Source organism: Rhodospirillaceae bacterium (assembly GCA_018660465.1).
Lineage (GTDB): Bacteria > Pseudomonadota > Alphaproteobacteria > Rhodospirillales > JABJKH01 > JABJKH01.
Genome location: JABJKH010000024.1, coordinates 1 through 47,254 on the forward strand (window position 1 = coordinate 1; position 47,254 = coordinate 47,254).

The window sequence follows — 47,254 nt, forward strand, 5'->3', positions numbered from 1 at the left end:
CAGCTAAGCCCTTGAAATTATTGGTGGAGCCGGACGGAATCGAACCGACGACCTCTACAATGCCATTGTAGCGCTCTCCCAACTGAGCTACGGCCCCACGTGTTGCGGCACCAAATTAAACAGGTGGCCGCGGGAAATATTTATCCGAAATATCAAATCCCGTTTCGGGGCGGGGTCGGACGGGAACCTACTTAGGAATACCGGGGATTGGCAAGCGAATTCCAAATAAACTTTAACTGACTGTATCGGCGGTCTGTTGGTTGTACGTTATAGAAGGTTCTTACGCCCTGTCGTCCTCAGGCTTCTCCACGTGTTCCATGACTTCTGACATGTCGTCGTCGTCCGCAGTTAAGTCCGACGTATCTTCCATGATCCCATTACCGTTTTCGCCCGTGTCGTCGCCATCGTCGAGATCGTCATCAGTTTCGTCATCTGCCAACAAAAGCGCCTCGTCACCAGTATCTTCAACCACTTCTTCCGAATCGGCTTCTAGTTTAGCTTTCTTTGGTTCAGGCGTTGGTTCGGGCTCGCGCGCCTTTTTAGGCTTGGATACCTTTACCGCCTTGTGGACAGTGCCACATGTCGGGCATTCGGGTTCATCACGTTTGAGATCGTAGAACCGCATACCGCAGTCTGAACACAAAACTTTAGCGCCCCATTCCGGTTTCGCCATCTATAAACCTCCGAACCAAATATACGTTTCAGGCGAGCCCAATTGCCATTTTCGCCGGGCCGTGTCAAAACCAAAAAACATTGTTTGCGAAAAAAAACTATTTTCAAGGACGCGTCAGGAAGATAAGTCCGGCAAATTCGCCTGATAACACAAGGGTTGGCGGGGTGTTTCACCGCAATACAGCCTGCAACACAGTAAGACAGATTCCAACGGTAATGACCATGTCGAAAGCGCAATCTAACAGATCAAGACCCTTAATGGGCTTCGCAAAAATTCCGGGCGATAAATCCATATCGCACCGGGCCGCCATCTTAGGCGCGCTTGCCGATGGCGAAACCCGAGTTTCGGGACTGTTGGAAGGCGAAGACGTGCTGTCAACATGCGCTGCGATGCGGGCCTTGGGGGCGACGGTAGAACAGGTCCCGGGGAATACTGGCGAATGGCGCATCCAGGGAGGAGGGGTTGAGGCATTGTCTGCACCCTCCGAAGATCTGGACATGGGAAATTCAGGGACGGCGGTACGGCTTTTGATGGGATTTGTCGCCGCCTTGCCGTTTTCATGCACATTTGTTGGAGATGCGTCGCTTTCGAAACGCCCCATGCAGCGGGTGATGACGCCGCTCGGGCAATGTGGTGCCGCCTTTAATGCGGCTGAGGGCGGGCGACTGCCGCTGACGGTGACAGGATTATCCCCCGCTAAGCCTATTGATTATGAACTGCCGGTTGCATCGGCGCAGGTGAAGTCGGCGATTTTATTGGCGGGCCTAAATGCAGAAGGTGAAACCCGTGTGATTGAGCCGCGGGCGACCCGGGATCATACAGAATTGATGCTGAAACATTTTGGCGTGAACGTTGTGGTCGAAGAATTATCGACGGGTGGGCGGTCTATTCGGTTGGTCGGGGGGCAAAGACTCACCGCCCGAAATGTTGTCGTGCCGGCAGATATCTCATCTGCGGCGTTTCCTCTTGTGGCCGCGTTGTTGGTGCCGGGGTCGGAAATCACCCTGCCTAACATTGGCGTCAATCCATTGCGAACCGGCCTGTTGGATGCCTTGGCATTGATGGGGGCGGATATCGAACGGGAAAACCAGCGAACCGAGGCCGGTGAACCGGTGTGTGATCTTCGCATAAAGGCGTCGGATTTGCGGGGGGCGGACATTCCCGCTTCCCTGGCCCCGGCAATGATTGACGAATACCCCATCCTGGCTGCTGCTGCTGCGTGTGCTAATGGCATAACGAAGATGTCGGGGTTAGCTGAATTGCGGGTGAAGGAAAGTGATCGTTTGGCGGCAGTTGCCCAAGGCTTGGAACGCTGTGGTGTGAAGGTTGATGAAGGCGAAGACAGCTTGACCGTATATGGGAATGGGAAGCCCCCCAAAGGAGGCGGCCTTATTAAAACCCACCTTGATCACCGAATTGCCATGGCGTTTCTAGTTTTGGGCACGGTTACGGATGAAGCTGTGCATATCGATAATGCAGCCCCCATTAACACCAGTTTTCCCGGTTTTGCGGATTTAATGAACGGGCTTGGCGCAGACATCGTTTAAGGAGAGCACGACATGATTATAGCTATCGATGGCCCCGCCGCGGCGGGAAAGGGTACTTTGGCGCGGCGGTTGGCGGTGCATTATTCTTTGGCTCTGTTGGATACGGGGCTGCTGTATCGCGCCGTCGGCTATAAAGTCCTCAGTGCAGGTCAGGACCCAGAAGATGCTGAGCGCGCCACCGAAGTCGCTGAAGCCTTGGTGCCAGGCGATTTGAAAGGCCCTAACCTTCGCAATGACGAGGTCGCTCAAGCGGCTTCTAAGGTCTCTGCTGTGCCGGGTGTGCGTGCCGCTCTTTTAGCCTTTCAACAGGACTTCGCACACACGCCGCCAGATGGCCCAGATGGCGCCATGAAGGGGGCCGTTTTGGACGGTCGTGACATCGGAACCGTGGTCTGTCCGGATGCCGACGCGAAGCTGTTTGTGACAGCCAGTGTAGAGGTCAGGGCGGAACGTCGTCTTAAAGAGTTGCTAGATCGGAACGTTGCCGCTATACATGCCCGCGTTCTGCAAGATATGAAGGAGCGAGACGCTCGTGATTCCGGTCGCGGTGTTGCTCCCCTGGTGCCGGCCCAAGACGCACTACAGATAGACACCAGTGATCTGGACGCCGATGCGGTATTCGCAGCGGCGGTAGAATTCATTGATCAGCAGAACGGTTCCTAATGACCGCGTTGCCTGTCTTATTGGGTTATTACGGCGGGACTGGGAAACAAATTTAAACTTGGTGAAAAAGACCGCTGGAGACAACCGGCTGGCCTGGACAAACAATTGAACTTAAGGACTACAACAACATGACTCCTGCAGAAACAGCCTCCGTGGTGGAGGATTCCCCCTTACAAACCGGCGAAGTTTTCGCTGATCTTTTAGAAGAATCAATGGGACCCGACGGCGGCTTTGAAGGCCACGTGGTTAAGGGTTCGGTAATTAGTGTCGACGGCGACACTGTTATCATTGACGTCGGATTGAAATCCGAAGGCCGCGTGCCGATCAAAGAATTCGCGGCTCCCGGTGAAAAAGCAACCATCAAAGAAGGCGACCAGATCGACATTTTTGTCGAGCGTTACGAAGATCGTGACGGCATGGTCCGGCTCAGCCGTGAGAAAGCCCGCCGTGAAGAAGCTTGGACCGAGCTGGAGAAATCGTTCAACGCAACCGAACGCGTGAACGGCGTTATCTTCGGTCGCGTCAAAGGTGGCTTTATCGTCGATCTCGACGGTGCCGTGGCCTTCTTGCCAGGCAGTCAGGTAGATATTCGCCCGGTGCGCGACATTGGGCCTCTGATGGGTTCCCCACAACCGTTCCAAATTTTGAAAATGGACCGCCAGCGGAACAACATTGTTGTTTCCCGCCGTGCCGTGCTCGAAGAAACCCGCGCTGAGGCTCGGTCTGAGTTGATTTCCAACTTGACCGAAGGCCAAGTGCTTGAAGGCGTCGTCAAGAACATCACCGATTACGGTGCATTTGTTGACTTGGGCGGCGTTGATGGATTGCTCCACGTAACCGATATTGCGTGGCGCCGGATCAATCATCCGTCTGAAGCACTTCAAATTGGTGAGACAGTGAACGTTCAGGTTATTCGCTTCAATGCAGAGACCCAGCGAATTTCATTGGGCATGAAGCAACTGGAATCCGATCCTTGGGAAGGTGTCGAAGGCAAGTTCCCGATGAACGCCAAATTTACAGGTCGGGTGACCAACATCACCGATTACGGCGCATTTGTGGAACTGGAACCAGGCGTCGAAGGCCTTGTTCACGTCTCCGAAATGAGCTGGACCAAGAAGAACGTTCATCCGGGCAAGATCGTTTCCACCAGCCAAGAAGTCGAAGTTATGGTGCTGGATGCTGACCCAGAGAAACGCCGGATCAGCCTGGGGCTTAAGCAATGTGTTTCCAATCCTTGGGAAGCCTTTGTCGATACCCACACGGTTGGTACGGAAGTTGAAGGCGAGATCAAGAACATCACCGAATTTGGTCTGTTCATCGGCTTGCAAGGCGATATCGACGGAATGGCTCACTTGTCAGACCTTTCCTGGGAAAAAACCGGCGAAGAAGCTTTGACGGACTTCGAAAAAGGCCAAATGGTCAAAGCCAAGGTCTTGGATGTGGATGTTGAGAAAGAACGCATCAGTCTAGGTCTCAAGCAACTGAGCGATGATCCGCTTGAATCCGGCATGGCCGGCATGAAGAAGGGTGCGGTTGTCACCTGTACGGTTACCGGTGTAACCGGAACCGGCATCGAAGTTGAAGTCGGCGAAGGAATTCCTGGCTTTATTCGTAAGGCGGAACTTAGCCGTGACCGAAGTGAGCAACGACCGGACCGGTTTGCCGCAGGTGAAAAGATCGATGCCAAAATCACGCAAGTGGATCGCGCATCCAGGAAGGTCAACCTGTCGATCAAAGCCCGTGAAGTTGAAGACGAGAAGAAGGCGATGTCGGATTATGGTTCTTCCAGTTCCGGCGCGAGCCTTGGTGATATCTTGGGTGCGGCCTTAGAAGAAAAGAAAGCTGCAGCCGAAAGTGCGGAAGCACCGGCCGAAGAAAAACCTGCGAAAAAACCGGCTAAGAAAAAAGCTAAAGCCAAGGCAGAGGATGAAGCATCTGAGGCTGAGGCTCCCGAAGCCGAAGCGGCCGAAGAAGCGGAAGCTGAAGAAAAGCCCAAGGCCAAAGCGAAAGCTAAACCTAAGGCCAAAGCTAAGCCGAAGCCAAAGGCTAAGGCAAAGGCCAAGAAAGACGCTGACGACTCCGACGACGAAGCTTAGTAGTCAGCTGGGAATACTGGTTACGCCCGTTGCCGACGTGATCCGGCAGCGGGCGACTGGTTTTAACGCCTATTAGTATGGTGAGTCGCCATGCCATTGAGTGCCGATGAAGTGATCGACAGACGTCGTTTGAAGCGGCGATTGACGTTTTGGCGGGTTATTGCCATTGCGGCGATTGTCGCCGTCGTCGCCGTCGGCGCGACTGGATTAGGCGGCCACATACAAGGAACTGGTCTAAACTCAGGCGATTACGTTGCTCGGGTCCAAATTAACGGGATCATTGTGACAGACCTTACCCGCAATGACGCGCTCCGGCGAATTTCCAAAGATAAAAACGCAAAGGCCCTGATCGTGCAGATTGATAGCCCGGGTGGCACTGTCGTCGGTGGTGAGGACTTGTTTCGACTGTTACGTCGCATCTCGGTCAAAAAGCCGGTGGTTGCAGTATTTGGAAATTTGGGCACTTCCGGTGCTTACATGACGGCCTTGGGCGCAGATAGAATTTTCGCCCGAGAAGGGTCAATAACAGGCTCCATTGGGGTGATCTTACAATCAGCAGATGTGACGGGTTTGCTCGAAAAGCTGGGTGTCAAATCTATATCGGTTAAAAGCAGTCCCTTGAAGGCACAGCCTAACCCTTTGGAATCATTCTCTAAAGATGCGCGAAAAGTGACAGAGGCTCTGATTCAAGATCTCTACAGCATGTTTGTGGATATCGTCGCGAAGCGGCGTGATATGGAGCCTGCCCGTGCGCGCGCACTTGCAGATGGTCGGGTGTTTACCGGCCGCCAGGGCGTAAAAGTTGGCCTAATTGATGCCATTGGTGGAGAAGAAGAGGCCCGGGTCTGGCTCTCTGATGTGCGTAAAATTGGTCTAACCGTACCGGTTCGGGACGTAAGAACCTCGAAAGAGAAAAAAATTTGGCGCTTTCTGTTAGAAGGTATTTTTGGAAAAACTCTGTTTTCTGAAAGACTTACACTTGACGGGCCGATCTCACTTTGGCACCCTGGACTCTAGAAAACGCGCGATAGCCGATTAGGCGCGCTGAATCACTGGGCTGTGAATTGCCGATAGGGGAAATAAATCCAGGCTGCCTTTAGTTTACAGAAGGCAAACCGGGAACATTTCACCGCAGGGGGATGGAAACATGACCAAGTCGGAGTTGATTGCACGTTTGGCGGAAGCCAACCCACATCTCTATCAACGCGACGTGGAGCGGATTGTCTCAACTATTTTCGATGAAATCACCATGGCTTTGTCGCGCGGGGATCGGGTTGAACTTCGTGGGTTTGGTGCATTTTCGGTGAAAGAACGTGGCTCGCGTACCGGTCGCAATCCACGCACCGGAGATTCAGTACAAGTTTCTTCCAAATTCATTCCCTATTTTAAGACGGGAAAACAGCTTCGCGAAAAAATCAACGGCAAGGAATAAAACGCCGAAGGTCAGCGACCTTTTATAATCAAGGTTCATACGCGTGAAGACATTCTTATTCTGGATTATTTTAGTGCCCCTGGCCTTGGTGGCGCTTGTTTTTTTGATTTCCAACCGCACCCTTATTCCTGTTGACCTATGGCCGCTGCCGGTTGTTTTCAGGCCGCCGTTGTCAGTCGTTATTCTGGCCAGTGTATTTGCTGGGTTTCTGCTGGGGGGCTTCATCACCTGGACATCGGCAAGTAAGGCAAGACGGCAAGCCAGGTTGGACGCAAGACGCGTTAGATCCCTGGAGCGGGAATTGGAAATTAGCCGCGTACAGGAAGAGATGATGAACACGTCTGCTGGGGGCGAAACTCTCCCGGCGTTGACGTCACCCTCTTCTCGAAATGCAGCATAGCTCTCTGGGCATTGTACCGGCGCGCGCGCCGGGGTAAAAATTCACCAACATACAGAACCCCAATAAAAGAGGTACATCGTGCTGGCCCGTGAACGCATCTTCGTTGCCCTTGATACCACGGACGTCGCAAAAGCTGCGGCGTTGGCTAAAGACCTCTCTGGCCTTGTTGGGGGCGTCAAACTGGGCAAAGAATTCTTTACCGCAACAGGTCCCCAAGGGGTCGCAGAAGTAGCGGCCGGGGGGCAGCCTATATTCCTCGACTTAAAATTTCACGATATTCCCAATACTGTTGCAGGCGCCATCCGCGCGGCCATGAAGCTCAGTCCCTTTATGGTCAACGTTCACGCCGGGGGCGGTGCGACGATGATGCGGGCCGCTGCTGATGCAGCGATTGAAGCGGCTGAGTCTGAAGGCTGCCAAAGGCCCCTGGTCTTAGGTGTGACGGTTTTGACGTCCTTGGGAGAGGATGACCTGCAGGGTGTGGGTGTGGCCGGGACGACGTTGGACCAAGTCACCCGCTTAGCAGCTTTGGCACAAGAAAGTGGGCTGGATGGTGTGGTCTGCTCAGCCCGGGAAGTCGAGGCCTTGCGCGGGGTCTGTGGTGCTGATTTTAAACTCGTGGTGCCGGGAATCCGTCCTGCCTGGGCCTCGACCGACGATCAAAAACGCATCATGACACCGGCAGATGCCGTGTCCGCTGGTGCCGACTATCTGGTGATCGGGCGACCGATTACCGGGGCAGATGACCCAGCCGACGCGGCCAAGAGAATTGTCGATGAAATTGAAGCGGACGAATGACCGTTGAAGCAAAAATTTGTGGCCTGAAGAGCAAGGACGCGGTGGCCGCTGCCGTGGAAGGTGGTGCGCGCTCGGTCGGCTTTGTCTTTTTCGAACGCTCTCCTAGAAATGTCACCTTGGCCGAGGTGCAGGACCTAACCACCGACGTCCCCAAAGGAATTATCAAAGTTGGGCTGGTCGTTGATGCCAGCGATGATTTCTTAGCAGAAATTTCCAGTGGTGGCTTTTTAGACATGATTCAATTGCATGGCCACGAAAGCCCGGACCGTGTGGCGGAAGTCAAAGAACGTTTTGGACTGCAGGTTATGAAGGTCATCGCCATTGAAGGGCTTGAAGACCTGAGCCATGCCAGGGACTACGAAGACGTCGCCGACCGTTTAATGTTCGATGCCAAGCCGCCCAAGGATGCAACTCGACCCGGCGGTAATGCTGTGGCATTTGATTGGCAGCTCTTGCAGGGCCTGACCTGGCAGAAACCGTGGGTTTTAGCGGGCGGACTGACGCCTAAAAACGTTGCCGAGGCGGTTCGGGTCAGCGGCGCTGGTGCGGTTGACGTTTCGTCTGGCGTGGAAGATGCGCCAGGGGTTAAAAGCATCGCTAAAATTAAAGAATTTCTGGACGTTGTTGGAAATCTTTAAGGCCTGTTTTACCCGAATTTCATTGTTTTTTCATGGCTTCGTGCTTTATTACCCCGGTTCGCGCCCTGGGGTCCCAAAAAATTTGGAAAGTACTAAATGACGACGCTTAATACCTATCACGATGGTCCCGACGAAGATGGTCGGTTTGGCATTTATGGTGGACGCTTTGTTGCTGAGACTCTGATGCCCCTGATTCTAGATGTGGAGCGGTCTTATAACGCCGCCAAAGAAGACCAATCCTTCGCCGACGAATTGGATGATCTTTTAAAGCATTATGCGGGCCGTCCGAGTCCCATGTTTCACGCGGCCCGCCTGACCGAGCACTTTGGCGGCGCAAAAATTTATTTCAAGCGCGACGAGTTGAACCACACCGGCGCGCACAAAATAAACAATTGCCTCGGCCAAATTCTACTCGCCCGTCGCATGGGCAAAGAACGCATCATCGCCGAAACCGGTGCCGGCCAACACGGCGTGGCGACAGCGACCGTATGCGCATTGTTTGGGCTCAAGTGCGTGGTCTACATGGGTGAGACGGATGTTGAGCGCCAAGCGCCCAACGTTTTTCGGATGAAGCTTCTAGGGGCAGAAGTTCGTCCCGTGACGGCAGGCTCCGGCACTCTCAAAGACGCCATGAACGAAGCACTCCGCGATTGGGTTACCAACGTGGATGACACCTATTATTTAATTGGCACGGTTGCGGGGCCGCATCCCTATCCTGAAATGGTGCGGGATTTCCAGCGCATCATCGGCGATGAAACCCGGGGTCAAATAGAGGAGGCTGAAGGCCGCCTGCCAGATACCCTCATTGCCGCCATCGGTGGTGGTTCCAATGCCATGGGGCTCTTCTATCCATTCTTAGATGATCCAAGCGTTTCCATGATTGGCGTCGAAGCCGGCGGGCACGGCCTGGATACACCTGAACACGCGGCGTCGCTGACCGGCGGCAAGCCAGGGGTGTTGCACGGCAACCGAACCTACTTGCTGCAAGACGAAGATGGTCAAATAAACGAAGGCCATTCGATCTCTGCGGGTCTTGATTATCCTGGCGTGGGGCCGGAGCATTCGTGGCTGCGGGATTCTGGCCGAGTCGATTACGTCTCTATTACCGATAAAGAAGCGCTAGAGGCCTTTCAGTTGTGCACCCGCGCCGAAGGCATTATCCCAGCGCTGGAACCGTCTCATGCCTTGGCGCATGTGGCTAAGATTGCGCCGGACCTGCCGTCCGATCATTTGATCGTCATGAACATGTGTGGGCGCGGTGACAAAGACATCTTTGCCGTCGCCCAGCACCTTGGCCTTGATCTGGCGGGGGGCTGAGCCGATGACTGTTGAAACCCGCATTGATCGCCGATTTGCTGATTTGGCAAAGGAAGGCCGAGGAGGCTTGGTGACCTTTGTCACGGCAGGGGACCCAGACCCTGAAGTCTCTCGCGAAATTCTGATGGGCTTGACGGTCGCTGGCGCTGACCTAATTGAACTCGGTATGCCGTTCAGCGATCCCATGGCCGATGGCCCAGCGATTCAGGCCAGTTCCCAACGGGCATTAAAGTCAGGCGCTTCAATGCAACAGACTCTCGACTTGGTTCGCGAATTTCGCGGCGTCGATGATGCCACCCCGATCATCCTGATGGGCTATTTCAATCCGATTTACATCTACGGCGTGGATAAATTTTTAGATGATGCCAAAGACGCCGGTGTGGATGGCTTAATTATCGTCGATTTGCCGCCGGAAGAAAAATCTGAACTCTGTCTGCCGGCTCAAGCTAAAGGCGTGAACTTTATTTTCCTGACCGCACCAACGACCGATGACAAACGCCTGCCGACAGTTTTGGAACACGCGAGCGGATTTGTGTATTATGTCTCGATCACCGGGATCACCGGGACCCAGTCAGCATCGGATGAACACATCCGTGAAGCGGTGGCACGATTGAAAGGCCACACGAACCTGCCGGTTGCCGTTGGGTTCGGGATCACGACTGCGGCTCAAGCGGCAAAGGTTGCGGCCGTCGCTGATGCTGCTGTTGTTGGTTCTGCCTTGGTCAATCAGGTTGCAAACAACATTGATGAAAACGGTAAGGCCAAACCTGGAACAGCTAATGCAGTGCTGGGTCTGGTCCGTGAACTCGCTGAAGGAGTGCGCGGCGCGCGTACTTAAGGGGAGGGGAACAAATGAACTGGCTAAAAGATATCATCCCGCCCAAGCTTCGGGAATTGGTCGGCGTTCAAAAGGAAATTCCGGATAACCTGTGGCACAAGTGCCCGGCCTGCAATGAAATGATTTTCCATCGGGATTTGGAAAAAGAAATGCGGGTCTGTCGCCATTGCGGCCATCACCTGCGGCTGAATGCCAAACAGCGCTTGGATATGATGTTTGATGAGGGCGAATATCAGACCATCGAACTCAAAAACGGTGCTGCAGATCCGTTAAAATTTCGCGACCGGCGCAAATATACCGATCGCCTTAAAGAAGCCCAAAATGCGACCGGCGAAAAAGACGCGCTCATGGTCGCCCATGGCAAGATGGGCGGGATGAGCGTGGTGGTTGCTGCGTTTAATTTTCAGTTCATGGGCGGTTCCATGGGCATTTCGGTGGGCGATGGATTGCTGGCGGCATCGCGGTTGGCCGTGGTGCAGGATGCACCCTTGATCGTCGTACCATCGTCCGGCGGTGCGCGTATGCAGGAAGGTATCTTGTCGTTGATGCAAATGCCCCGATCTACCATCGCTGTGGACGAACTTCGCGAGGCAGGCCTGCCGTATATCGTTGTCCTGGCCGATCCGACAACTGGCGGTGTGACGGCTTCATTCGCCATGTTGGGCGACGTTGCCATCGCGGAAAAAGGCGCTGTCATTGGCTTCGCTGGTGCGCGGGTGATTGAGCAGACCATTCGTGAAAAACTGCCGGATGATTTTCAGCGTGCTGAGTATCTGCTCGATCACGGTATGGTTGATATGGTGGTGACCCGTCCCGAACTGCGCGGCACCTTGATCCGCGTGTTGGGACTGTTGCGCAATCAAGGCCCTGCGGCTGACGTTCTGGCCATTCCGTCGCCGGATGACCCAGGTGTTGCAGAAGAGGCGCTGGAAGAGGCTCCGGAAGAGGCCCGGGAAGAGACTAAAATCGAGCCTAAGGAAAATCCCCCTGAGCAAACCCCCGCATCATAAACCGTCCGACATCATTTTGGAGCGGCTGACAAAGCTTCACCCGAAGCTGATTGATTTGTCACTGGGGCGGGTGGAACGACTGCTAGATCGGCTCGGCAATCCCCATCAAAAACTCCCCCCCGTCATTCACGTTGCAGGCACCAATGGAAAAGGGTCCGTGCTTGCTTTCTTACGGGCGTTTCTAGAGGCTGCCAACTACCGCGTGCATGTACATACATCGCCGCATCTGGTGCGGTTTAACGAACGCATTCGGCTGGCAGGAAGCCTGATAGATGAAGAAGCACTGGGCGCGCTTCTGGCAGAATGCGAAGCCGCAAACGACGGCAAACCCATCACCTATTTTGAAATCACTACGGTCGCGGCCTTGCTCGCGTTTGCAAGAACCCCCGCGGATATTGTGCTGTTGGAAACCGGGCTCGGTGGGCGCTTGGATGCGACCAACGTGGTCGATGATCCAGTGCTTACCGCAATTACCCCCATCTCTCTCGATCATCAGCATTTCTTGGGCGACACTTTGGCTGAGATAGCGGGAGAAAAAGCCGGTATTCTTAAACCCAATGTCCCAGTTATCTGTGCTGATCAGGAAGACGAAGCGCGGGATGTCATCGCCGCAAAGGCTGAAAGCTTGGATGCAAATTTAATTTCCGAGGGCCAAGATTGGCACATACAAGCTGAACCGGATGAATTCATTTTTGAAACCAAGGACGGCAATCAGAAGTTTCCCAGGCCCGCTCTTGCGGGCGACCACCAACTTAATAACGCAGCCCAGGCGATCGCCTGCGCGCGGCATTTAGAAGATTTTACCGTGCCAGATAATGCAATCCGCACCGGGCTTCGAAATGTTGAATGGCCCGCGCGGTTGCAGAGGCTACGCACGGGACCGTTGGTGGAGATGCTGCCGGGGAACTGGGAACTTTGGCTCGATGGCGGCCACAACAAAGCGGCGGCGGAAGCGATTGTTGCAGAGGCGAAGGCGTCATGGGCGGATGCGCCGCTTTATCTCGTATTCGGAATGCTGAACAGTAAGCAGCCCGGCGAATTTCTCTCGGTGCTGGCGCCTTCAGTTTCTGAAATTCGAACCGTCGCCATTCCTGGCGAAGCCGCGACGTTGAGCGCCGTTGAAGCAACGGGAGCAGCGAAAACCGTTGGCATCGAATCATCTCCTACAAATAACGTTGAGGAAGCTGTGCAAGCGCTTGTGGAATTAAGCCCGGGTTCTGCGCGAATTCTAATTTGCGGATCATTGTATCTGGCGGGGACTGTGCTGGCAGATCATGCTTAATCGACAAAACCCCGCCAGATGGCGAGGTTTTGCAAAGATAACTGAGATCAAAATTTAGATTTCGGACTCAATCCATTCTACCAGTTTGCTCTTCGGTAGAGCCCCGGTTTTGGTGGCTGCGATTTGGCCATCCTTGAACATAATCAATGTCGGAATGCCGCGCACCGCATAGGTTGCGGGCGAGGAGGGGTTCTCATCAATGTTGATCTTGGTAATGGTGACCTTGTCAGCCATTTCAGAATCAATTTCTTCTAGCGCGGGCGCGATCTGCTTGCAGGGGCCGCACCATTCTGCCCAAAAATCGACAACCACAGGCTTCGACTTGGAAGCTTCAATTACATCGGCTTCAAAGGAGCCATCGGAAATCTGTTTAGGCATGTATTTAATCCCCTAATTCGGATGAAAAGACTGTACGGGCTACCCCCGTGAACTTCATTCGAATTTAGGCGCGAGGCTGCATGGCGTCAAGGGGGGCACCCAAACCAAGTTCATCAAATTTTCGTTAAAAGGGTGTCAGGCAGTTCCATCAGGTCCGGACCGTCGCTCCACAGCAACAGGCACCGGATGGGGCGTTCGGGATAGATACGTTGCAAGGCCTGTTGGTAGGCCGCCATTTGTTTGAGATAAACTTCCGAAATATCTTCCGGCTTTTTTGGGGGCGGGCGGTTGGTCTTATAATCAATGACGTATACCGCCTCATCGGTTACCAGCAGGCGATCCAATTGGGCTGACATAACCTGCCCCTCAAATTCACCAACCATGGGAACTTCGGCCTGGCTGCCGGGGCCGAACAGGAAGGCGTAATCAGCATGGTTCAAGATTGCCAAGGTTTCAGATTTAATTTCATTCTGTTGTTCAGGGCTAAGATCATGCACATCCTGCGCTAAAAACGATTGAGCGGCACCTTCGCGCGCATCTGGCGTGACGTCAGGTAAAGTCTGCAGAAAGCGGTGAATGATCCGCCCGCGCTTGAAGCGGTGGCCATCGTCCTCCCCAAAGGGGGATTGTACGGGCGGCGCTTCCCCGTCGGGTCGAGACGGCATGAGCGGTTTTGGCGGCGTTGCCTCAGCTGGCGGCGGCGATGTCATCCAACCGCCATCTGTGTCCGAAAAATCGGGCTCAGCCACAGGAGCTTCAGACTTTTTCACGTCCCCAGTTTGCGGGCAGACCATGCTTAAAATATCAGTCTCAGGTTTTGATCTATGAACGGCGTAGTCGGCGCTGGGTGTTTCCGCCATATCCCTCAGACCGCGCTCAATCAAATTATACCAACAATCCTCACTTGGTTTTCGTGTGCCGTGCCATCCGCAAACATATAAACGATCTTCCGCCCGGGTCATGGCGACGTAGAGCAAGCGCCGGTATTCTTGATCTTGTCTGCGTTTTAATTCCTCTAACTCAGCTTCCGCGATCTCCTCGTACCATTCCCGTTTTGGCGGCCATAGCATCAAAGTCTCGCCTTTTGCCTCCGGCCATAAGAGGGAGTCGATTTGCGTTGGTGCCTGCATGGTGTCCGGCAAAAACACAATGGGTGCTTGCAGGCCCTTTGCCCCATGCACAGTCATCACCCGAACAGCATCCTGGCCGCTTTGTTCAAGGTCACGTTTCACTTCAACTCCACCTGCTTCCAGCCAATGAAGGAATCCTTGCAGCGATGCGACGTGGGTTTTTTCGAAGGCTAAGGCTTGGTCGAGGAATTCATTGATTGGATCATCGGCGTCCTGACCCAAGCGCTCCAGTAATTTGACCCTGCCAGACAAGGGACCAAGGACATGACTGAAAAGTTCAAACGGGGCTTCGAAGTCCGTTCGCGATAGAAGGCCCCTTAGAAAATTATAGGCGTCAGTAAATGTGGGGTCTTCACGATGCCGCTTGAACAGCTCCCGCCACAGTGTGTTCTCACGGTCATACGCCAAGCTAAAAAGCTGATCTTCGGTTAACCCGATCAAGGGGCTTTTGAGAACCGTCGCAAGGGTCAGGTCATCATCTGGCAACAATAAAAATCGACCCAGTGCGACAAGATCCATGACTGCCAATTGTTCGGTCAGCACCATCCGGTCGACACCGGCGACAGCAACGTTGCGGCGTTTGAGTTCTCGCACCAGCGCATCGACAAACCCTCGGCGGCGGCGCACCAAAACCATGATATCGCCGGGTCTGACGGGCTGACCTCTGGATTCCAAAACATCGCTCGTATTTGTCATCGACTGAATTTTTTCTGCGATCAGGGCTGCCAGCCGAGCTTCTGGTGAATCTCCCTGGACCCGTTCGACTGGCGGTTTCCAGGGCGCGGGCGCGTCGCTTTCCAACGGCTCCACCGGCGGCCAAAGCTCAATCCTTCCCCCGTCTGCCTTTCGCCATGCATCGTGTTGAATTTCAAGACCGTCGAGGGAGACGCCGTCTGAAACGCCGGGCTGTCCAAATACAAAATCGACCGCTTTTAAGACGGCGTTCGTGGAGCGAAAGGAAATGTTTAAATCTTCCTGACGCCATGTTCCTTCGGCGGCACTTACCTTGCTTGCAAAATAATCCCGCGTCGTGCCGAACGCTTCCGGGTCAGCGCCTTGAAAGCTGTAGATCGATTGCTTGGTATCACCAACCGCGAAAACTGTCCTTGCCCTTTCTTGCGCACCTTCACCGGAAAAAAATTCTTCGGCCAAGGATTTTACCACTTCCCATTGTTCAGGATTGGTGTCTTGGGCTTCATCAACCAGAATATGCTCAAGCCCGCCATCAAGCTTAAACAACACCCAAGGGGCGATGCCATCTTTCTGCAAGAGATCACGCGCGCCAAAAATTAAATCATCATAATCCAATAGGGCATGAGCATTTTTATGCCGCGCATAAGAGTCTAATAAAGTGTCCCCTAAATATAGAAGAGCGGATGTTGCTTCTGCCGTAACAGCAGCCGAGCGCCGACGCAATACAGCCAACAGGCGTTCAGCCTCATTGGCTAAAACTTCGTCTACTCCGGGGGATATTTTTAAAGCTCCTTGGGTAATCAGTGTAGAACGAGCTGTATTTTTTTGCGTCAGGTATTGGCTTGAATACTCACTGAATGAGTTCTGCCTTTCCTCCTGACTAGCGATCAGCCAGGCGGCGATAATGGCGCCGCGCGCTTGGTCGGTTTTGGACCCATCTGCAAGCGCTTCAGCCGCAAGGCGCAATCCAATCTGATCGAAACTGTCGTCTTCAGAAGCCTCCGCATTGATGCGTTCTGGGGTCTCACCGATTTCCAATCCCAATGATTTCCAAGTGTGCCCGACCGCATCCTCTACGCTTCCGAACCGGTCAATCAAGCGCCGTACACGTCCCCGCGACCGGGACAACATTTTCATAAGTTCAACGAAACGATCTTCACGGACATGTCGGGTGATAACCGACAAGGCATTTGTAATTTGTTTATCGTGATGGCGTCCTGCATTGGCCAAAAGTTCTTCCATGGCGGCGTCCAACATCTCTTCGGCGTCCCGCTCATCCATAACTGAAAAGTGTGGCGCTATCCCGGCTTCCAAGGGGAACCGACCTAGCAAGGACTGGCAGAACGCGTGGATGGTTTGGATGTTCATGCCGCCCGGTGTATCCAATACTTGGGCGAACAATCGTCGCGCTCGGACCGACGTTGCCGCATCAGGATTGTTGCCAAACAATTCAGTAAGGCTTTGGGACAAGGTCTCATCATCCATCCGTGCCCAGGCCCCAAGCTGTTGGGCGATGCGGGTCGACATTTCGGCTGCTGCAGCTTTAGTGAACGTCAGGCACAAGATGCGCTGTGGCAAAGTCCCCGCCAGCATCAGGCTCAGTACTCGATCGGTCAGGACCTTTGTCTTGCCGGTGCCTGCAGACGCCCCCACCCAGACACTGGCACCCGGATCAGCGGCGCGGCGTTGGGCGTCAACCGGGTTGGCGGCGATGGTGTTCATTCGTCCCCTCCGGTAATCGCCGACCATTCTTTCACCCGCGCCAGATGTTCGTAGTCGCTATAACGTGGCGCGTGTTGTGGATGGGGGCGGGCTTCGTAGGGAGTATCTTCAAAATCAAATCGGTGAATTAAATTCTGCAGACCGTCCCGTGTTGCCTGTACGAGGCTCTCAATTTCCTTCCCGGCTGATTTGCGTTCGCCCGCTGGATCGCCTCCCGTCAGACGCCAATAATCCAACGCTGATACCCGCGCTTTATGAAGACCTTCGAAATCACCTGCTTCGGCGATCACGGCTTCCAGGGGCAGTTGCGGCGCAAACCCTGCGGCGACTTCTTTGGCTGATGGTGGCGCACCGGTTTTGTAATCGATAATGGCAAGGGTGCCATCGGTAAGGGTGTCAACACGGTCGGCTTTGGCGATAAGTCTGAAGGGACCGGCGGGAGCATCGATCACATGGTCGCCCAGAACTTCACTGGCGATGGATTTTATGTCTCTGCGACGGGCGCGCTCTGTCTCAACAAACCACGCCGCAATGCGCTCAAACCGCGGCCACCAGAACGCCCGGACTCCGGGTCGGTTAAGATATTCAGCAGCGGCATCTTGTCCGATTTTCAGAAGCTGCTCATAAGCATCCTCTGGAACCGCCCGTCCAAATTTTTGCAGGAATGCGTCCAACGCGTCATGAATGAAGGTCCCATAATCAGCCGCTCCTGGGTTGGCGTCGAGATCATCCAACGCCCTGAGCTTCAAGATATGGCGCGCATAAACCCCGTAAGGATCACGCATCCATGTTTCGACTTGGGTGACGGATAGCTTTCGCGGTCGAGCGCTGACCGGTGGGCATGGTGCAGGGGGCTCGATATCAAATTTATCATTCGCGGCATCCAACAATGTTTGCCAATAAGCCCACTTTGCGCCGTTGTCATGCAGAGTCTGGGCTTTTGCCTTGCCTAATAAATTCTCAAGTCGCAACAACCACCGGGATGGCACGGTGGGTGTCCCTTCAACACGAACGGACCGTGTGAGAACCACTTCCGAGGCAGCAAAGGTTTGAGTGAAATCATGCGCTGTCAGGCCGATGCGTCGTTCCGGTTGCGGCAGGCCGAAGGTGGCCAGCATCGGCCGACTCATCCACGGATTGGCGGGTGCTTCCGGCGGCCAAGTGCCTTCGTTGAGGCCGCCCAAGATAACCACATCGGCATGTTGCAAGCGGGCTTCCATAAGCCCCCAAATATGCAAACGAGGATGTTGACCATAACGCGGACGCACGGCCCGACCCGACATCAAGGTATCTAACAGCGCTGGATACGTGTGACCTGGAACAGGGTCAAGGTCAGGCGCCGCGTCCGCCAATTCAGCGACAAACCCAGCGGCATTTTCGCCAGCCTCTCCGGCCCATAGTTTTGTCGGCCCCGTATCTTCGTCAGTGGCCGCAAGTTGTTCAGCCATTGCCACGTGGGCCTTCAATAAATCCCGGAGAGGGTGGGTTCCCTCAAGAAGTTCCACAAACGGGCGTGCGGCCTTTTCCAGCAGCGTGAGGACATCTTCGAATTTGTCCGCATCTTTGCTCAGTGCTTCCTCAAGACCCTCCAATCCTGCCGCAGGTCGAGGTCCTCTCAGGACCGCCAATTCAAGATCCCGCACCCGCGAACGGTAGGCCACGGTTTGCGTCCCCCCAGATGCCAGCGGGTGTTTTAGGGCCGCCAGAAGGGGAACGGGTGCAAGGCCTTCTGACGCCATCCGCGCCGTGAGCCTCAGGAAAGCTCCTGGCGGTGTTTGGGCCAGGGGCACGCCAGCGGAATCATCGACCTCTATCCCCCAGCGTGAAAGCTCCGCCGCGACCCGCCGGGCCAATCCACGGTCTGGTGTGACTAGGGCTGCGGTTTCGCCTTCGTCTTCCAGACGCCGCCGCATGATCAAGGCAATGACACCAGCTTCTTCCTGGGGACCAGGGCAGTCGATAACGGAAATTCCCTTAAGTGCTACATCATCTGGAACACTTTGATCCTTCCATTGATCGGTCGCTTCTGCCGGTAACAAGGCGCGGTTAATTAGGTCAGTGCGGGCTGGGTTCGTTCCAGTAATACCGGGTGCATTCCAATCCGTAACGTCACCACGTCCGATGTCTAAAAATTCCAAAAGCCTAGCCATGCCGAATTGTGGGTGCGACGGCTCTAGTGCTTTCCAAGTGACGTCATCTGCATCCCGGTCCAGACCGGGCAACACAACCACGCCTTGGGGAAGGTGTGAGACCACCTTCAACAGATCCGCCGTCGCCGGGATGCTGCCTGTGGAACCCGCAGCAATAATCGGATTTTCGGGTGGCTGAGACCGCCAAAGCTCGGCCTGCGCTTCCAGTAGAATATTACGTCGCAAGGCCTGATCCACACAGCCTTGTTCCGCCAGCGCGTCGGGCCAAAGGTCGGTTAGAATTTTGAGAAATGACAGGGTGATCTGCCAATGTTTGGACAGGTTTTGTTCTTCGGGCACCAAGTTGTTTAAAGCCTCGAGAGACAGACGCTCGGTCTGGACTTGATCCAAAAGCGCCCCCAATTCACTGGCCAATCGCGCGGCCTGATCGACGGTCGTTTGGCCCTTCTCAAACGCCATAACCAGCCGGGTTAGGAGCAACTGCCGCTTTAGGGCAGAGACAGCGGTGGGGGCTTCGAAGGGATTGCTTGTGCCAACTTCCTCCCATCCAGATAAAGATAACTCATCTTCGTCAACATCCCCCAGGGGTGTCATCTGAGGCAAAAGAAGGGGGCTCCCACCGCTCAATCTTAGAAATGCTTCCCGCAAGGACCGACACGCCCGCCGGGTCGGCAGAAGGACCATTACTTTGGCCAATTGATCCGGGGTCGCGCCGTAGCGGTCCATGAGACCAGCAGCCAAGGCATCAACGAAAGGGCTTCCTGGCGGGATGCTCTGAACCGCAGGGGTGTCGGCCGTCATCGGTGGCGAATGCCCGGATACCTGGTTTGCACATAGGTTTCGGCTTCGGCCAATCCATCCGGCGTGCCGATATGAAACCATTCACCATCATGGACGATACCGAACAGGCGTTTTTCCTCGATTGCCTTGTCGTACAGAACGTTAAGCGAGAACGCGCCCTTCGGTGCGCCCTTGAACAATCGTGGGTGAAGGATTTGCGTGCCAGTAAACAGATAGGGCGAGACTTCACGTTCGGGGCGACGTGTAATGAGTCCGCTAGGATCAACCCAAAAATCGCCCTGACCCCGGTAGCCGTAAGCTTCGACCGTGGATTGCAACAGCAGCAAGCCGTCCATTGCGTCCTCATCCCAAGCCGCCTTCATGCGGTCCAACGCGATCTCGGAACCGTTCAACAACATGGCGTCAGCATTAATAACAAAGAACGGGGCTTTGCCTAACTGAGGCAACGCCTTCACGACTCCGCCGCCGGTTTCCAATAGTTCATCTTCATGGGAAAAGATTATATCGGGTGTTTCTCGGCTGCCGAGGTGGCGTTCGATCTGCTCACCCAGGTGGTGCAGATTAACCACGACTTTTTTGACATGGGAGTCCTCAAGCCGATCAAGGGACCGATCCAAGAGCGTGCGACCGCCGACTTGAATCATTGGCTTTGGTGTTGAGTCCGTAATCGGGCGCATGCGCAGACCTTTGCCTGCAGACAGTACGATTGCATGATCCGGCGTACATCCGGAGGGCTTGTTGAGGAATTTTAAGTCGTCGGCGGGCATGAAGGAATTCCTCTGAGGTTCTTTGGTATATAATGATCCACCCATTGGCCCAGGCTGTCCAGTCCGCCGGTATGAATGGCGCGTTCTAAAAGTTTCCAAACTCGAGGGATATGGTGGAGATACTGGGGCTTTCCATCGCGGACGCTCAGGCGGGTAAATATGCCGATAACCTTGGCATGGCGACCCGCACCCAAGATGGTATAGGCTTTCATAAAAGCCTCGCGGTCCAAATCGTCGAACGCAGATAGATAACGTTCCAACATTTCGTTGATCAAATCATCGGCGATATCGCGGCGTGCATCTTCCAAAAGCGACATCAGATCATAGGCTGGGTGCCCGGCGAGGGCGTCCTGAAAATCCAAAAGGCCGCAGCCTTTTGTTGCCGGTCGCTCTGGTAACCAGATTAGGTTATCAACATGAAAATCCCTGAGCACCAATGTCTTGGGCCCATTCTGAATTGACTCAAACAAGGGCCGCCAAATCTCTCCGTAGGTATCGCGTGTTTCTTGAGCCGTTGGCTCCCCCGTTATCGCTGGCATATACCAGTCAGTCAGGAGATATGCCTCGTTTAGCAATGTCGGAACGTCATACGTCGGCACCAAACTTGGCGGCAGCGTTTCGTCCCCGGGGCGGCGATGCAAATCGATCAAGACATCAACCGCCAGAGTATACAGGGCGCGCTCATCGCCCTTATCAGCCAACATGCGGGTATAAGTGTCATCGCCCAGATCTTCCAATAACAACAGCCCATTGGGTGCGTCCTCGGCGAAAATTTCCGGCGCACTATAGCCCAATGATCTTAAATGACGGGCGAGGCGGGCGAAGGGTCGAACATCTTCTTCCGGCGGCGGTGCATCCATTAGAACTGCCCGACGAGACCCATCTATAAGCCGATCATATCGGCGGAACGATGCGTCATCTGCAAGCGGGCCGCGATCGCCATCTCCCCAGCCGTGGGCGTGCAAAAAAGTCTCTATTATTTCAGATCGTTCAGCCAAGTTCTGCCGTCTCCCAGCGTTGCTTCCACGCCTGTCCACCTAGAATATCGGCTGTGCGTTGGTCTTGTTTGGTGCCATAGGCCAGTCGAATGATCATATGATTCGACGGCAGAAGCCCGCTCGCGCGGTCCGGCCATTCAATAAGTGTTATGCCGCTGGCGAAGGCATCTTCCAGCCCCAGTTCCAAAGCTTCTTCTGGTGCGTTTAAACGATATAGATCGAAGTGATGGATTGTTCCTGATGCCAACTCATACGGTTGCACAAGCGTAAACGTCGGGCTTGGGACCTCAAGCGGCGATCCATTGCGGGCGGTTATGAAGGCGCGGGCGAATACAGATTTTCCTGTCCCCAATTCCCCGGTTAAGGCGAAGACATCCCCCTCAATGGCAATCGCAGCAAGGCTTTCGGCTAAGGCCATTGTCTGAGTTTCATTGGCCAAGTTTAATTGCGCGAGGGGCTCCATGGCTCAGTCCCCAGCGACACTGGAAATGGGAAGTTGGCAGACAATGGCTGCGCCTTCATTTTCCGCGGGTTCGACTTTTATATGACCGCCGTGCAAGTCGATGAAACGCGCGACCAGGGAAAGCCCGTGCCCTGACTCGCCAATGGGGTCATCAGATTGATATCCCAATTGAAGCGATTTCAGCACTTCGTCCTGCTCCTGGTTCGGGGCTCCGGTACCCGTGTGCGAAACAGCGATGTCTAAATCAATCGTACCGCGGCTGCAGGACAGTCGGACTGTTCCCGCTTCAGGCGTGAAGCGAACCGCATTGCTAAGCAACGTAAAAATAGCCTGCTTAAGGCGCGTTTCGTCGGCAACGATCCAACCAATATCGCTTTTGCAATCGAATTCGAGGCTTACCGACTTTTCGCGTGCCCGTTCACGGACGAGATTCAGTACCGATTCCAGCATGGGGACAAGATCGACCGTATCCAGCTTCAGTTTCATCATGCCAGTCTCAATGCCAGCCAGGTCAAGAATATCATTCACAATTATGCGCAGGCTTTCCCCCGCCGATAGAATATCTTGGCAGTATTCCAGCTGGCGACCGGTCAGCTTGTCGTAGTATTCACCACATAAAATATCCGCAAACCCGATGATGGAATTCAGTGGTGTGCGGATCTCATAGGAAATATTAGAGATGAATTCCGATTTCAATCTGTTGGCTTCCTGCAGGCTTTCAGCTCGCTGGCGCAGGGTTTCTTCGACACTGGCGGCGTCTGTTACGTCCATGTAACTCAAAAGAACAGCGCCATCAGGCAGCGGCACGTTGGTGTAGTTCAGGATCGTGCCGTCGCCGCTAATGAGGCGTCCAGAGGCCGGTTCCCGGCTCAAGATTTTGGCCACCACATTTTCTTTGTGGGCGGTCCATTGCTCATCCGTCCAAGGAATGTTGCCGAGGCTAATCGGTCGGATGGTGGCGACGAAATCTGTGACGTGAAGATTGTCGACAAGATCACCGTCGCCCAGGTCCCACATTTGCGCGAACATCGGGTTGCTGAGTTTTAATCGCCCATCGCTGCCAAAAACGCAAATGGCCTCGTGAAGATTTTCCAGGGTCGCGCTTTGAACAGCGGTTACGGTGTTGAAAGAACGTTCCAGCGCCAGTCTGTCGGTGACGTTCTCGTAGGCAAATACCAAGCCACCAAGGCTATCTCGACTGACAACCGAACGAAGGGTAGTTCCATCCGGCAAGTGTAGAAGCGTTTCGACCGGTTCCGACAAAGTCTCAAACTGGCCAATTTGTTCATCTCGGAAGGCGGCAAAGTCCGCGGTCTCCGGCAATCGTCGGTCTTCGCGAAGCCGCTCCAGAATTTCGCCCAATCCTGGTTCCGTGCCGAGCCAGGATTCTTCTAGCTGCCATAATGCTGAATAAGCCGTATTAAAAAATACCAGCTTAGCGTCGGTATCAAAGATAGCGATGGCGGTGGAGAGATTTTCTAGAACCTGATCTCGTTCTGCCGCTTGTCGGCTCAGTTCGACTTCTTTGGCTTCGCGGGCCGAATGATCAACGGCAAAGCCGACGGTCCCCGGCCAGCCTTCCAACGGGGACTCGGTGATCTCAAGAAGTTGCGGAGATTCATTTAGAATAAGAAAATGGCGTTCCGTCAGGGCTTGTTTTTGGGCATGAGCTCGGGCCGCCAGTTCTCGTGCTGGTTCGCCCACGGTTTGATCAATGCCGGATTGATTGGCGAAGACGACATCCTGGTCCGCATCGCGTAGCCATACCGGCATGGGAAGATGTTCAAGCAAGCGATAGAGATGGTCGTGGGTCTGGACGGTCGTTCTCGCTAAGCCAGGGACGGGAGGTTGCGCGACCCCGGTGCCAACTTCTGGGCGCATCCACAATAAGTCTGCGAGGGGTAGGCCCTCTGCGTCGCCCGCACGGGTGCCGACGGCGTTGATCATTTGCCGACTGCCACTTGTGGGCAGAATAAGATCAAAGGGCGTGCCGTCGGCTCGAAGTTGTTCCACGGCTTTGCTTAGAACGCCGGCGGCTTCACCTTCAAAACGCGCTGCGACATCGGCGAATTTAGAGTCTGTCCCGGGGGCAAGATCTAGTAAAACTGCCAATCGGCGCGAACAAAGGGCAGCACCGCTGGCCCGTACCCAGACGAACAACCCATCAGGCGATGTTGCCAAAGTTTCCAGCCACAATCGAGCATCGGCGGCGGCTTCCCTATGGGCCGCTATGATCTTGTTGGACCGGTTGCGTTGCCACAAAAATACTGGCGTAACGACAGCCGCCAGTGACAACGCACCCAGCGCGAAGGCAAGTAGGGTATCCATGGGCGGAATGTTAATCGCCAGGACCTGTATGGACAAGCTTAGCCCGGGCTTCTGACCCGGGCTAAGAAAGCAGAATTAATAGCGGTAATGTTCCGGCTTGAACGGGCCTTTGACAGGGACGCTGATGTAATCAGCCTGTTCTTTGGACAGGGTCGTCAGCTTAGCGCCGAGTTTGCCCAAGTGCAGGGTGGCGACTTTTTCGTCCAGATGCTTCGGCAGCACATAGACTTCGTTTTCATAGTTGTCGCTGTGATCCCAGAGCTCGATCTGTGCCAAAACTTGGTTGGTGAACGACGCGCTCATGACGAAGCTAGGGTGGCCGGTGGCACAGCCCAGATTGACCAGACGCCCTTCGGCCAGCACGATCAGGCGCTTGCCATCAGGGAATTCTACTTCATCAACCTGCGGTTTGACGTTGTGCCATTGATAATTCCGCAAGGCCTCAATTTGAATTTCAGAATCGAAGTGGCCAATGTTGCAGACAATGGCGCGATCTTTCATCTCACGCATGTGGTCCAAGGTGATGATATCGATGTTGCCCGTGGTGGTCACAAAGATATCGCCCTGAGCTGCAGCATCGTCCATCGTGACGACTTCATAACCTTCCATGGAAGCCTGCAGTGCACAGATCGGATCGATTTCGGTTACCAATACCCGGGCCCCTTGACCGCGAAGGCTTGCGGACGATCCCTTGCCAACGTCACCATAGCCCGCGACCACGGCGACTTTGCCAGCCAGCATCACGTCCGTTGCCCGCTTGATGCCATCAACCAGACTTTCCCGACAGCCATATAGGTTATCAAATTTCGATTTTGTTACCGAATCATTGACGTTAATGGCGGGGACTTTCAGCGAGCCTTCCTTGGCCATTTCGTACAAGCGGTGGACGCCGGTGGTGGTTTCTTCGGAAAGACCTTTGATGTCATCCAATAACTCAGGATATTTTTCGTGCACGAGACCGGTTAAATCACCGCCATCGTCCAAGATCATGTTGGGGGTCCAACCGTCTGGTCCCTTGACGGTCTGTTCGATGCACCACCAAAACTCTTCTTCGGTTTCACCTTTCCAGGCAAAAATCGGGATGTTCTTATCCGCCATCGCAGCAGCGGCGTGATCTTGGGTCGAGAAGATGTTGCAGGAACTCCAGCGGATCGTGGCACCTAGGTCAACTAAAGTATCGATCAGAACAGCGGTCTGGATGGTCATGTGCAAACAACCGACAATGCGCGCACCCTTTAGCGGGTTTTTGCCAGCGAATTCTTCACGCAACGCCATCAGTCCCGGCATTTCCGTTTCTGCAATCGCGATTTCTTTGTGGCCCCACTCGGCCAAGCTGATATCTGCGACTTTGTAGTCGTCAAATGACCCCATGTTCTATTCTCCTGATCGGTCTTTGTATTTCAATGGTTGTAAATAAAAATTCGAGTTGGCGGGGGTATTAGCAGCCCCAATGCCTACCGGCAAGGTTCTAGGTAGGCCCGTTTCACCACATATCAACCGGAAACGTTAGGCGAGCCCGTTAAAATCATCCAAAAGAGTGGCGATACGACCAGAATCGACCTGATCCATGATGACCCTTGCACGGTGGTCGGCAGAGACAATATCCAGCGACCGAATGCGTTGTTTGACCCGGGCAATGCTTGATGCGGTCATGGAAAGTTCTCGAAAGCCTAATCCCAGCAAGAGCGCTGCAAACCGCGGCTCACCCGCCATTTCACCACAGACAGCGACCGGGATGCGTGCCCGTAATGCAGCATCGCCGGTGGCTTGGATTAACCTCAGCACAGCCGGGTGCAAAGAATCATAAATGTGCGCGACCTGTTTATCGCTGCGATCAACCGCGAGCGTATACATGGTCAGGTCATTGGTCCCGATCGAAAAGAAATCAGCCGCTTGCGCCAGTGCATCAGCCGCGAGGGCTGCCCCCGGGACCTCAATCATCACACCAATGGGCGGCAGCGGCAGTGAAATCGGCACCCGCCGACGTTTCAGGCGTCTTGCTGCCCGCGCCATGATGTCACGGGCTCTTCGAACCTCTGAGGCTGTCGTTACCATGGGCAGTAGGATCCGAACCTTGCCATGGGCGCCAGCGCGTAAAATCGCTCGGAACTGAGTTTCCAAAATCTCAGGCTTGGCTAAGGACAGGCGAATGCCTCTAAGTCCCAGGGCCGACGTTATGCTGTTGCCGAATTGCTTCACCATGGCGGCGGCAATTTTGTCACCGCCAATGTCCAAGGTGCGGATTGTGACGGGCCGACCATTTACATGTTCAACAAACTTTCGGATGGCCTCGTACTGTTCGTCTTCGCTGGGAATGTCGGGGCGGTTCATGAACATGAACTCACTGCGCAGGAGGCCGATCCCGGCAGCACCTGATCGCCGGACCATCTCAGCTTCGATGGGCAGTTCAACATTGGCCTGTAATTCAATTTCCGTCCCGTCCAAGGTGACGGCACGGCGTTTACGCAAGCCATCCAAACGCTGAATTTCTTGTTCGTGCTCTTTGCTAAGATTTTCGTAGTGGGCCAGAGTCTTTGCTTCTGGATTGACCACGACAATGCCGGAATTTCCATCAACGATGATGGTGTCGCCAGTATTTACACCGCGCATAAGGCCCGGTGCGCCCAGTGCCGCTGACAACCCAAGCGCCCGCGCCATGATTGCCGTATGCCCTTCCGCACCACCCAGCATGGTGCAAATTCCACCAACGTTATCGGGGTTAAGTTGTGCGGTGTCCGCAGGCGTCAGCTCTTCTGCAACGATAATGCTGCCCGGCGGTACCATGGAAAACGGCTTTACCGGGGTTTTAGTTAGATTACGCATCACCCGGTTGCCAACATCGCGGATATCGGTGGCCCGTGCAGCCAGATAAGGGTCTTTCATGGCCGAGAAGCCAAGAGAGATTTCCCTTATTTCCGCCCCAACAGCGGCCTCTGCGTTTAGTTTCCCGTCGGTAATGCGTTGTTCTGCGCCGCGGACCAATCGGGATCCTTTCAGCATGTGAAAATAGGCGTCCAACAGGAACCCCATTTCTTCACCCGCGGCGTCGTGCATGGTGTCGGTTTTAGCCCGCATGCGCCTAATCTGCTGACGGGAACGTGCGACAGCCTTGCGGAAGCGCTTTACCTCATCGGCAATTTTTTCAGGTTCAATTCGGTATTCCGGCACAGCGATAATACCAATATCGCGCACGTATGCCGTGCCGATTCCGATTCCCGGCGATACCCCCAGCCCTTCAAAAATTTGTTCCGAACTCGACACCCAATACCTCGTTTAACTTTTCCGATGATTTAGTCTTCTTCGAATTTAGCTTCGACCAATGAAACTAACGATGAAACCGCTTCTTCAGCTTCCAGCCCCTCTGCTGATAATTCGATTTCGCATCCGATCCCTGCGGCCAACATCATCAAACCCATGATTGACCGGCCTGATACAGTTGTTCCGTCTCTATGGACAGTGATTTCTGCATCAAACTTTCCTGCTACTGTAACAAATTTTGACGCTGCGCGGGCATGTAATCCACGGCTGTTGCAAATCGTAACGTTTTGAGTAACCACAGCATCTATTGTTATCGGCTCGTCAACGGAATTTGCGCCATCTGATTTTAAATTGGCACTCATTTGGTTTCTTTGGCCAATAGCTTCGATGCGATATTAATATATTTTCGACCGGCATCTTGTGCATCCTGAGACGCTTGTTCGATTGACCCGGTGTTGCGAACACTCGCCAGCTTGATCAGCATGGGTAAATTGACCCCGGCAATGACCTCAACATTAGCCTTTTCCATAACCGATATCGCTAGGTTTGACGGCGTGCCGCCAAACATATCTGTCAAGAGTATTACGCCGCCGCCATCATCAGTCTTGGTGATGGACTCTAATATTTCAGCACGGCGCTTTTCCATGTCGTCTTCTGGCCCAATACAGACGGTGGCAACTTTTTCCTGAGCACCCACAACATGCTCTAGGGCTGAGACCAGTTCATCGGCAAGCCGTCCATGGGTAACCAGCACAATTCCAATCATGATCGTAGAAATCCCGTTCGATAGTATTTTAAATTAATCCAAATCACACTTAATCACTCTAAGTCTCTGTGGCCCAGCCGGACCCGCTGTCCCAAATTTTCCAGCCACGCAGCCAATTGATTTGCGACAAAAACGGACCGGTGTCGCCCACCCGTACAACCGACAGCAATTGTCAGGTAGCTTTTGCCCTCGTTAACGTATCGGGGCAACAAAGGCTCCAACAGGCTTTTTAGTCCGTCAATGAAGCCGGTGAAACCCTCATCTTCAGAAATATAGGTTCCGACGTCCGCGTCGTTGCCGGATAGGCCCCGTAAGTTGGCATCATAATGTGGGTTTCTGAGGAAGCGAACATCGAACACTAGGTCTGCTTCCCGGGGCAGACCACGGCGAAACGAGAATGATGTGATAAAGACGGTCAGTCCCGGGGCACTGTCCAGCGCAAATTGCCCTTCAATAATTTGCCGCAACTCATTCAGTTCCCGTCCGGTGGTATCGATCACCACATCGGCCCGGTCTCGTAGGGGAGACATAACTCGGCGTTCTTGCTGAATGCCATCGCGAACAGGCCGGTCCTGGGCGAGCGGGTGACGGTGGCGGGTTTCGGTATAGCGGCGTTGCAGTTCATCATCGTCACAATCGAGGAACAATAGCTTAACGTTCCGTTCGCCCCTATTCACCAAATCTTGCAACTGTTGCAAAACCTCACCAGGTGTGAAATCGCGGGTTCGGATGTCGACACCAATGGCCATGGGCAGACGGACTCTTGGTGCGGGCAAAGTTCCCTGTGGCGGCGACGCTAGGCTGGGCAGCAGAGTTACCGGAATATTGTCTACTGCTTCATATCCGAGGTCTTCCAAATTTTTAAGCGCGGATGTTTTTCCAGCACCCGACATTCCGGTTACCAGCAACACCTGAGCAGATGTCTGGGCACCAGAATCTTCGGAGATATCGCTGCCGTCCGTAAACGGCGGAATGTTAAGAGACGGATCGCTCATGTGACAGTTTCTCTAGGTTTCGACTATTATATCCCCGCGAACCACTTCAACCGCAAGGCGAACCTTTTGAGGCGTGGACGCATCAAATGCATGAAGCCGGTAGAGCGGGACTTGAATGCCCGGGGCATTTTCCATTGGTGTACATGTTTCTGCCTCCGGTAAGCGCGGCACCGACTCCCGATCAACCAGATCAATGATCAGACCAAGCCGGACTTCCGGCACGACGTCTAAATGGACAATGCCGATCCCTCTAACTTCCATTTTCTCACTTATTGTGGCGGGGGCCGAGACATGGATTTCGTCCCCGGTAACAGTTAATTTGGACTGATCATCGGCGACAAGGTGAGCCCCCATATCATTTAAACGAAAGGCTAAATCAGACTTACCGCTGCCAGACGGCCCTCGAATTAGAACACCAACGCCATCAATTTCAACACATGAGCCGTGGATCAGGGTCATAATTTTTATATCTCTATTGGCAGGCGAACGACAAAACGAGCACCACAAACGGTACCATCTTCATTGCGACAGTTTTCGGCAAACATCTCGCCTTCATGGGTTTCGATGATTTGGCGCGATATGCTGAGCCCCAGACCCGAATGCGATCCAAATTTTTCCGATTCCGGGCGTTCTGTGTAAAACCGGTTGAAAATATCCGCTTCCTTTCCTTCCGGAATTCCCGGCCCCTGGTCGGCCACGGTCATTTCGACCGTCGTCCCATTTTTAACGGCACTTACGATGATGTCGCTGTTCGCTGGCGAAAATGAAATCGCATTGCCGATCATGTTGCGGAAGACTTGGGCCAAACGGCTTTCTATGCCGGACACCATCAGATCATCAATTTCTTCCATCCGCACGTTCGGTGCATCAGGGTCATCGCTGATGCGGTAGGCGTCTACCAGGGTGGAGAGAATGGGGCTGATGTTGACCGGCTTCATGACAGCACGAGAGAGTTCTGCATCCAACCGGGAGGCGTCGGAAATATCGGTCAGTAATCGATCTAACCTGATAACATCTTCTTGGATGATGGTCATCAGCTTACGTTGTTGGTCCGGATCTTGAACCCGAGCCACCGTTTCAACCGCACTTCGCAGCGATGTCAGTGGGTTCTTAATTTCATGGGCGACATCTGCTGCAAAATTTTCAATTGCATCCATGCGACTCCACAGGGCTTCCGTCATTTCAAAAAGAGAATCAGCCAGATCACCTATTTCATCGTCTCTATCTTTGAATTGGGGAATTTTGTGTTGCCGACTCTTGCCGTGGCGCACCCGTTCGGCGGCGACGGAAAGGCGGTGCAGGGGTTGCGAAATTGTGCCCGCGAGATAAAGCGACAATAATACCGTGATCACCAACGCAACGGCTGAAATGGCCAAAATATTCAGTCGAACCTGAAACAACGTTGCCGAAATTTCGTGATCATGCTTTGACAACATGATCGCACCTAGGACCTCTTTGTAGCGTTGGACCGGCACCGCGACGACCAGAGTGAGCGTGTCTTGTAGCTTTAATACCCGCGATTTTGAGTCGCCCGCTAACGCACCGACCACGGCAGGATAGTCGGAGGCATGTTGAATGGCGTTTTCGACGTAGGACGGATAACTTTCCTGATCCGGTACGAGCTTCGACAAAAAGTCATAAAATTCGACAAGGGTCGCCATGGGAGGCGATGTATCCTCCGGCGGTGGAAGCTCCAAAACTTCAATAGAGCCAACTGCCCCCCGAAGATATCGTGAATCGGCGATAAGCGTCCCATCGTTGGCGAACAGGCGGGCGCGGGTGCCGGTGGTTTCAACCATACGGCGGACCATCTTTCGGGTGATGTCGGCGGCCAGCCTTTGTCCCAAGCGATTGTCTGCTGATACGGCACCTTCCCCCATGGCTGCTGCAAACAGCTCAGCTTGGGTTTTAAGCCGCGCAAATTCTGTCTCGATAAGCGTCCTTTTGTATTCGCCCATATACAACATGCCACTGACCAAGATAATCAGAGCCAGCAAATTGACAGCCAGGATTCGCCGGGTAATCGGTGAGATTAGGCGCGCATTTACGGGCGTGTCGCTCAAGATAAATCCTTGGAATCTTACTCTGCTCGGTATCTGTATCCTACACCGTAGAGAGTTTCGATGTGCTGGAACTCTTCGTCAACTTTCTTGAGCTTTTTACGCAGCCGTTTGATGTGGCTGTCGATGGTTCGATCATCCACGTATAGGTTCTCGCCATAGGCCGCATCAATCAATTGATCGCGGTTTTTGACGTGTCCCGGTCGATGGGCCAAGGCCTGTAGCAGCAAGAACTCGGTGACGGTCAAGTTGACCTCTTTTGCATTCCAGGAGCAGAGATGACGGGCCGGATCCAGCACGAGATTACCGCGCTCTATCATTTCGTCACTGGCGTCTGACTGGCTCACCTCATTGCGTCTCAGCACAGCGCGAATGCGTTCGATCAGCAGACGCTGAGAAAATGGTTTTTTGATATAATCATCCGCGCCCTCGCGCAGGCCTAAGGCTTCGTCGATCTCGTCGTCTTTGGAGGTGAGAAAAATTACCGGTAAATTACTTTTGCTGCGAATTTTTCCCAACAATTCCATACCGTCCATACGCGGCATTTTGATGTCGAGTACGGCGAGGTCAACGGGCTGGCGGTTGAGACCAATCAAAGCGCTCGCACCGTCGGTATAGGTGTGAACAGCGTATCCCTCTGCCTCCAAGGCCATGGATACGGATGTCAGAATATTGCGGTCATCGTCTACTAGGGCAATTGAGTGCTGCATGTCGTTTACTCCCGTTTGGCCTCTATTATGCGCTCCAATCCCGGGGACCGCAAAGAAGCTTGAATTTATCGTAGAGGGCAGATGACGGTATGTTTATGGCAAAATTAAAGCGGCATTATGCCATTTTTTTGCGCTGGCCCCATAATCTTTGTAAGAATGCTAAATATCTTACTAATTATACGCATTCATTGCGGGCACATTAGGCGCTGGAGGCGCCAACTTTGACCCATTTAGAAGAAATACCTCTGCTGCGTGAAATTATGATCTTTTTGGTGGCGACGGCGTTTATCGTTCCGTTGTTCCAAAGGATGAAATGGAGCGCCGTGCTGGGGTACCTGGTCGCTGGTGTTGCGATTGGCCCCTTTGGTTTCGCCATCATTGACGATGCGGAAGAAGTGCGGGCCTTGGCGGAACTGGGTGTCGTCTTCCTGTTGTTCACCATCGGTCTCGAACTCTCCTACGAACGCATTTGGGCGATGCGGAAAGCCGTGTTTGGCATCGGTCTCACTCAAGTTGTCGTAACCGGATTGGCAATTGGTGGACTTATATGGTTTGCGGGTGCCACGCCCAAAGTAGCAATTATTATTGGATTTTGCTTGGCGTTGTCTTCGACGGCGATGGTCATGCAATTGTTTGTCGAGGGCGGTGAGATTGCTTCATGGCGGGGTCGAACTGCTTTTTCGATCCTGCTGTTTCAAGATCTCGCCGTGGTTCCCTTATTGTTTTTGGTCAATATTTTCGGGCCGAACGGCGACAATGATGTTTTACGCGAAGCCGCAGTGGCTTTGATTAAGGCCGTCATGGCGGTTGGTGGAATTCTATTTATTGGACGGATGGTGCTCAGGCCGCTGTTTCGCCATGTCGCAGGTCTACACAATCCGGAAATTTTTATGGCGGTTACGTTGTTGGCGATTCTAGGGACGGCCTTGGGGACAGGTTACGCGGGGTTATCCATGGCTTTGGGGGCGTTTTTGGCAGGCTTGCTGATCGCTGAGACCGAATACCGACATCAAGTTGAAATCGATATCCAGCCGTTCAAAGGATTATTGCTGGGGCTGTTTTTCATGTCGGTTGGCATGGCAATTAATTTCCAGGCGGTCGCGGATATCTTGCCTTGGGTCATGCTGGCGGTGGCTGTTCTAATTGCGCTTAAAGCGCTGATTATCATTGCAATTTGTTTGGCCTTTCGCATGCCGAGCAATCTTGCTTTTCATGTTGGCCTCGCCTTAGGCCAAGGCGGTGAATTCGCCTTCGTGGTCATTGGGGCGGCAATGGTGAGCGGGATCATCAGTGATGAGATCGGACAGGTCGTCTTAATCGTTGCTGGTCTTTCGATGCTGGTCACACCTCTTGTTGCCAATGGTGGCCGTCGCATCGCAATGCATATGCAGGGTCAGGACGCGCAGCGCGGTGGGATCAGTCGGGCCGAGACTGATCAACTGGAAAACCATGTGATCATTGCCGGCTTTGGTCGTGGTGGTCAGACCGTGGCGAAGCTGATGGATGGCGAAAAAATTCCCTACGTGGCGCTGGATCTTGATCCGCGGCGGATCACCGAATGCAGAAAGATCAATATCCCTGTATTCTACGGCGATGCCCGCCGCAAAGTCATGCTGGATAAGGCGGGTGCGGACCGGGCAGCCGCAGTTATTGTCGCTTTGGATCGTACGGATACAATTGCTCACACGGTGACGAATATTCGCCGGTACTGGCCAGCATTGCCGGTTTATGCGCGTGCGCGGGATGTGAAAACAACGACTGAATTGGTCGCCTTAGGGGCGAACTTGGTCGTTCCCGATAACGTCGAATCCGGCCTGCAACTTGGCGGTCAAATCCTGCAAGACTTAGGGATGCCTGCCGACGCAGTTGCTGATTTAATCGTCCATATACGTGAATCTGATTACACAGATTTCACAAAGGTCGTAAAGTCTGAGAGCAAAGAAACTCAAGATGAGGATTCCGCTGAAAGTGTCGCCTAAAGAAATCCCTGCGCCGGATATATCAACGCAAGCGGCTGCGAGGGAAGCTCGTGTGCTGATGCGGGCCAGTCGGACGGCCACTCTCGGCTCGCTTATGGATGGCGGCCCCTATGCCTCCTTGGTGACGGTCGCCTTTGATATGGACACAGCACCGCTGTTGTTGCTTTCCGATTTGGCGGACCATACCCGGAACGTGCAAACCGACGACCGAGTCTCTTTATTGTTTGAGGCGGCCTCTGGTCTGCCCAATCCGCAATCCGGTCCCAGGCTAACGGTTCAGGGATACATAAAGCCGAGCGATGCGCCCGACCATGCCCGGCGCTTCATTGCACGTCATCCTGCGGCAAAACTTTATTCAGACTTCAGCGATTTCAATTTTTATCGGGTCGAGGCGGAGCGCCTGCACTTTGTCGGCGGTTTCGCCTCCGCTCTTTGGCTCTCAAAAGACCAAGCAGCAGTTGATGCGAACGCCGCCCAAGCCATGGCAGAGTGCGAAACCGATGTTGTTCATCACATGAACACAGACCACGCAGACGCCGTCGGGCTGTATGCAAATAAGCTGCTGGGCAAACGTGGCAAGGCCTGGAAAATGATCGGCGTTGACCCTGACGGCCTGGACCTAAAACTGAAAAACACCTACACGCGGCTGAATTTCGATGAACCTATCCACGATGCAGCGTCGTGTCGGGCGACGTTGGTGGCGTTGGCGGAGAAGGCTAGGTCGAAAGATTAAGCCTATTCATCATCCCCCAAACCAGCGGATTGATGATACAGCGGCTTGTTGCAATGGGGGCAGGCGTAGACGGCGGCACCAGAGCGGCGGAGGCCGGTTTCTAGAAGTTCCATCGCGTCTTCGGCTGTAATTCCCAGTTCTTCCTGGGCTTCTTCCAGTTGTTTAATTTCGGCATGAGACAGAACGCCATCGACCAACGCTTCTTCGACGGCTTCCTCGTATTCCCTGCGGCGGCGGTGGAGGGCGGAATTGAAGCCGGACGCGAGTAAGCCCGCCGGCAGGGCAACCATGCCCATGCCAATAATTCCAATGCACGCCCCAAGGATTTTGCCAAAGACAGTCACCGGGATCACGTCGCCATACCCGACAGTCGTCATGGTGATGATGGCCCACCACATGGCAGCCGGAATGGTGCCGAACTTATCAGGCTGGGCTGTGTGCTCGGCTAAGTAAGTCATGCTGGCGGCGATGATCACCAGTAGGATTAAGACAAACATGGAGGCTGCTATCGGCTTGGCTTCTTCTTTTAAGACGCTTAGCAGCAGAGTCATCGACGAAGAATAACGGGTGAGCTTGAATATTCGAAACAGCCTGAGCACACGCAGGAACCGAAGATCGACTTGGAAAAAGATCGTGAGATAAAATGGAATGATTGCCAACAAATCGATAATCGCCATAGGGGTAAGCATGTAGCGAAGTCGGCCCATTATCGGGGAGCGATATCCGAGAGATTCATCTTCATGATCAACGACCGACCAAACCCGACAAAGGTATTCGATGGTGAAAAGCGCTACCGAAAAGACTTCAAAGGCAAAGAAGAACTGGCCGTACGCGGCTTCGTATGTAGGAACTGATTCTAGAATCACCGCAATCACATTGAGTGAGATCAATGTCATCAGCGCAATATCAACCGTACGACCCAATGCACTATCGGTTCGTCCCGCGTCTAGAATCTCATATACTCGGCGTCTCTTGATCCCCACCATGCTGCCGCCCCCCAACATTTTCCTGGGCCTAGAATTCTATGACACTACGCGGGACATGTTAAAAATCGATTGAAACCGCCGTATTTCTTTTTAATTTATTTTTTTCTAATTCCGGCCGCGATTAGGGCGCACCACCCTACCATTAACAGCCCGCCGCCTGTGGGGGCTGCGCCGGGGACCAAAACGTCGCCGGTGATTGCCAGGGCATAGAGGGTTCCTGAAAACATCACGATGCCAGCCGTGAACGCCCAACCTGCAATATTTACGACTTTGCGGATGCCGCCGGTGTTTTTCGACGTTAGCCACGCGACGGCCAGCAACGCGAGGGCGTGCCACATATGATATTGGACGCCCATGGCAAAAAAATCGCGCGCCGCAGAGTCAGCCTCCAGGCTATGGTAGCCAAAAGCACCTCCGATCACAGCGGCTAAGCCATTGAGTCCGCCCAAGATTATCCAAATACGCATTACTATTTCTCCACAAGATATACTTAAAATTCAATCGAGCATTGCGGCCTTGTGCTTGTCCAGACCAAAATTTTTCGTTAAATAGAAGGAAAATTAAGCCAAATAGGGCCCAGAGGCAGCCGGATGAGCCGCCTTCAGGGCCCTTTTCGACTGTATTTGGCTTTGGGTGTAATTGGCTGGAACCGGTGAGATTGCAGGATTTACCCTGCAACCGAAGTCCACCGCGATCCGGAAATGGGATTATATGAGAGAAAAGAACGGAAATTATCCTGGCATGCCCCCGAAACAGGGGCTTTATGACCCGCTGAACGAGCATGATGCCTGTGGCATCGGCTTCGTCGCGAACATAAAGAATCGCAAAAGTCATGAAATCGTAAAACAAGGCCTTCAGGTCCTTGATAACGTAACCCATCGGGGTGCCGCGGGCGCTGATCCGTTAGCCGGCGATGGCGCGGGAATATTAATCCAGATTCCAGACACGTTTCTGCGCGCAGAAACTAAGGGTCTGGGCATCGATTTACCCGCCGTGGGCGACTATGGCGTGGCGATGGTGTTCTTCCCCCATGACGATACAAAATACGATACCTGCGAGAAAATATTTCTTGATAACGTAAAAGCCGAAGGCCAAAAATTCTTAGGCTGGCGTGACGTTCCTGTTGATAGTTCGGTTCTTGGCGAAAGCGTCAAACCGATGGAGCCCCGAATTCGTCAGGGATTCATTGCGCGCGGCAAAAATTGTGCCGACACGGACGCGTTCGAACTCAAACTCTTTGTCATCCGCAAGCAAATCCAGCGCGGTGTCCGGGAAATGCCAGGGCTGGACTTTTTCATCCCGTCAATGTCGGCGCGGACGTTGTGCTACAAAGGCATGATCCTGGCCGGTCGGGTTGCTGACTATTACTTGGATTTACAAGACGAAACATTGGACTCGGCGTTGGCGCTTGTGCACCAGCGTTTTTCGACCAATACCTTCCCGTCATGGGAATTGGCGCAACCGTTCCGCTATCTCTGTCATAACGGCGAAATCAATACGGTTCGGGGTAACATTAATTGGATGGCGGCACGCCGCAGTTCCATGAAATCGGAAATTCTAGGCGATGATCTAGATAAGCTGTGGCCCTTGTTGATCGAAGGACGATCTGATTCCGCAACGTTTGATAACGCATTGGAACTCTTGGTGTCTGGCGGCTATTCACTGGCGCACGCGATGATGTTGATGGTCCCAGAAGCTTGGTCCAATAACCCTTTGATGGATGAAAAACGCCGCGCATTTTATGAATACAACGCAGCCTTGATGGAACCGTGGGACGGCCCCGCAGCGGTCGCTTTCACCGATGGTCGTCAAATCGGCGCGACCTTGGACCGAAACGGCTTGCGTCCAGCCCGCTACGTGGTGACCGAAGACGACTTGGTGGTGATGGGTTCCGAAGTCGGCGTGATTACAATTCCAGAAGAAAAAATCGTCCAGAAATGGCGCCTGCAACCGGGTAAGATGTTCCTGATTGATCTGGAGCAGGGACGCATTATTGATGACGAAGAATTAAAGGCAGACTTGGCTAACGCTAATCCGTATCAGGATTGGCTCGATAAAACGCAGATCATGTTGGAAGACTTGCCGGCTAAAAGTGCGCCTTTGCCGCCTAACGATAAAACCCTATTGAACCGCCAGCAGGCATTCGGCTACACCCAGGAAGACCAAAAGTTTTTCTTAGAACCTATGGCAGTGACGGGTCAGGACCCGGTCGGTGCGATGGGTCGAGATACGCCACCTGCGGTGCTGTCCGACAGACCGAAGATGCTTTCGGATTATTTCAAGCAATGCTTCGCCCAGGTTACCAACCCGCCGATCGATCCCATTCGCGAAGAATTGGTGATGTCGCTGGTATCTTTGATTGGCCCGCGACCGAACCTGTTAGATTTGAAGTCCGGCGGCACCCACAACCGAATGGAAGTACGCCAGCCAATCCTGACCAATATCGACCTTGAAAAAATACGTCACTTTGAATTCAACGTCGGCAAAGCGTTCAGGACCTATACCCTGGATATCTGCTACGCCGCAGAAGACGGTGCGGAAGGCATGGCTGCTGCCGTTGAAGGTATTTGTAAGCGCGCTGAAGAAGTTGTTCGCGACCGCTATAATATTCTGGTCTTGTCAGACCGAGGCATGGATGAAAATAGGATTGCGATCCCTGCGTTGTTGGCGACAGGAGCGGTCCATCACCACCTGATCCGCGAAGGTCTCCGGACCAATGCGGGTCTTGTGGTAGAAACCGGCGAAGCGCGCCTGGTGCATGATTTCTGTCTATTAGCAGGTTACGGCGCGGAAGCCGTGAACCCGTACTTGGCATTTGATGTGCTGACGTCTTTGTTGGACGACATGCCGGATGAACTCGACGCCGAGGAAGTTCACAAACGCTACATCAAGGCCATCGACAAGGGGATGTTGAAGGTCATGTCGAAGATGGGCATTTCGACCTATCAGTCCTATTGCGGCGCACAGATTTTTGATGCGGTCGGACTCAACAGCGTCTTTATAGAAAAATACTTCGAAGGCACGGCTTCTGCTATTGAAGGCATCGGCCTTGCCGAGGTCGCCGAAGAAACTGTTCGCCGTCATCAACTCGCCTATGGTGATGCACCGATTTATCAGAACCACTTGGATGTGGGCGGTGATATGGCCTATCGATTGCGGGGTGAGGTCCATCATTGGACGCCGGAAACAGTATCGTTGATGCAGCATGCAGTTCGAGGTGCCGGGCAAGAAAAGTATGACGAATACGCCCGTCACATGAACGAGCAGACCAAGCAGCTAAAAACTTTGCGCGGCCTGATGGATTTTAAATTCGACGAAACGAACGAAATTCCCTTGGACGAAGTTGAGCCAGCCAAGGAAATCGTTAAACGCTTTGCCACCGGGGCGATGTCTTTCGGCTCCATTTCATTCGAAGCACACACGACCTTGGCAATCGCGATGAACCGCATTGGCGGCAAGTCCAACACCGGCGAAGGTGGTGAACTGCCGGAACGTTTCAAGCCGTTGCCGAATGGTGATTCCATGCGTTCTGCCATTAAGCAGGTGGCGTCTGGACGGTTCGGGGTCACGGCGGAATATTTAGCGAATGCCGATGAACTTCAGATCAAGATGGCACAAGGGGCCAAGCCCGGTGAGGGTGGCCAACTGCCGGGCCACAAAGTCGATCAGACAATCGCCCAGGTCAGATACTCAACCCCAGGTGTCGGTCTCATTTCACCGCCGCCGCATCATGATATTTACTCTATCGAAGACTTGGCGCAGCTCATTCATGATCTCAAGAACGCCAACAGAGAAGCGCGTGTTTCGGTTAAGTTGGTCTCGACTGTTGGGGTCGGCACAATTGCTGCGGGTGTTTCCAAGGCTCATGCCGATCATGTCCTGATTTCTGGCTATGACGGCGGCACGGGAGCGAGCCCGCTGACATCCGTCATGCATGCGGGAAGTCCCTGGGAAATCGGTCTCGCTGAAACGCAGCAGACCTTGGTGCTGAACAGACTCCGAAGCCGCATTGCTGTGCAAGTTGATGGTGGTATTCGCACGGGTCGGGACGTGGCCATTGGGGCGCTGTTGGGAGCCGATGAATTTGGCTTCGCGACCTCTGCCTTGATCGCGACGGGTTGCATTATGATGCGCAAATGTCATCTGAACACGTGTCCTGTCGGTATCGCGACGCAAGACGCCGAACTCCGTAAGCGCTTTAAGGGCGAGCCAGAGCATGTCGTGAACTTCCTATTCTTTGTGGCTGAGGAATTACGCACCATCATGGCTAAGCTTGGCTTCCGCACAATGAAAGAAATGACCGGTCGCTCGGACTTGCTTGATATGCGGACGGCGATTGATCATTGGAAGGCGAAAGGGCTGGATTATACCAAGCTCTTGCACAAACCGGACATGGGCCCTGACGTTCCGATTTATCACTGCGAAGGCCAGGACCATGGCCTCGACAAAGCGCTTGATAATATGCTGATCGAGAAAGCCCAGCCTGCAATTGAAAACGGCACGCCGGTACAAATTGAAACCTCGGTTCTGAACATCAACCGCACGGTCGGCACGATGCTTTCGAACAAAATTGCCAAACGATATGGCAACGCAGGCCTACCCGATGACACGATCTATATTAAATCCAGCGGCTCAGCCGGCCAAAGCTTTGGCGCGTTTCTGGCCCACGGTATAACAATTGAACATGTTGGTGACGCCAACGATTACACCGGCAAGGGACTGTCCGGCGGTCGCTTGATGATCTATCCGGCTGAGAACGTTCAGTTCAAACCAGAAGAAAATATCATCATCGGTAATGTTGTCCTGTATGGCGCAACCGGAGGTGAAGCCTATTTCCGGGGTGTCGCAGGTGAACGCTTCGGGGTTCGTAATTCAGGTGCCACGGCTGTCGTTGAAGGGGTTGGTGACCACGGCTGTGAATACATGACCGGCGGCATTGTCGTTGTTCTTGGCCAGTCTGGTCGCAACTTTGCAGCAGGTATGAGCGGCGGCATAGCTTATGTCTTGGACGAAGAAGGCGATTTTGAACAGCGCTGTAATCTCTCCATGGTGGAGCTTGAGCCGATTCCAAATGAAGATCTGCACCATGACCAAGGCCGCCATCAAAAGGGCGACTTGGAGGGCCATGGCTTGGTCGATGTAATGCACGACATGACTCGCTACGATTCGATGCGGCTTCATACTCTGATCGAGAATCACAAGAAATATACCAACAGCTCACGGGCTCAGGAAATTTTGGATAACTGGGACGACTATCTGCAGAAGTTTGTTAAAGTCATGCCAGTCGATTACCGTCGCGCGTTGATGAAAATGGCCGAAAAAGCACGCATGCGGGGCCAGCCCTGCGCGGCCGTCGCGGTGGGGGATTGATCCATGGGTAAACCCACTGGCTTTTTAGAATACGCTAAGCGCGTTCGCGACTACGCTTCGGTGGAAGAGCGCACCAAGCATTTCAACGAATTCATGTACGACTTGGCGCCGGAGGAACTTTCCCGCCAAGGCGCCCGTTGCATGGATTGCGGAATCCCGTTCTGCCACCAAGGCTGCCCGGTAAACAATATCATTCCTGATTGGAACGACTTGGTGTTCAAGGGCGAATACCGCGAAGCCATTCAGGTGCTGCATTCAACCAATAACTTCCCGGAATTCACCGGCCGTATTTGCCCAGCGCCGTGCGAAGAAGCCTGTACGCTGAACATCTTTGATGATCCGGTTTCGATTAAGACCATTGAGTGCGCAATTATTGATAAAGCTTGGGAAGAAGGCTGGGTTGAACCACAAATTCCCGCCCATCGCACCGGCAAGAAAGTCGCTGTGGTGGGCTCAGGCCCTGCAGGCTTGGCCTGCGCTCAGCAATTGGCCCGGGTGGGGCATTCGGTTGTGTTGTTTGAAAAGAACGAACGCATGGGCGGGTTGCTGCGCTACGGCATTCCTGACTTTAAGATGGAAAAAGATCTCATTGATCGCCGTTTGGCGCAGATGGATGCCGAAGGCGTTGAGTTCCGGCCAAACAGTCATATTGGTGTGGATATTCAAATCAGCGACCTCATTGATGAATACGATGCAGTTGCGCTAACCGGCGGGTCTGAAGACCCACGTGATTTGCCGGTTCCCGGGCGCGAACTGGACGGTGTACACTTCGCTATGGACTTTCTGACCCAACAGAATCGTCGGAATCATGGCACGACCATTCCAGACGATATTGGCATTATGGCGACGGATAAAGATGTCGTTGTCATTGGCGGCGGTGATACCGGGTCTGACTGTGTCGGCACATCGTTCCGCCATAGTGCTAAAAGCGTCACCCAAATTGAGATCATGCCAAAACCGCCGGAAAAAGAAGATAAAGCACTGACGTGGCCGAACTGGCCGATGAAGCTTCGTACTTCGACGTCTCACGAAGAAGGGGCAGCGCGCGATTGGGCCATTACGACCAAGGAATTTGTTGGCGAAAATGGTAAGGTAACCGCGCTTAAGACCATCCGTGTTGAATGGAACGAAGGACAACTCCAAGAAGTCGAAGGCTCGGAAGAAGAAATCAAGGCTGATCTGGTTTTCCTTGCCATGGGCTTCGTGCACCCATTTCACGAAGGTATGTTAGAAGACTTAGGTGCTGAACTTGATGGACGTGGTAATGTTCAGGCCAATACAGATGACTATCAGACGTCGGTTGATAAAGTCTTCGCGGCCGGTGATATGCGTCGGGGACAATCTCTTGTCGTTTGGGCGATCCGTGAAGGTCGGCAATGTGCGCGGTCTGTGGATGAGTTCTTAATGGGGTCGACCGAACTGCCGAGATAATATTTGTTTGTTTCTATGAATTCAGGTTTGAGGCTCTGATGTCGGTATTGCAAATCGTTGTTCTTGCCATCGTTCAGGGGGTTACTGAATTCCTACCGATTAGCAGTCAGGCTCATCTAGAACTGGTACCGGTCGTAAGTGGCTGGCCGGACCAGGGCTTGCTTATGGATGTTGCTGTCCACGTCGGGACCCTTGGCGCAGTCATACTTTATTTCTGGCGTGATCTTTTCGGCATTATGGGCGGCCTCATCCGCTTGCTCCAAGGCAGAAACGACCCTGGGGCGATCTTAGCGTGGTATTTGATCGTTGGCACGTTGCCGGTTATTGGCGCCGGATATGTCATGAATACGTATTATCCAAACGCGTTCAGAAGTGTCGAGGTCATTGGCTGGGCAACCTTTGGGTTTGGCATTTTGCTTTATATTTCAGACAAAGTGGGAATGACCGTCCGCCGGGTCGAACATCTGAAATTCGTTGATGCCCTGTTTATTGGCTGCGCTCAAGCCTTAGCGCTGATCCCTGGTACCAGTCGGTCCGGCATTACCATGACGGCGGCGCGATTTTTGGGTATGGAGCGATCTGATGCAGCGCGGTTTTCCATGCTGCTTTCAATCCCGGCAATTTTGGGAGCAGGGACGCTCAAGGGGTATGAGCTCTATCAATCCGGCGATGCGGCACTGACCACGCAAGCAGGGATGGCCGCAGGTCTCGCGTTCTTTTCCGCGTTGGTGGTAATTGCGATGCTGATGGCGTGGCTTAAACGGGCAACCTTCACGCCGTTCGTACTCTACCGAATCGTGCTGGGCGGCGTATTGCTTGGGATGGTTTATGGGATGGGCGGCTGAACGCTATTCTTTCTTAGGCTCCATACCCGGTGCGAACACGGGGACCGGGGTAATTTTCATGCCGGGTTCATTAGGGTTCTCAACTAACAAATCCATTGAATTTGTGAGATACCTAACCACGCCGTTCTGAAATTCCTGCTTAATCAGGGACCATGTTACGTACAGGCCACCACGAATATCATATTGCATGATTTCATCTTCTTGGGCGACGGCATGTAATGCCTTGGCCAAATCACCGGTCTGCGCCACGTAAACCCAACCGGGCTTGACGCCAGCGTGCCATATAACGAAGACGGCCGACTGTCCTTCAAGGCCAAGGTCCTCAGGGTCCAGGCTGTTAAACTTATAAAAGTTTCCAACTGGAGATTTAACCCAATGGGGATCAACCGGCGGTCCAACCGCGACCGGTTTATCAGACTTTTTCTTGCTACCAAACAATCCCATTTAGCGTGTCACCTTACTAAGGTTATCAACAAAGATGCTTGCGGATCATCGAGACAAGCACCCATTACGGTATATATATAGAACTTCCAATAAGGAAACTCATGCTAAAAATCAACATTTCAAGTTTAAAAATAATATCCTGACTCAAAAATTGGTGCACGCGATAAATGAAAGAATTTAATGAAATTGGTGTGAGCATAGATTTGGTGGCCTTGGGAACCGTTCTCGTGGTTATCGGTCTCATATTTATTTACGCCCTGCGCACAGGGATTTCCCCAATGCCGTCTTCAGCCAAGGTCCGTCGCACAATGTTCGATATGTTGCCGGATCATTTGGAGGGAACTGTGTTCGAACTGGGGTCCGGCTGGGGGACATTGGCCCTGCCTTTGGCCCGGCGTTATCCAAATTGCCCGGTACGGGGTTACGAGATTTCGCCTTTGCCGTGGCTGTATTCATGGTTTAGGGGGCGCCGAGCGGGACAAAGCAACTTGAAATTTCTTCGTCGGGACTATTTGTCGGCTGATTTATCGTCGGCAGCACTGGTGGTTGTTTATATTCACGCGGACGGTATGGCTAAGCTTAAACCCAAGTTTGAAGCTGAACTAAAGCCCGGCACCTTGGTCTTGTCCAATTTCTTCCAGGTCCGAAGTTGGACGCCGGTTCAAGAAATCACAGCTGACGATCTTCATCGCAGTAAGGTCTATTTGTACCAAATTTAGCGAATGGGTTGGGTCGCAGTTTCCAGCCAGGCTCGGGTGGCGTCATCCACCAGAGGCCCAATTTCAGCCTTAACCCGCGCATGATAGGCGTTCAGCCACTCAATTTCTTCTGCCGTTAAGATTGATGTTTCAATCAAGGCCAAGTCGATTGGGGCCAGGGTCAGAACTTCAAAGCCAAAAAGTTCCTTCTCCCCTCTTTCCGGTGTATCAACTGCGCACACAGCTTGCAGATTTTCGATGCGGATGCCGTATTCGTCGGTTTTATAGTACCCAGGTTCGTTAGAGATCACCATGCCGACTTGAAGTGCGATGGTATTTCCGGCCTTGGAAATTCTTTGCGGACCTTCATGGACACTTAGGTAATGGCCAACGCCGTGGCCGGTGCCATGCTCATAGTCCAATCCTGCGGCCCAAAGTGCCCGTCGGGCCAAGGGGTCCAATTGCGATCCTGTGGTGCCTTTGGGGAATGTCGCCCGCGCCAAGGCGATGTGGCCCTGGAGGACCAGGGTAAATCGATTGCGCATTTCATTGCTGGGTTTCCCGATGGCGATGGTCCGGGTGACGTCTGTTGTGCCGTCCGGATACTGAGCACCCGAATCGACGAGATACAATGAGCCTTGATCTAAGGTGCGGTTGGAGTCTGGCGTAACGCGATAATGAACAATGGCGCCGTTGGGGCCCGACCCGGAGATGGTGGTGAAACTCAGACCTCGGAAGGATTCATTGGCCCTACGGTATTGGGCTAATTTATCAGCGGCGGAAATTTCTGTAACATCGCCTGCGGGTGCCGCTTTGGCCAGCCATGCTAAGAACTGGGTCAGCGCTGCACCGTCCCTCTGATGGGCGTCGCGGATGCCATTCATTTCGGTATCGTTTTTAATAGCCTTGGGCAGTTGGCAGGGATCGTCGGCAAAGACGACACTTGCCCCGGCCTGATTTAACCTTTTCTGAATCCACGCGGGAACGCCATTCGGATCCAGGGAAACCGATTTTTCAGAGCGGCCCGTCATATCCAAGGTATCTGCCATTTCATTCCGGCTTCGAATCCTAATGCCGTCATCCAAGGCAGCGGCGAGTTCATCGGTAATTTTTTGCTGATCGATAAATAGATCGACGTCGCCATCCCTATGGACAAGCGCGAAACACAAGACCAAGGGTGAATAGGGAACATCATCACCGCGCATGTTCAACAGCCACGAGATCGAGTCAGGGGCGGCAAGGACAGCGGCGTCCAGGTTCTCTGCCTGGAGCTTATTCCCGATATCACTCCGCTTTTCCAGCGACGTTCGGCCAGTAAATTCTGCTGCCAAAGGAATCGCCGGGGAAACTGGTGGTGGCGGTTGATCAGACCAAATGGCATCAATCGGATTTTCGCTGCATGCTACCAATTCAGCGTCAGCCTTGGCGCACGCGGTTTTAAACCGCGTGACCTGATGGGGCGTGTGCAGCCACGGATCATAGCCCAATTTAGCGCCAGCCGTTATGTGCTTGGCAATCCATTTGGCTGGCGGTTCTTCTGTGAAAGAGGGAAAGTCATAATGGGTTTCGTCAGATTCATTTCGAACCTGCAACGTATAGCGCCCATCGACAAACAAAGCGGCACAGTCTTGCAGGATCACGGCATTACCCGCCGACCCGGTAAATCCGGTCAGCCATGCCAAGCGGTCCGCATGCCCAGGAACGTACTCACCCTGGTGCTCATCCGCCCTGGGCACAATAAACCCGTCGAGGTTTTGATCTTTAAGCTGCTTCCTAAATGCCGCTAGGCGTTCGGAGGAGGAGAGAGAATCAGTCAATGAAATGCCCTAATCTGTACGTGGTTGGGTCAAACTTTATCAGGGGAAGTTGCGGCTGTCATGGCTGCAGCGGGGGCTAGATTATTTTTTCTTATCAATGGCCTTAACTTTTTGATACCCCTTCTTGACCATACAAGCCTCGGTCAATTTTTTCTGTCTGCGAAGACCTTCATAGCGGGCCATTTGATAGGCGTATTGGTCATGTTGCAGATCGTTATCCCGGGCACTGAAGCCCCGGCCAATGGCGATGTCTGAATTTACCTTTAGGACAGCCGCATTTTTGCAGGTTGATTTGTCTACATCCCATTGGGCCGTGGGGAGTCCCGGATGTTCCCACCGAATTTTCTCGGTGCAGGCACCTAAGACTAAGGCGATGGCTATCAGGATTGGGAACGTCAGAGTCATTTTTGGGGAGCCAATAAGTGACGCAGGAATGCCACGTTTTCAGGCGAATTCCATTCGATTGCGCCAACAATACGACCGACTTCCATGCCGTCCGGAGTAAAAAGAACCGTGGTCGGTAGGCCGCGAATGCTCAACCGCCTAAGAACCTTGCGATTCTTATCGATAAGAATCGGCATGTGGCGAATTTCGTTTATTTTATAAAATTTCTTCGACAATCTCAGCGCATCGCGGTCAACGGAGAGGGCCAGTACGTCAATTCCTTCTTTCTTCAACAGTGCATTCAGCCGATCAAGATCAGGCATTTCCTTGACGCAGGGTGCGCACCACGTCGCCCAAAAATTTAAAACGATGCCTCGCCCTTTGTATTCAGAAATTTCCAGCGGCTTATTATCAGCATCGTAAAACACCAATTTAGGCGCTGGTCGACTAGGGTTTGTCGCCTGAAAATTACGCGGCGCTTTTGGCATTTTTAAAGAAGTTATCGAGTTTTTAACCGCTTCTGCGCTTGCATGTGGGGACGATATGGCCAAAATCGCCGAAATTGCCAATATCGCCGATATTAATACGAGGCTGCGGTACAATTTTGTTCTCAACTCAAGTTCTCCAATGGTTTAGTCATGAGCGGTAAAACAC

Annotated in this window: 40 protein-coding genes and 1 tRNA gene; 18 read left to right on the plus strand and 23 right to left on the minus strand. The window is 53.4% G+C overall.

Annotation, left to right across the window (positions count from 1 at the left end; genetic code table 11):
• Nucleotides 1–21 precede the first annotated feature (21 nt).
• A tRNA-Ala gene (locus HOM51_04575) sits at nucleotides 22–97 on the minus strand.
• A 183-nt stretch (nucleotides 98–280) separates the two neighbouring features.
• The gene (locus HOM51_04580) at nucleotides 281–673 is read right to left on the minus strand and encodes a TIGR02300 family protein (GenBank protein MBT5033774.1); all 393 of its coding nucleotides are present in this window, start codon (nucleotides 671–673) and stop codon (nucleotides 281–283) included.
• A gap of 215 nt (nucleotides 674–888) precedes the next feature.
• Here HOM51_04580 and aroA point away from each other — a divergent pair, with 215 nt between their 5' ends.
• The 12 genes from aroA (at nucleotide 889) to HOM51_04640 (ending at nucleotide 12,694) form a co-directional block, all read left to right on the plus strand.
• A complete protein-coding gene (gene aroA / locus HOM51_04585) occupies nucleotides 889–2,220 on the plus strand; it encodes a 3-phosphoshikimate 1-carboxyvinyltransferase (GenBank protein MBT5033775.1) in 1,332 nt (443 codons plus the stop codon).
• A 12-nt stretch (nucleotides 2,221–2,232) separates the two neighbouring features.
• Nucleotides 2,233–2,883, plus strand: coding sequence for a (d)CMP kinase (locus tag HOM51_04590; GenBank protein ID MBT5033776.1), 651 nt, complete (start codon nucleotides 2,233–2,235; stop codon nucleotides 2,881–2,883).
• Nucleotides 2,884–3,011: 128 nt separating this feature from the next.
• Complete coding sequence (gene rpsA, locus HOM51_04595) at nucleotides 3,012–4,979, plus strand: 30S ribosomal protein S1 (protein MBT5033777.1); 1,968 nt, start codon at nucleotides 3,012–3,014, stop codon at nucleotides 4,977–4,979.
• Nucleotides 4,980–5,069: 90 nt separating this feature from the next.
• Nucleotides 5,070–5,996 (plus strand): signal peptide peptidase SppA, encoded by a 927-nt coding sequence (gene sppA / locus HOM51_04600; protein ID MBT5033778.1) that lies wholly within the window; start codon nucleotides 5,070–5,072, stop codon nucleotides 5,994–5,996.
• A gap of 130 nt (nucleotides 5,997–6,126) precedes the next feature.
• A complete protein-coding gene (gene ihfB / locus HOM51_04605) occupies nucleotides 6,127–6,411 on the plus strand; it encodes an integration host factor subunit beta (GenBank protein ID MBT5033779.1) in 285 nt (94 codons plus the stop codon).
• A 43-nt stretch (nucleotides 6,412–6,454) separates the two neighbouring features.
• Nucleotides 6,455–6,811 carry a LapA family protein gene (locus HOM51_04610; GenBank protein MBT5033780.1) on the plus strand — a complete coding sequence of 119 codons (357 nt, stop codon included), beginning with the start codon at nucleotides 6,455–6,457 and terminating at the stop codon, nucleotides 6,809–6,811.
• Between the two features lie 78 nt (nucleotides 6,812–6,889).
• Entirely contained in the window at nucleotides 6,890–7,609 is a 720-nt protein-coding gene (gene pyrF / locus HOM51_04615; GenBank protein ID MBT5033781.1) for an orotidine-5'-phosphate decarboxylase, read from the plus strand.
• The gene (locus HOM51_04620) at nucleotides 7,606–8,247 is read left to right on the plus strand and encodes a phosphoribosylanthranilate isomerase (GenBank protein MBT5033782.1); all 642 of its coding nucleotides are present in this window, start codon (nucleotides 7,606–7,608) and stop codon (nucleotides 8,245–8,247) included. Before pyrF ends, HOM51_04620 begins: the two co-directional genes overlap by 4 nt.
• Before the next feature lie 96 nt (nucleotides 8,248–8,343).
• Entirely contained in the window at nucleotides 8,344–9,564 is a 1,221-nt protein-coding gene (trpB, locus tag HOM51_04625) for a tryptophan synthase subunit beta (GenBank protein MBT5033783.1), read from the plus strand.
• A 4-nt stretch (nucleotides 9,565–9,568) separates the two neighbouring features.
• A complete protein-coding gene (locus HOM51_04630; GenBank protein ID MBT5033784.1) occupies nucleotides 9,569–10,402 on the plus strand; it encodes a tryptophan synthase subunit alpha in 834 nt (277 codons plus the stop codon).
• 14 nt (nucleotides 10,403–10,416) lie between these two features.
• A complete protein-coding gene (locus tag HOM51_04635; protein MBT5033785.1) occupies nucleotides 10,417–11,412 on the plus strand; it encodes an acetyl-CoA carboxylase carboxyltransferase subunit beta in 996 nt (331 codons plus the stop codon).
• Entirely contained in the window at nucleotides 11,303–12,694 is a 1,392-nt protein-coding gene (locus HOM51_04640) for a bifunctional folylpolyglutamate synthase/dihydrofolate synthase (protein MBT5033786.1), read from the plus strand. Before HOM51_04635 ends, HOM51_04640 begins: the two co-directional genes overlap by 110 nt.
• 54 nt (nucleotides 12,695–12,748) lie before the next feature.
• On the opposite strand, the gene trxA is transcribed toward HOM51_04640, so the two are convergent.
• The 15 genes from trxA to HOM51_04715 all read right to left on the minus strand — a co-directional run bounded on the left by trxA (nucleotide 12,749) and on the right by HOM51_04715 (nucleotide 31,913).
• Nucleotides 12,749–13,072, minus strand: a complete 324-nt coding sequence (gene trxA, locus HOM51_04645) for a thioredoxin (GenBank protein ID MBT5033787.1) — start codon at nucleotides 13,070–13,072, stop codon at nucleotides 12,749–12,751.
• 113 nt (nucleotides 13,073–13,185) lie between these two features.
• Complete coding sequence (gene addA / locus HOM51_04650) at nucleotides 13,186–16,617, minus strand: double-strand break repair helicase AddA (protein ID MBT5033788.1); 3,432 nt, start codon at nucleotides 16,615–16,617, stop codon at nucleotides 13,186–13,188.
• The gene (gene addB / locus HOM51_04655) at nucleotides 16,614–19,568 is read right to left on the minus strand and encodes a double-strand break repair protein AddB (protein ID MBT5033789.1); all 2,955 of its coding nucleotides are present in this window, start codon (nucleotides 19,566–19,568) and stop codon (nucleotides 16,614–16,616) included. The genes addA and addB overlap by 4 nt, the downstream gene beginning before the upstream one ends.
• Nucleotides 19,565–20,335 (minus strand): nucleotidyltransferase family protein, encoded by a 771-nt coding sequence (locus HOM51_04660; protein ID MBT5033790.1) that lies wholly within the window; start codon nucleotides 20,333–20,335, stop codon nucleotides 19,565–19,567. Before HOM51_04660 ends, addB begins: the two co-directional genes overlap by 4 nt.
• Nucleotides 20,317–21,333, minus strand: a complete 1,017-nt coding sequence (locus HOM51_04665; protein MBT5033791.1) for a phosphotransferase — start codon at nucleotides 21,331–21,333, stop codon at nucleotides 20,317–20,319. The genes HOM51_04660 and HOM51_04665 overlap by 19 nt, the downstream gene beginning before the upstream one ends.
• The gene (gene tsaE, locus HOM51_04670) at nucleotides 21,326–21,796 is read right to left on the minus strand and encodes a tRNA (adenosine(37)-N6)-threonylcarbamoyltransferase complex ATPase subunit type 1 TsaE (protein MBT5033792.1); all 471 of its coding nucleotides are present in this window, start codon (nucleotides 21,794–21,796) and stop codon (nucleotides 21,326–21,328) included. Before tsaE ends, HOM51_04665 begins: the two co-directional genes overlap by 8 nt.
• 3 nt (nucleotides 21,797–21,799) lie before the next feature.
• On the minus strand, nucleotides 21,800–24,124 hold the full coding sequence (locus tag HOM51_04675; GenBank protein MBT5033793.1) for a PAS domain-containing protein: 2,325 nt from the start codon (nucleotides 24,122–24,124) through the stop codon (nucleotides 21,800–21,802).
• A 75-nt stretch (nucleotides 24,125–24,199) separates the two neighbouring features.
• Nucleotides 24,200–25,495 (minus strand): adenosylhomocysteinase, encoded by a 1,296-nt coding sequence (locus tag HOM51_04680; protein ID MBT5033794.1) that lies wholly within the window; start codon nucleotides 25,493–25,495, stop codon nucleotides 24,200–24,202.
• Between the two features lie 135 nt (nucleotides 25,496–25,630).
• Nucleotides 25,631–27,385, minus strand: coding sequence for a phosphoenolpyruvate--protein phosphotransferase (ptsP, locus tag HOM51_04685; protein MBT5033795.1), 1,755 nt, complete (start codon nucleotides 27,383–27,385; stop codon nucleotides 25,631–25,633).
• Nucleotides 27,386–27,414: 29 nt separating this feature from the next.
• On the minus strand, nucleotides 27,415–27,744 hold the full coding sequence (locus tag HOM51_04690) for an HPr family phosphocarrier protein (protein MBT5033796.1): 330 nt from the start codon (nucleotides 27,742–27,744) through the stop codon (nucleotides 27,415–27,417).
• Nucleotides 27,741–28,148, minus strand: coding sequence for a PTS sugar transporter subunit IIA (locus HOM51_04695; protein MBT5033797.1), 408 nt, complete (start codon nucleotides 28,146–28,148; stop codon nucleotides 27,741–27,743). Before HOM51_04695 ends, HOM51_04690 begins: the two co-directional genes overlap by 4 nt.
• A gap of 53 nt (nucleotides 28,149–28,201) precedes the next feature.
• Nucleotides 28,202–29,143: an RNase adapter RapZ gene (gene rapZ / locus HOM51_04700; protein MBT5033798.1), complete on the minus strand. Its 942-nt coding sequence runs from the start codon at nucleotides 29,141–29,143 to the stop codon at nucleotides 28,202–28,204.
• Nucleotides 29,144–29,155: 12 nt separating this feature from the next.
• Nucleotides 29,156–29,602, minus strand: a complete 447-nt coding sequence (locus tag HOM51_04705) for a hypothetical protein (protein MBT5033799.1) — start codon at nucleotides 29,600–29,602, stop codon at nucleotides 29,156–29,158.
• A gap of 5 nt (nucleotides 29,603–29,607) precedes the next feature.
• Nucleotides 29,608–31,167: a HAMP domain-containing protein gene (locus HOM51_04710; GenBank protein MBT5033800.1), complete on the minus strand. Its 1,560-nt coding sequence runs from the start codon at nucleotides 31,165–31,167 to the stop codon at nucleotides 29,608–29,610.
• Nucleotides 31,168–31,223: 56 nt separating this feature from the next.
• Nucleotides 31,224–31,913 (minus strand): response regulator transcription factor, encoded by a 690-nt coding sequence (locus tag HOM51_04715; GenBank protein ID MBT5033801.1) that lies wholly within the window; start codon nucleotides 31,911–31,913, stop codon nucleotides 31,224–31,226.
• A 221-nt stretch (nucleotides 31,914–32,134) separates the two neighbouring features.
• Here HOM51_04715 and HOM51_04720 point away from each other — a divergent pair, with 221 nt between their 5' ends.
• On the plus strand, nucleotides 32,135–33,892 hold the full coding sequence (locus HOM51_04720; GenBank protein MBT5033802.1) for a hypothetical protein: 1,758 nt from the start codon (nucleotides 32,135–32,137) through the stop codon (nucleotides 33,890–33,892).
• Entirely contained in the window at nucleotides 33,882–34,625 is a 744-nt protein-coding gene (locus HOM51_04725) for a DUF2470 domain-containing protein (GenBank protein ID MBT5033803.1), read from the plus strand. Before HOM51_04720 ends, HOM51_04725 begins: the two co-directional genes overlap by 11 nt.
• A gap of 2 nt (nucleotides 34,626–34,627) precedes the next feature.
• Here HOM51_04725 and HOM51_04730 read toward each other — a convergent pair whose 3' ends face one another.
• Together HOM51_04730 and HOM51_04735 are read right to left on the minus strand one after the other, a co-directional pair.
• Nucleotides 34,628–35,611 carry an ion transporter gene (locus tag HOM51_04730; protein ID MBT5033804.1) on the minus strand — a complete coding sequence of 328 codons (984 nt, stop codon included), beginning with the start codon at nucleotides 35,609–35,611 and terminating at the stop codon, nucleotides 34,628–34,630.
• Nucleotides 35,612–35,706: 95 nt separating this feature from the next.
• Entirely contained in the window at nucleotides 35,707–36,078 is a 372-nt protein-coding gene (locus HOM51_04735) for a DUF423 domain-containing protein (GenBank protein ID MBT5033805.1), read from the minus strand.
• 244 nt (nucleotides 36,079–36,322) lie between these two features.
• Between HOM51_04735 and gltB the strand changes: the two genes are divergently transcribed.
• From gltB to HOM51_04750, 3 genes are read left to right on the plus strand one after another with little or no spacing between them, the layout of a single operon-like run.
• A complete protein-coding gene (gltB, locus tag HOM51_04740; protein ID MBT5033806.1) occupies nucleotides 36,323–40,981 on the plus strand; it encodes a glutamate synthase large subunit in 4,659 nt (1,552 codons plus the stop codon).
• A 3-nt stretch (nucleotides 40,982–40,984) separates the two neighbouring features.
• A complete protein-coding gene (locus tag HOM51_04745; protein MBT5033807.1) occupies nucleotides 40,985–42,412 on the plus strand; it encodes a glutamate synthase subunit beta in 1,428 nt (475 codons plus the stop codon).
• Nucleotides 42,413–42,450: 38 nt separating this feature from the next.
• The gene (locus HOM51_04750; GenBank protein MBT5033808.1) at nucleotides 42,451–43,257 is read left to right on the plus strand and encodes an undecaprenyl-diphosphate phosphatase; all 807 of its coding nucleotides are present in this window, start codon (nucleotides 42,451–42,453) and stop codon (nucleotides 43,255–43,257) included.
• A gap of 3 nt (nucleotides 43,258–43,260) precedes the next feature.
• Here HOM51_04750 and HOM51_04755 read toward each other — a convergent pair whose 3' ends face one another.
• A complete protein-coding gene (locus HOM51_04755; GenBank protein ID MBT5033809.1) occupies nucleotides 43,261–43,701 on the minus strand; it encodes a hypothetical protein in 441 nt (146 codons plus the stop codon).
• Between the two features lie 167 nt (nucleotides 43,702–43,868).
• On the opposite strand from HOM51_04755, the gene HOM51_04760 reads away from it, so the two are divergent.
• On the plus strand, nucleotides 43,869–44,420 hold the full coding sequence (locus HOM51_04760; GenBank protein ID MBT5033810.1) for an SAM-dependent methyltransferase: 552 nt from the start codon (nucleotides 43,869–43,871) through the stop codon (nucleotides 44,418–44,420).
• Here HOM51_04760 and HOM51_04765 read toward each other — a convergent pair.
• From HOM51_04765 to HOM51_04775, 3 genes are all read right to left on the minus strand, one after another.
• The gene (locus HOM51_04765) at nucleotides 44,417–46,222 is read right to left on the minus strand and encodes an aminopeptidase P family protein (protein MBT5033811.1); all 1,806 of its coding nucleotides are present in this window, start codon (nucleotides 46,220–46,222) and stop codon (nucleotides 44,417–44,419) included. The two genes, HOM51_04760 and HOM51_04765, sit on opposite strands and share 4 nt — an antisense overlap.
• Nucleotides 46,223–46,297: 75 nt before the next feature.
• On the minus strand, nucleotides 46,298–46,621 hold the full coding sequence (locus HOM51_04770; GenBank protein ID MBT5033812.1) for a hypothetical protein: 324 nt from the start codon (nucleotides 46,619–46,621) through the stop codon (nucleotides 46,298–46,300).
• Nucleotides 46,618–47,088, minus strand: coding sequence for a TlpA family protein disulfide reductase (locus HOM51_04775; protein ID MBT5033813.1), 471 nt, complete (start codon nucleotides 47,086–47,088; stop codon nucleotides 46,618–46,620). Before HOM51_04775 ends, HOM51_04770 begins: the two co-directional genes overlap by 4 nt.
• Nucleotides 47,089–47,254 lie beyond the last annotated feature (166 nt).

Excerpts from the sequence above, each read along its gene's own strand:
- HOM51_04580 (MBT5033774.1), bottom strand. The coding sequence starts at position 673 with ATGGCGAAACCGGAATGGGGCGCTAAAGTTTTGTGTTCAGACTGCGGT.
- aroA (MBT5033775.1), top strand. The coding sequence starts at position 889 with ATGACCATGTCGAAAGCGCAATCTAACAGATCAAGACCCTTAATGGGC.
- HOM51_04590 (MBT5033776.1), top strand. The coding sequence starts at position 2,233 with ATGATTATAGCTATCGATGGCCCCGCCGCGGCGGGAAAGGGTACTTTG.
- rpsA (MBT5033777.1), top strand. The coding sequence starts at position 3,012 with ATGACTCCTGCAGAAACAGCCTCCGTGGTGGAGGATTCCCCCTTACAA.
- sppA (MBT5033778.1), top strand. The coding sequence starts at position 5,070 with ATGCCATTGAGTGCCGATGAAGTGATCGACAGACGTCGTTTGAAGCGG.
- ihfB (MBT5033779.1), top strand. The coding sequence starts at position 6,127 with ATGACCAAGTCGGAGTTGATTGCACGTTTGGCGGAAGCCAACCCACAT.
- HOM51_04620 (MBT5033782.1), top strand. The coding sequence starts at position 7,606 with ATGACCGTTGAAGCAAAAATTTGTGGCCTGAAGAGCAAGGACGCGGTG.
- trpB (MBT5033783.1), top strand. The coding sequence starts at position 8,344 with ATGACGACGCTTAATACCTATCACGATGGTCCCGACGAAGATGGTCGG.
- HOM51_04630 (MBT5033784.1), top strand. The coding sequence starts at position 9,569 with ATGACTGTTGAAACCCGCATTGATCGCCGATTTGCTGATTTGGCAAAG.
- HOM51_04635 (MBT5033785.1), top strand. The coding sequence starts at position 10,417 with ATGAACTGGCTAAAAGATATCATCCCGCCCAAGCTTCGGGAATTGGTC.
- HOM51_04640 (MBT5033786.1), top strand. The coding sequence starts at position 11,303 with ATGACCCAGGTGTTGCAGAAGAGGCGCTGGAAGAGGCTCCGGAAGAGG.
- trxA (MBT5033787.1), bottom strand. The coding sequence starts at position 13,072 with ATGCCTAAACAGATTTCCGATGGCTCCTTTGAAGCCGATGTAATTGAA.
- addA (MBT5033788.1), bottom strand. The coding sequence starts at position 16,617 with ATGAACACCATCGCCGCCAACCCGGTTGACGCCCAACGCCGCGCCGCT.
- addB (MBT5033789.1), bottom strand. The coding sequence starts at position 19,568 with ATGACGGCCGACACCCCTGCGGTTCAGAGCATCCCGCCAGGAAGCCCT.
- HOM51_04660 (MBT5033790.1), bottom strand. The coding sequence starts at position 20,335 with ATGCCCGCCGACGACTTAAAATTCCTCAACAAGCCCTCCGGATGTACG.
- tsaE (MBT5033792.1), bottom strand. The coding sequence starts at position 21,796 with ATGGAGCCCCTCGCGCAATTAAACTTGGCCAATGAAACTCAGACAATG.
- HOM51_04675 (MBT5033793.1), bottom strand. The coding sequence starts at position 24,124 with ATGGATACCCTACTTGCCTTCGCGCTGGGTGCGTTGTCACTGGCGGCT.
- HOM51_04680 (MBT5033794.1), bottom strand. The coding sequence starts at position 25,495 with ATGGGGTCATTTGACGACTACAAAGTCGCAGATATCAGCTTGGCCGAG.
- HOM51_04690 (MBT5033796.1), bottom strand. The coding sequence starts at position 27,744 with ATGAGTGCCAATTTAAAATCAGATGGCGCAAATTCCGTTGACGAGCCG.
- HOM51_04695 (MBT5033797.1), bottom strand. The coding sequence starts at position 28,148 with ATGATTGGAATTGTGCTGGTTACCCATGGACGGCTTGCCGATGAACTG.
- rapZ (MBT5033798.1), bottom strand. The coding sequence starts at position 29,143 with ATGAGCGATCCGTCTCTTAACATTCCGCCGTTTACGGACGGCAGCGAT.
- HOM51_04705 (MBT5033799.1), bottom strand. The coding sequence starts at position 29,602 with ATGACCCTGATCCACGGCTCATGTGTTGAAATTGATGGCGTTGGTGTT.
- HOM51_04715 (MBT5033801.1), bottom strand. The coding sequence starts at position 31,913 with ATGCAGCACTCAATTGCCCTAGTAGACGATGACCGCAATATTCTGACA.
- HOM51_04730 (MBT5033804.1), bottom strand. The coding sequence starts at position 35,611 with ATGGTGGGGATCAAGAGACGCCGAGTATATGAGATTCTAGACGCGGGA.
- HOM51_04735 (MBT5033805.1), bottom strand. The coding sequence starts at position 36,078 with ATGCGTATTTGGATAATCTTGGGCGGACTCAATGGCTTAGCCGCTGTG.
- gltB (MBT5033806.1), top strand. The coding sequence starts at position 36,323 with ATGAGAGAAAAGAACGGAAATTATCCTGGCATGCCCCCGAAACAGGGG.
- HOM51_04745 (MBT5033807.1), top strand. The coding sequence starts at position 40,985 with ATGGGTAAACCCACTGGCTTTTTAGAATACGCTAAGCGCGTTCGCGAC.
- HOM51_04750 (MBT5033808.1), top strand. The coding sequence starts at position 42,451 with ATGTCGGTATTGCAAATCGTTGTTCTTGCCATCGTTCAGGGGGTTACT.
- HOM51_04755 (MBT5033809.1), bottom strand. The coding sequence starts at position 43,701 with ATGGGATTGTTTGGTAGCAAGAAAAAGTCTGATAAACCGGTCGCGGTT.
- HOM51_04760 (MBT5033810.1), top strand. The coding sequence starts at position 43,869 with ATGAAAGAATTTAATGAAATTGGTGTGAGCATAGATTTGGTGGCCTTG.
- HOM51_04770 (MBT5033812.1), bottom strand. The coding sequence starts at position 46,621 with ATGACTCTGACGTTCCCAATCCTGATAGCCATCGCCTTAGTCTTAGGT.
- HOM51_04775 (MBT5033813.1), bottom strand. The coding sequence starts at position 47,088 with ATGCCAAAAGCGCCGCGTAATTTTCAGGCGACAAACCCTAGTCGACCA.